The following is a 57,671-nucleotide window of genomic DNA, read 5'->3' on the forward strand; positions in this document are numbered from 1 at the left end:
GGGGCTCATGTGCAGGTAGGCTTATGTCTATGGGTACTGAACCGCGTAAAGCACTCGATGAGCTTATTGAAGCCTTCCGACTCCACTTTGAGGTGGCGAACTCTGATGTCGATAGTGACTCAGACGAGTTGCTTGACGCTGAGGAACGCCTATCGGACGCATTTTTCACCTACGATGACATCCTCTTCACAACACTCGGTATTGAATTGCCCTTCGACATTGTTGATGAGGATGATTTTGAGGATGACTTCGACGAAGATGACCTCGACGACGATGACCTTGACGAGGATGAAGACGACGATCTTCTCATCATTGAGGTTTAAGCCTTCGGGGATACTCCGACTGCTTCCTTGATCGCCGCGCGTTTATCGCGTGGCGATTTCCGTGAGTACCTGACGAATCTGTCCAGGCAGAGGCTCCGTTGACCCTCCAAGAATCTGCTCCAACTGGCGTAGAGTACGCGGCCCGACAATCGTTGATGAAACTCCCGCGAGGTCACGGACCCAGGCCACAGCAACATCAAGTGGCGTCCGCCCCAAGCCTTCAGCAGCCCGAACGACCGCTTCAACAATGCCCAGGTGTTCTCCGCTGAGCGCCCACTCCACAAGGTGATGAAGATGCGCCGAGGCAGCCCGCGAATCCGGCGGAGTCGAATGGCGATACTTCCCAGTCAACACACCTCCGGCCAAAGGTGAATGGGCCAGCAATCCAAGGCCCTCCTTCTGCGACAGATGGATGAGGGAGGCGCCGCGCGGGTATGTCAGTAAAGAGACATCCTCTTCGCAGGCAGTTAAGGGTGCTTTCCCAGCTCCGTTGACATATCCGCAGGCCCAGGCCGTATCCCAGAGCCCACGGTGAGACATACCCAAATAGTGCACAGTGCCTCGCTCATGGAGAGCAACTGCAGTATCTACCGTTTCTTTTAACGGTGTGACGTGATCTGGACCTGTGACAAGAAGATCAAGGTAGGGCGTATCCAATACGCGACGAGCAGTATCCACGGCTCGCAGCAAGGAAGCACGCGAAGCAGCAGGTGAAGAAACATCGCTATGCACAGGGGATAGCCCTTCACGCAGCGCAATGACAATACGGCTACGCTCGACTTCTTTCAGGGCTATGGCAAGTGTCTCAAGAGCTGCGCCGTCACCATAGGAAGTGGACACCTCAACGAGGGTGCCGCCCGCATCAACGAAGGCAGCAAGCATGTCAATTGCTTCATTTTCCTGTGTATCACGGCCCCACAATAAGGTCCCTAGTCCAAGGTTAGAAACAAACAAACCTGAGTATCCACAGCGGCGAGAATCCATGTCACTACCGTAATGGGTATTACGCCACTAAGCGGGTAATCATCGCGCAGACAGACAAGATTCTTCAGGGCGGAGCGTAAAGTAGAACGCATGAGTTGGCTCGATGCAATCATTCTTGGCCTCGTTCAAGGCCTCACGGAATTCCTTCCTATTTCCTCATCCGCACACCTGCGTATTGTCAGTGAACTACTCGGAATTACTGATCCAGGTGCAGCTTTTACCGCCATCACCCAGATTGGCACCGAGCTTGCGGTCCTCATTATCTTCTGGAAGGACATCGTCCGAATCCTCGGTGCATGGTTTTCCTCCATGCCGTGGGTACCCGCCGCCAAGCGCACAGCTTCCTCGAACCCTGATGTTCGCATGGGATGGATGATCATTGTCGGCTCGCTGCCGATCGGTATTCTGGGCCTTCTTCTTCAAGACTGGATTGACACGACGTTCAGGAACCTGTGGATTACCGTTGTCATGCTTGCCCTGTTTGCTGTGCTCCTTGGATGGGCTGACCGCCACGGGCCACGCACCAAATCTCTTAGCACCATGTCGTGGAAGGATGCCGTCCTCTACGGTTTCGCTCAGGCAATGGCGCTTATCCCCGGCGTGTCTCGTTCGGGAGGAACCATCACGATGGGGCGTTTTATGGGCTATTCCCGCCCTGAAGCAGCACGCTACTCCTTCCTCCTCGCCCTCCCTGCCGTTTTCGCCTCGGGCTTCTACAAGGTTGCTAAGGTTGCCACAGGCGGCGACTATGTTGAGGTTGGCCCCACGATCCTGGCTACTGTCGTAGCTTTTGCCATCGGGTACGCGGTCATTGTCTGGTTCCTCAAGCTCATCTCGACCGGCTCTTTCGCACCCTTCGTCTACTATCGTTTGGGCCTGGCGGCAGTAATTACTGTTCTTCTTGTCACCGGTGTTCTCTCGCCTGTCTCCACCGCAGTAGGAGTCTAAGTCTCGTGTCCGTGCACCTTCCCGCCGCTGTCCTTTTAGATCAAGACGGCACAATTATTGACTCTGAGCCAATTTGGGATGAGGTTGAATTCGAGCTCACCCGCGAGCTGGGCGGCACTCTCACCCCCGAGATTCGCCAGACCTTTATAGGCGGACCGCTTGATGCCACCGCACGCACCATTATCGAACTCACGGGTACCTCGGTCAGCCAAGACGAGATCGAGCATGAGATCGTCGAACGTGTGGCCCGCACCATCCACACACGAGGTGTCCGCTGGCTTCCCGGCGTTGCTGACTTCCTGACCCGAATGAGGAGCTTGGGTTTGCCCATTGCCGTCGTGACAGCCTCTTACCACCGCATCGCTGATGCGGTCATGGCAAATGCTCCTGTTGAAGGCATCACGCTCATGGTTGCCGGCGATGACGTGGAGCGCCCTAAGCCGGACCCGGCTGGCTACCTATTGGCTGCTGAACGCCTGGGAGTCCCCCCAGAAGACTGTGTCGCGGTGGAGGATTCCTTCCCGGGGATGCGTGCGGCCGTTGATGCCGGGGCGCGCACGATTATGGTGCCAGGTATGCAACACCTCGAACTTTTCCCTGGGGTGAGTCGAGTGAGGTCCTTGGCCGATATTGACGCTGACCTTCTTAGTCGTGTCATGTCAGGAGAGAGCGTCGATTTGAGTGACGTTGCGGCTTGAACTCCGATAAGGAGCCCGTGGCTTAGCTCGCGCGCGTCTGGAGTAGCTTTTCAATTCCATCCTCTGGCAGAGGAGGGGTCGTCCCGCCAAAGAGTGGGCAGGCTGCACGCACACCGCACCAGTTACACAGCGGATTTTTCCGAGGCGCGAAGGCCCCGCGGCGCGCATCGGCTTCAATGGCGTCCCAGAGGCGTGCGATCTCGAAACGGAAACGTTCAATGTCGGCGGCTTCAGGATCAAAGGTTAGAACCTGACCAGACTTGAGATAGAGCAGTTGTGTCCGAGCCGGAAGGCGATCTGTGAGCTGAAGTAGCAGCGCGTAGAAACGCATCTGAAAGAGTGCATCTTCCTGGAAACGTGGAGAGGGCGCACGCCCCGTCTTGTAGTCCACCACACGCAAAGCCCCATTGGGCGCCCGATCAATGCGGTCAATGAAGCCGCGCAGGCGCACGCCTTCGGGGGTGTGAGCAACCACATGGCTTTCACGCCCGTAGGGTTCAAGCCAGCGCGGATCTTCGATACGGAAGTAATGATCGACCATGTCTCTGGTCTGTGCCATCCACTCACTGAACTCTTCGACGGTGGGAAAGAGCGCACTGACCTCGTCATTGTTCTCTTTCATTGCCTCCCACAGCGGAGTGACCAGCTCCTGGGCAGCTTCACGAGTGCGTTCTGCAGCGGGCGCATCGTAGAGATTCTCTAGGACAGAGTGGACGAGTGTGCCTCTTGCCGTGGCCTGGGTGGGAGGTTCTTTCATGCGATCCACCACATGAAGCCGGTACTGCAACGGACAGCGTTGATATTCCTTGGCCCGAGATGCTGATAGGGCTGGCCGCCAATCCTGCCCCACTTCTGCACCACCCCGCACACCCGGAGCCTGCAATTGCGGGGCCTGCGTGGAGGCAGCAATGGGCCCAGCGGATACCGAAGCTGGGGAAGAAGAGAGAGAAGAGTCGGCGGTGGTGGAATCAGTCATGGACTAACCGTAACCGGTTCCACCCGAAACAGTGTGATTCTCACAGGCCTGGAAGACGAAGAAAGCGGTAGGATCGTCAAACGATGAGCATCGAATCAAATACCACCAGCACTCGTCCTCTTCTTGGTCAAGACGCGCGCCGCGGCCCCCTGCGTGAGGGGGACCGCGTTCAGATCCGCGACCCGAAGGGACGGCTTCATACGATCGTCCTCCAAACCGGCGGACGCTTCCAAACCAACCGTGGCACGCTTTTGCATGACGAGGTGATCGGCCGCCCCGATGGACAGGTAATCCTCACGCCCGAAGGTAAGCAATTCCAGATCCTGCGCCCCCTCCTGTCGGACTATGTCATGTCCATGCCGCGTGGCGCCGCAGTGGTCTACCCCAAGGATGCTGGAACCATCGTCCAAATGGGAGATATTTTTCCCGGTGCTCGCGTTGTTGAAGCAGGTGTCGGCTCTGGCGCGCTCGCCATGTCGCTGCTGAGCGCAGTGGGGGAGCACGGACACCTGATTTCTGTTGAACGTCGTGAAGAATTTGCTGAGATTGCACGCGGGAATGTCGACCTGTGGTTTGGCCGCCCCCACCCCGCGTGGGATCTGCGTGTTGGAGATGCCGCAGACGTCCTGATGAGTCTTGAGGCGGGGTCTGTTGACCGTGTTGTCTTGGACATGCTGGCCCCGTGGGAGAATCTCGAAGCCGTTGCTCACGCGCTTACTCCCGGTGGTGTGCTCCTGTGCTACATCGCCACCGTCACTCAGATGTCTCGTCTCGTTGAGGATCTACGGTCAACGGGCGATTTTACCGACCCTATCGCGTGGGAAACGCTCCAACGTGAGTGGCACCTTGATGGCCTCGCGGTACGCCCCGAACATCGAATGGTCGCCCACACGGGCTTCCTTCTCACTGCGCGTCGCCTTGCCCCCGGCGTTGATCCGCAAGAGCGCGACGTGCGCCCTGCGAAGTCTGCGGAAGGGCTTGACGGCATGTGGGATAACGAGGACGGCTGGTCAGACGAGGCCGTCGGCGCCCGCGTTCCCTCCGATAAGAAACTTCGGAAGGTGCGCCGTGACCTCAAAGCGAAGGTCGACGTCCTTGTCGCCGTTGATGAAGTGACGCCCGAGGGCACCACGCCTCGTGTAGAGACTGACGCAGAGGAAGGCCGAAATAATGAGTGAGGATTTCCTTGCCTCCCAGGTCGAGGACCTCAAAACTCGACTGATCTCTCAAGAGGAGAAGAACACTCGGCTAGCGGCTGCTTTGAGCACCGCTCGTAATCAGCTGGCCGCCATGCAACAGCAGGTGCGTCAGATTAACCAACCGCCGCATAACCTCGCCATTTTTGTCAGTGCTGATAGCGATGGACGCACCATCGAAGCTATCGTGCAAGGGCGCCTTATGCGCCTTGCCGTGGCACCTCAACTTGACCTCTCGTCCCTGTCAGCCGGCCAGCTTGTTCGTGTGGATGACAAGCTCATTGCCGTTGCTGCTGATCGTTTCCCACGCACGGGTACAGTCGCCACCGTCCTTGAACCTGTCGGTTTGGATCGGGTACTTGTTGGCGTCGAGGGCGGCGCCGAACACCTCCTGACCCTGGCAGGCCCGCTTCGTCATGGGAACTTGCGATCGGGGGATTCTGTCATTACCGATCTGCGCTCGGGCTATGCGTTTGAACGTATCGTGCGTTCTGACGTTGAAGCATTGCTCACCCCCGAGGTTCCTGACGTGTCCTATGAGGACATTGGTGGCCTGGCCTCGCAGATTCAGCAGGTACGCGACGCTATTGAGCTACCCTTCCGCCACCCGGAACTGTATCGCGATTATGGACTGCGCCCACCTAAAGGCATTTTGCTGTACGGCCCGCCAGGATCGGGAAAGACCCTCATTGCTAAGGCTGTTGCGAACTCATTGTCGGGGAAGGGCGCGGGTCAGCGCACCTACTTCCTGTCGATTAAAGGCCCTGAGCTGCTGAATAAGTTTGTGGGTGAGACGGAACGCCAAATTCGCGCGATCTTCTCTCGCGCCCGTACTTTGGCCAGCTCTGATGTGCCTGTTGTCATCTTCTTCGATGAGATGGAAGCCCTGTTCCGTACACGCGGCACCGGTATTTCTTCCGATGTTGAGACCATGATCGTCCCTCAACTCCTGGCGGAAATGGACGGCGTGGAATCCCTCGACAATGTCATCATTATCGGCGCCTCCAATCGCGCTGACATGATTGATCCTGCGGTACTCCGCCCCGGACGACTGGACGTGAGGATCCGTGTTGAACGCCCCGATCGCGAGGGTGCGCGTGACATTTTCTCGAAGTACCTCACCCCCGATCTGCCGCTACGCGCTGACGAGGTTGCCTCCGCAGGGTCGGTAGAGGCCGCTTTGAATGCCATGACCGAGGCCGCAGTTGAACGCCTCTACGCTCGCACTGAGGACACCGCACTCTTTGATGCCACGCTGTCCACAGGGGCGCGGATGCGTATTCACCTGGCTGATATTGTCTCCGGTGCCCTTATCGCAGGTACTGTTGAGAGGGCGAAGAAGAATGCCATTAAAGATGCTCTCCACGGGCGTGGACATGGTCTGGCTGTAGCCCACCTGCTTGATGGTGTTGCTGAAGAAATGCGTGAGTCAATGGAATTAGCTGCCTCGCAATCGGCAGAAGAATGGTCGCGCACTATTGGTATGAGGGAGGACATTGTTGGCATCAGCCCTCTCGCGGCACGAGTGAGCGACGGTCAGAGCAGGAGTCATGAGGAAGTCCAGGCATGAGCGTCGATAGGATCATCTCTACAGAAACCGAATACGGTGTCTACCGACCTGGCGACGTCTACGCCAACCCCGTGGCGCTTTCTTCCCACGTCGTTGCAGCTTACGCTCAGGTGTCTCGCGACAATACTCCGGCAGCAGGGGCGCCGCCCGTGCGCTGGGATTACACCGCAGAAGATCCGCTCAATGACTTGCGCGGCTACCGCATGGACCGGGCAGCAGCCCACGCCTCTCAGCTCACTGACGATCCCTATCACCTGGCACCTTCAGGGGGCAGTGAAGAGATCGCGCGTCCAACCCCTGAAGAGCTGGCACTGCCCGCAGCAACCGCAACGGTTCTGACCAATGGTGCTCGCTTGTACGTCGATCACGCGCACCCTGAGTACTCCGCGCCGGAAACACGTGGCCCGCGAGACGCTGTTCTGTGGGATCGTGCGGGCGAGGTTATTGCGAGACGCATGATGGAACAGGCCCACGCTCAGGGCCACGAGAACATTGTGCTGGTGAAGAACAACACTGATGGTAAGGGAGCCGCCTACGGTACCCATGAGAACTATCAGATGCAGCGTGATACGGATTTGGATGACATCATCCGCGGCCTTACTCCCTTCATGATTACCCGCCCGGTGACGTGTGGGGCGGGCCGCGTGGGTATCGGACAGCGTAGCGAAGTTGCCGGCTTCCAGATTTCCCAGCGTGCTGATTTCGTGGAGAACGAGGTTGGGCTCGAAACCACCTTTAATCGGCCGATTATCAACACCCGTGACGAACCCCACGCTGACCCGCGTCTTTACCGTAGGCTGCATGTTATCGGCGGGGACGGCAATATGTTTGATTGCTCAGCCTTCCTGCGTTTTGGCACCACGGCCCTTGTCCTGTGGGCGATCGAGGCAGGCATCGGGCTGGAATGGGAGGCCCTCGCTGTCTCCGACCCCGTCCAGGAAACCTGGGCGATTAGCCATCATCCCGACCTTGACTACCGAGTAAGTACGGCCGGAGGGCGTTCCTACACCGCCGTTGAGCTCCAGCTCCTCTACCGTGATCTAGTGCTTGCCACCTACGAACGCATGGGAATCGCACCAGACCCGGCAGCGCAAGAAGTTCTTGATCTGTGGGGGAGCGTATGTGAGCGTATGCGCTCGGATCTCTTCTCTGTTGCCACCGAGGTTGAATGGGTCGCCAAGTATCAGTTATTTGGACGTCAACGCGAACGACTCGGTGTGGACTGGGACGACCCGCGCATTGTTGCCATGGACCTGCAGTGGGCAGATCTGCGGCCCGGTCGCTCCCTTGTTGCTCGCCTCGATGCTGCTGGACGAGTTCGCCGCCTCTTCACCCCTGAAGAGGTTGAGGCCGCCGCCGATACCGCCCCCACCAATACTCGCGCCCACCTGCGGGGCATGGCCGTCGCTCAGGTACCTGGCTTGGTGAAAGCATCGTGGACCTCACTCGTTGTGGACGATCCTGCCCGTGCTGGTCTGGTCAGACGTCCACTACCTGACGCCCTCGATACCGATCCGGCGTTGGCCGATCTACTCCGTTCTGGCACCATAATTGAGGGAAACGCCTGAGGGCCTCTTCCCCCAGGCTTTCCACCATTTTTATCTGAAGGAATAAACGTGGCTCAAGAACAGCTCTACGGCGGTCCCGCCGACTCCGACAACGACGACGAATTTACCGCCGGGCACGTCCAAACCCAGGCAACCTCCATTGATGATCTCCTTGACGAGATTGACACCGTCCTCGAGACCAACGCCGAAGCCTTCGTTCAAGGCTTCGTGCAGAAGGGCGGTCAGTGAGATGAGACGGCGAGTCTTCGGCATCGAAACGGAATATGGACTGACAGCGGCCTCCACCACAGGAGGGCCGCCCCCCATTGATGCTGAAGCAGCAGCTCGCTACCTCTTCTCGCCCCTGCTCAATGCAGGGCGCACCTCTAATCTATTCACCCGCAACGGTGGCCGCCTCTACCTTGACGTGGGCTCACATCCCGAGTACGCCACCGCCGAATGTGACCGCCTGGAGGACCTCCTTGCACAGGTGCGAGCAGGCGGCCAAATGCTCGTTGACCTTTCCCTTGAAGCCGCGCCCCTCATGCGCGCTGACAATGTGGAAGCCTCCTTGCACCTCATTGCGAATAATCTTGACTCTCAGGGCAACTCCTATGGATGCCACGAAAACTACCTCCTGCACCGCAGGCGCGACTTCCGTGAGGTAGCTGACGCCCTCGTCGCCTTCTTCATCACACGCCAGATCCTCGTGGGATCTGGGCATATTCGTACAGACTCGCCCACCGCCGCCTACTGCTTCTCGCAACGCGCGGACCAAATGTGGGACGCTGTCTCATCGGCAACCACACGCTCGCGTCCGATTATTAACACCCGCGACGAACCCCTCGCTGATTCAGGCTCCTACCGAAGAATGCACGTGATCGTAGGGGACACGAATATTGCCGAGCCGACCACAGCACTGAAAGTGGGTGCCACAGAGCTTCTTCTCACCGCTGTCGAGGACGGCCTGCGTATTCACGACCTCGCCTTGGCCGACCCGATGCGCGCTATCCGCGAAATCAACAATGATCTCAGTGGAACCGTCACCCTTGAGCTCACTGACGGCCGCATGATGACAGCCGTACACATCCAGGATCAGATTCGCCAACGCGTCATCACTCGACTTGAGGGCACTGAGCTCAGTTCTATGCACCGCTACGTTCTTGATCTGTGGAACCGAGGTTTGCGTGCCATTGAAAGCGGTGATTGGAGCAGCATTAACACGGAACTCGATTTCGCCATTAAGAAGAGACTTCTTGATTCCTACTGCGCCCGCACCGGCGCAGCTTTGAACGATCCGCGGGTTGCTCGGCTGATGCTCATGTATCACGAAATCACGCCCGGGGGCATGGTGGAGAAAATGGAAAATAGCGGCATGATGAAGCGCCTCACCACCGCCCAGCAGGTGCGTACCGCCATGACAACTCCACCTGCGACTACCCGCGCTCACCTGCGTGGGCGCGCCATTGGGGCCGCACAGGACGCCCGAGCCGATTTGGCTGCGGACTGGATGCACCTACGCCTTGATGACGCTTCCGTGGTCCCAATCGCTTTACAGGACCCGTTGAGTAATGAAGATCCCCGCGTCGATGCTCTCATCGATAGGATCCATGCCCATACCCCTCTTTTGCCCGCATAACCATGACCCCTGATCCTCAACACACGGAGCAGCCGACTGGGAGTAGGCGGCCTGAAATCCCTCATCTTCCCTCTCGAGCTGAATTACACCAACGGCCTCGGGCAGGAGGGCGGCTATCGACCCCGGATCGGCAGTCCCCAACCGGCGATCCTCGCCCCTTGAGTGAGGGCCGCAAATACGCCATCACCCTGCCGCCGCCCTCACGGATGCTCAGCATCGTGGGACTCGTTGTGACACTGCTGGTGATTGCTCTTGTCGTGTGGGGTCTTCGTGGGACTTCTCCCCAGACGGAAGGGAACGAGGTTGCGAGCGGCGTCAGCCCTGTCCAGGGGGAACAGTCGACATCAACAGTTTTCGACCTGATTAAAGTATCCGGCCGTGTGGGGGCTACCCCCGTGCTTAATCTGACTGCTCCCATTGAGATGAAGGGCTCAAAACGTCGGATCTACGAACAGGGAAATGGGCGCTCTATTGCCCACAACACCCCTGTCCTTGTCGCTATCACAGCCTTCGATGGGCAAAGCGGCAGCGTTCTTAACCCTTCGGGAAGGGCACGTCTTCTTGTCGGACATGCGGATGCAGCAACACTTGGGGAAGACCTGCTGTCATCAGTCATTGGTCTATCCGAGGGCAGCAGAATCATCGTTGTCCGCTCGCTCAATCCCAATGCCACAGCACCGGGAGCCTCGTCAGCGGTAGAGATCGACGTCGTTGATATTTTGCCAGCCATTGCAACCGGTGTCGTTCAGGAGGGGGCCAATGGAGAGCCTCTCCATGTGGAGATGGGGGATGAAGGACCGGTTATCTCTCATGGCCCAAATGTTCCCTCTGGCCTCACCACGCAGCTTCTCTTGAAAGGTGAGGGCGCTCAGGTGAACGAGGAAGACAATGTCGTTGCTCAGTACATTGTCATGGGTTGGAGTGACGGCATCCAACGACAGAGCACATGGTCAACCGGTGTTCCTGAACTCATTAATTTGAAGGACGCTATGCCTGGCATCAGCCAAGCACTCATTGACCAGCGCGTTGGCTCGCGAATCGCAGTTACTATCCCACCGGATCTTGCAACGGGTGATGACAGCCTTGCTGTCGTCATTGACATTCTCGGTACTGAACCGGCTTCGCTCGCTGACACCATTCCGCAGTCAGACGGAGGAGTGGACAGCGACCAAAGCGGAAGTATTCACTCCGCACCACGCTGATAGGTCCTATCGCTGGGTTGTCTTAGCTGGGCTGTCTCATTTACGGGTGGGCACGAGTGACGTATGTGGGAAACTAGAGGAATGTTGCGATGGCTAACTGCAGGTGAATCCCACGGCCCGGCGCTGGTCGCCACAATTGAAGGCGTGCCCTCTGGGCTCACTATCACAACCCAAATGGTCCGTGACGCTCTTGCGCGCCGCCGTCTGGGGTATGGACGTGGCGCACGCCAGAAATGGGAACAGGACGAGGCCACCATCCTTGGCGGCGTTCGTCATGGCGTGACCACAGGGGCTCCCATCGTTATCCAGATCGCGAACTCCGAATGGCCCAAGTGGCAGACGGTGATGTCAGCCGATCCTGTTGATCCAGCCGATCTGTTGATTGATGCTGGCACTGGTGACGAACGAGAGGTCGCCCGCAATAAACCGCTCTCGCGTCCTCGCCCAGGCCACGCCGACATGGCGGGTATGCTCTCGTATGATCTGCCCGACGCCCGTCCGATTCTGGAACGCGCAAGTGCCCGCGAGACTGCTGCCCGCGTTGCCCTGGGAGCCATCGCGGAGGCGATGTGTGAACAGATTGCCGGTATTCGCCTAGTCAGCCACGTCGTGGCCGTCGCTGAGCAACAAGCACGGCACATGAGCTTGCCTCGCCCAGAAGATGAAGCTGCGCTCAACGAATCCCCTGTGCGCACCTGCGATGCGGAAGCTGAAGCCCGTTTCATCAGCCGCATTGATGAGGCAAAATCGCAGGGAGACACCGTTGGAGGCGTCGTCGAGGTTGTCGCATGGGGGGTTCCCATTGGTTTGGGCACGCACGTCCAAGCTGATCGCCGTCTGGATACACGAATTGCCGGGGCACTCATGTCCATCCAGTCGGTGAAGGGGGTGGAAATTGGAGATGGTTTCGCCCAAGCTGCCCTTCCTGGATCCCGTGCTCACGATGAGATTATCCGCGACACCTCCGGCAATCTCACCCGCGTTTCCAACCACGCCGGGGGGATTGAAGGCGGTATGTCCAACGGGCAGCCGATTGTTGCTCGCGCTGCTTTCAAACCGATCTCAACGGTGCCGCGCGCTCTTCGTTCAGTCGACATGCGTACCGGTGAAGAAGCCACGGCGCTTCACCAACGATCGGATACCTGTCAGGTGGTTCCTGGCGCGTTGATTGCCCAAGCAGAAGTAGCTCTGGTGCTGGCGGATTTACTGAGCACGCACGCTGGCGGCAATTCCGTCACCGAGGCGAAGCGCAATCTTGAGTCTTACCAAGCCCGAATCCACGAGAGGATCACCTGGGATGACTGATACTCTCCAGCCCGCCTCGATGCCAGTAGTCTTTATCGGCATGCCGGGAAGCGGCAAATCAAAGGTGGGGCGGGGCGTTGCCGCTGAACTGGGCGTTGAATATGTCGACACGGACGCCCTCGTGGAGGAACGCCACGGCCAAACAATCGCTGATATCTTCGCCAACGAGGGCGAAGATGCGTTTCGCCGTTACGAGGCCGATGCCGTTGCCGCAGCTCTAGACACAGCTTCCGTTATCTCCTTGGGCGGGGGAGCGGTGACCACTCCTCGGGTGCGCGAGCTTTTGAGCGGCCATACGGTGATCCATATTGATGTCGCTTTGGAAGAACTGGTGCGTCGCACAGCGGGTAAGGAACACCGCCCACTCCTGCGCGACGATCCTGCTCGGGTTCTTGCTGAGCTGTTGGAAGCTCGCGGGCCACTGTATGAGGAGGTGCGTACCCACCGCATCACCTCGGATTCCTCGCCGGTAGGGGACGTTATTGCTCAGGTGTGCGACCTACTGGCCCCTATGACAGTCATTGAGGTTGGGGGAGAGTCCGCCTATCCAGTTTGCATTGGAGCTCGTCGACCGGCACACCAGATTTGTCGGGTGTTCTCGCCTGCCACCCAGCGTCTGTTGATTGTTCATCCTGATGGGTTATCCGACTATGTTGCGGATATTGTCAGTGATTGTGAAGCGGCAGGATACTTGTGTGCAACGATGACTCACCCCGATGGTGAGGCTGCGAAAACCGTTGAGGTGCTTGCCACTGGCTGGGACGCTGCGGCGCAGGCGCGACTTTCACGCCAGGATGCGATTATTGGTGTCGGCGGGGGAGCAACCACCGACCTTGCTGGGTTTATTGCCGCCACATGGCTGCGTGGTATTGATGTCATTCAGGTTCCTACGACGGTGCTCGGCATGGTTGACGCTGCTGTGGGGGGGAAGACAGGTATTAATACGCTGGCTGGAAAGAATCTGGCCGGTGCGTTTCACCCGCCGCGGGCTGTCATTGAGGATTTGCGAGTCCTGACCACCTTGCCCGCCGAGGACGTTCGCGCAGGTTTTGGGGAGATTATTAAATGCGGATTTATTCGAGATCCGCAGATCCTTACCCTCTTGCGAGAGAATCCCGACGCTGCTCGTGATGTGACATCGTGGCACATGCGTGAATTGATCGCGCGCTCTGTGCAGGTCAAAGCTGATGTAGTCAGTGCTGATTTAAAGGAATCAGGTTTGCGTGAAATCCTCAACTACGGACACACTCTTGCCCACGCCATTGAGCGCTGTGAGAACTACCAGTGGCGCCACGGTGAGGCAGTCGCCGTTGGCTGCGTTTTTGCCGCTGAATTAGCCCACTCTCTGGGCATGCTCACCGAGGCAGACGTTGACGCACACCGAGAAATGTTCGAACTGGCGGGTCTTCCCACAAGCTATAGCGGTGCTTCTTTGGAGGCACTCCTTGGCATCATGATGTCGGACAAGAAGGTGCGTGGCGGAACTTTGCGTTTTGTTCTTCTGGAAGGGCTACACAACCCGCGTACTGTCGAGATCACTGCCGAGCAATTGCGTGTGCCCGCACGAAAGGTAGGAATCCATGTTGACTGAGGATTCATCGGCAGTACTCCCACAGCCAGCGCGTTCGGTCATTCTCATCGGTGCGAGTGCGACGGGGAAAACCAGCGTGGGCAGGGATCTTGCTGCCCAGCTCCTCGTAGATTTCTTGGACCTTGATGATCTTGTGGAAGAAGCATTGGGGGCGTCTATGGACGCACTCGTGATCGACGATCATCCTGAGCTCGTCCCCACTCAAGAGCGTCTTGCCTGTGAACTACTCCGTCAGGAGCGTCTGAGCGCCGATGGGGGAGCGGTGATCGCCTTAAGTCCGAGTGTGTCAATCATGCCGACGGTGCTGGGTGCCGTGCGTGAAGCGCGCGAGAACGGCCACCTTGTTGTTGAGCTGTATGCCTCAATGAGTGAGATCGCCCGTCGGACGGGCTTGAATGCGCCGCGTGCGGTCGCTCTGGGTGCTCCGCGAGCGATACTGGCTCGCCTCATGGAGCAGATGCGCCAGATCCACGGCGATGTCGCGCAGGTGAGTGTGGACACTGTTGGCCGTAGCACTGACATCATTAGCCAGGAAGTACGCAATTCGTTGTAGAATTGCGGCCGTTCCGTATTTTCCTCTAACAGAAGGTAGAACCGTGGCGACTACGAATGATCTCAAGAATGGCATGGTGATGGTGATTGAGGGCCAGCTGTGGCAGGTCGTCGAATTCCAGCATGTCAAGCCGGGTAAGGGTCCCGCATTCGTGCGTACCAAGATCAAGAACGTCCTCTCGGGCAAGATCGTTGACCGTACCTTCAACGCTGGTGTGAAGATCGAGACCGCCACCGTTGACCGCCGTGATTACACCTACCTGTACCAGGACGGCAACGATTACGTATTCATGGACACCTCCACCTACGAGCAGATCAACATTCCCGGCGAGGTCGTTGGCGACGCACGTAACTTCATGATCGAAAACCAGGACGTTATCGTCTCCATGCATGACGGCAATGTCCTCTTCATTGAGCTGCCCGCTACCGTTGTCCTGACCATTGCTCACACCGAGCCTGGCCTGCAGGGCGACCGCTCCAACGCTGGTACCAAGCCTGCCACCCTGGAAACCGGCTACGAGATCCAGGTTCCTTTGTTCATGGAAGAGGGAACCCGCGTGAAGGTTGACACCCGCGACGGCTCCTACTCCGGCCGCGTCACCGACTGATCGTGACAAAACATCAGTTCACATCCCGCACGAAGGCCCGCAAGCGTGCGGCGGATGTTGTCTTTGAGGCGGATCAGCGCGGTATGGGCTCCAATCCCGAGGTTCTGCGTGACCTTCTGCGTGAGCGTAAGGTCATTACCGCTGCGCTAACTCCGCTTCCTGACTACTCCATCCGCATTATTGAGGGTGTCGCTCAGGAGCTGCGTCGTATTGATACGCTCATTGACGATCATGCTGACGTCGCTGGGTTGGATCGTATTCCCGCCGTTGACCTTGCTGTCATGCGAGTTGCCGTGTGGGAAATGTTGGCCAACCAGGAAGATGTGCCTGCGGTGATCGCCATTGACGAAGCGATTTCTATCGTCAAGTCGATTTCGACGGATGCCTCTCCGAACTTTGTTAACGCCGTTTTGGACGCTGTCCGCAAGGAGATTCACTCTCCGGCGTGGACGCGCTCCCGCGTGCATGAGGATGGCATCTATGACGAGGACTCTGCGGAGTCCGATATGTCTGCCATGAATGACGCAGAGGAACTCTCCTTTGAGGATTTCGCCGCCGATATTGCAGCGCCCGAGATGCCTGTCGAGTCTGCGGACGGCCTCGCTTCTGATGCTGACATGGAGGGTGATACTCGTTCTGACGAGGTTATTGCCGATGCCACGGGCGACGATCACAACGAGCCTGAAGACGTCGACATCGAATCCTCCGAGGGGGAGCAGAAACGCTACCCGACCTTGGCTGACATTACGGCTGCTGACCTGGCAGAGCTCGATGAGCTCCTCGATGAATACTGAGGGCCCTCACAGGTAGTGATCCTCAACACCTCGCATTCCCCCGCATGGCATGTTCCTTTTGGAAAACTGACTGCCATGCGGGGGAATATCATAGGGTGCCAATTCGTGATGTTAAACGCTGTCATCCGTGTGGAGAGTCGAGAGTGAGCAGAAAGAGTCAGAATGAAGGACATCCTTATTCACCGGTGGGAACCGGTCCACTCGTGGCTGTTGCTTTCTTTGTTCGTTGGGATTGCTGACCAGTTTCTTTTCGTGTGTTTGAGCTGGATCGTCTTATCTGAGTCCCCACTGGGAACCGCAGTTTCTGTTCTGACGGTCATTTCTTTGGCTCGCCTTCTAGCATTTCTACTTGTCCCGTCACTGAGCACACGCCTGCCACAGCTTTCTATTGCTGCACTGGGGATTAGCGGACGCCTGCTGGCAATGCTCCTTCTCCTGTCGCTTACTGTTGCTCAAACGAATCCTGTATTTCTTCTCGGGGCGCTGCTTCTTTTTGCCGTAAGCGACGGGCTGTTCATCCCTGTTTCATCCGTAATTTTAAGGGCCTTGTCTGCGCCAGATACGTACGTTGGTTCCCTTGCTCTCATGCAGATCGCCGTTAATATTGCGTTAGCCTTCGCAGCAATAATGGGCGGCCTTGCGCTTGAATGGACGACGCGCATAGGTCTGGTTACTTTGCTGGCACTCATGTCCATACTCAACATGGCAACGTTCCTCTTTTTCTTCCGTCGGCATGCTCAAGTGCTCCGCCCAACTTCCTCCCCGGTTGCACTGTCATCAGGGATGCGAGCTGTGTTGGCTCTTCCTGGAAATAAGACAGCCTTCGGTCTCGTCTTCATCCTTGAGCTTATGGTTGCAGGCTCGCTCAACGTGCTATTTCCGCGGGCGTTAACCAGTGGAGGGTACAGCCCTTCTCACTTCGGATACGGCATTGCCTTGTTCGTTGTCACGAGTGTTCTCTGCTCATCAGTTCTAGTCAAGGCCCCGAGAATTGTCGCATTTAAATATTACCTTCCGCTGGTGCTTTTGCTGCCGTCAATTGCTTACAGCTTGGTGATCGCGCATATTCCGGCGGCTTACTTTTTTGCCTTTTCCCTCCTTGGCGCGAGTGCTGCATTTATTGCCCCTTTCCTTTCGAATCGTCTTGCGAATTCCGTCTCTACCGACATGCACCCGCTTCTCTTTACTTTATTCAGCATCACCTCCTATTCGGCGATTTTCATGTCCTACTCACTGTCAGGCCTCATGTTGTACATCTCTGATACAAATACGGTCCTGACCTTCAGTGCCCTTACTTTCTTCGTTCTTGCTGTGTTGTCACTCCAGAAGAACTCAAGCATGGGTGGAAAGGACCAGTAGACCTCCGCTTCTAGTGCTCTCAGCCCCAATAAATTCTTCAGGAACTACGCTCAGCATGTGGGAGGTTCCTCTGTCTTCATTGGCAGTGTTGGTGCTAGAATCTCCGACGGAAATTGAATCCTTTAAAGCCCGTCCTGTGAGGCGGGGAAGGAGGTCCCGCATGGGTCAGTCATATCCACTATCCGACGATCATCGTCACACACGAGGTAAAGACATCCTCGGCGGCGATGACATTGCGCGTTCGCTGACGCGCATCGCGTTTGAGATTATCGAACGCAATCAAGGCGCGGAAAACCTGGTGATTGCCGGTATTCCCACGCGCGGAGCAGTGCTTGCCCGCCGCCTCGTTCAGCGCATCCGTGAAGTTGGCGGTCTGAACACTGACCTGGCCATCATCGACACTACGATGTACCGAGATGATCTGGCTGATCACCCGTTGCGCACCCCGCATCCCACGGAGATTCCTCCCGCAGGTATTGATGGACGCACGGTTGTCCTCGTTGATGATGTGCTCTACACCGGACGCACCATTAAGGCCGCCCTCGACGCCCTCTCTGGCATTGGCCGTCCGGCTGCCGTTCAACTTGCCGTCCTCGTTGATCGAGGCCACCGCGAACTACCCATCCGCCCCGACTTCGTGGGCAAGAACCTGCCAACCTCTCGTCAGGAAACTGTCACGATCCTGCTCGAAGAAACCGATGGGCGCGACGGCGTGCTCCTGGGAAGGAATGACTGATATGAGCCTCAACCACCTCATCACCATCCGCGACCTCGAATACCGTGAGGCCGTCCAGATTCTTGACACTGCCGAGGCCATGGCCGCCACCCAGTCGCGCCGCGTGAAAAAACTTCCCACCCTCCACGGACGCACGGTCGTCAACCTCTTCTTTGAAGATTCCACCCGCACGCGCCTGTCCTTCGAGGCCGCCGCAAAACGCCTCTCTGCAGACGTCATCAACTTCTCTGCCAAAGGCTCATCCCTCTCCAAGGGCGAATCCCTCAAGGACACGGCGCTGACACTTCAAGCAATGGGCGCTGACGCTGTCATCGTCCGCCACTCCGCCTCCGGCGCAGCACACCGCCTCGCACACGCCGGATGGATGAACCTGCCGGTCCTCAACGCGGGGGATGGCACTCACCAGCACCCCACCCAGGCTCTGCTGGACGCCATGACTCTTCGACGTCATTTCAACCGAGACGCCTCCAACCCCGCGGTTGAACCCGTCGCACCAGGCACCGACCTGAAGGGCGCAAAAGTCGTGATCGTCGGTGACATCTTGCACTCGCGTGTGGCTCGCTCCAATGTTGACCTGCTGCACCTGCTCGGCGCTGATGTCACCCTGGTTGCTCCACCAACGCTCTTGCCTGTCGGTATTGAAAACTGGAACTGCGCGGTCGACTACAACCTTGACCGTGCCCTTGCCCAGGGCCCCGACGCTGTCATGATGCTGCGTGTCCAGCGTGAACGCATGAGCGCCGCAGGCGGTGGCTTCTTCCCCTCGCCCGGTGAGTACCACACCCAATATGGGCTGGACCGGCAGCGTTTCAACCGTCTGCCCGATCACACCATCATCATGCACCCAGGCCCCATGAACCGCGGCCTTGAAATCTGCGCTGAAGCAGCCGATTCTCCTCGCTCAGTCATTGTTGAACAGGTCGCCAACGGCGTCTCTGTCCGCATGGCTGCCCTCTACCTCCTCCTCGCCCCGGAAGGCTCCACCAATGACTGACATCCTCATCCGCAACGCCAATATCCTGGGCGAACACGTCGCCGACATCTACCTCGCAAACGGCGTCATTGTTGCCATTGGTGAAGGTGCAGCCTCACACGCTACTGACACCACCCGCGTTATTGACGCTGATGGTCTGATCGCCCTACCGGGCCTTGTTGACCTGCACACCCACCTTCGTGAACCCGGCCAGACCGACGCTGAGACCATCTTCACCGGCACCCGTGCAGCGGCTGTTGGCGGCTACACCTGCGTTCACGCCATGGCCAATACCAGCCCCGTAGCCGACACAGCCTCCGTTGTGGAACAAGTCTGGCGCAAGGGCAAGGAAGCGGGATTCGTTGACGTTCGTCCCGTCGGCGCCGTCACCGAAGGGTTGGAAGGAAAGCACCTTTCCCGTATCGGTGGCATGGCAAACTCTAAGGCCCAAGTGCGCGTCTTCTCCGATGATGGCAAGTGCGTCTCTGACCCGGTGCTCATGCGCCGCGCCCTGGAATACGTGAAGGCTTTCGACGGCGTTGTCGCTCAGCACGCCCAGGACCCTGAACTCACCGACGGCGCTCAGATGAACGAATCTGAGCTGTCCGGCGAGCTGGGTTTGGCCGGATGGCCTGCCGTGGCTGAAGAAGCCATTATCGCCCGCGACATCCTATTGGCTAAGCACGTGGGTTCGCGCCTGCACGTTTGCCACCTCTCCACCGCAGGTTCAGTCGAACTCATTCGTTGGGGTAAGCGCATGGGTGTCAACGTGACTGCCGAGGTCACACCCCACCACCTCATGCTCACCGAAGAACTCGCCGCAACCTACGACCCGCTCTACAAGGTCAACCCTCCGCTTCGCACTGCCGCAGACGTTGAGGCAGTTCGTGAAGGTCTCGCTGATGGCACCATTGACATTGTCGGTACCGATCACGCACCCCATCCACTTGAGTCGAAGGACGTGGAGTGGAACATCGGTGCCTTTGGTATGACCGGGCTGGAAACCGCACTGCCGATTGTCATCACCACCATGGTGGAAACTGGCCGCATGACGTGGGCTGATGTTGCTCGCGTGTTATCCACTACTCCCGCTCAGATTGGCCGCGTCGCAGACCAAGGGCAGGGGATTGCTGAGGGCTCGCCCGCTCACCTCGCTCTTGTGGATCCCACCGTGCGTCGAGTGGTGGATCCTGCCTCTCAGTGGACCCGTTCGACGAACACGCCCTTTGTGGGGATGGAACTGTCTGGTCAGGTGATGTTCACGATCTTTGCCGGCCAGATCACCGTTGATGGCGGCATGCCACTTGTGACGGAGGACCGCGCATGAGCAACGATATTGCCTACCTTATCTGCGATGACGGTCGAATCTTCACAGGACGTGCGTGGGGGGCTAAAGGCGTTCGCGCCGGTATCCTCAGCTTTGATACGCGAATGACCGGGTATCAGGCGGTACTTTCTGCACCTGAGCATGCAGATCGACTTGTTGTTATGACCACCCCGCATATTGGCAATGTTGGGGTGAATGATGAGGCTCCACGCGAGGGTTTCACCATCGCAGGCCTCATTGCTCGTGAGCCCGCGCGGCGCGCCTCAAATTGGCGCTCCACTGGCGACTTTAATGAGCTTCTCGAAGCGAAGGGCGTTATCGGCATTGCCGGTATTGACACTCGCGCGCTCACCCTCCATATCCGTAATCACGAGGGAATCTGCGGAGCTATCATCTCGGGTGAGGCCCTGCCTGCTGGGGCGGCACAACTCACCGATGAGGTCCGCACTCAGCTTTCTCAGATTCTTACTGCAGCCATGGAGGAACAGCACTGATGCCTCGACGTACCGATATCCGCTCCGTCCTCGTTATTGGTTCTGGTCCGATCGTCATTGGGCAGGCCTGCGAATTTGACTACTCGGGCACCCAGGCATGCCGTGTCCTCAAAGACGAGGGCGTGCGCGTCATCCTCGTCAATTCAAATCCGGCAACCATTATGACCGACCCGGAAATGGCTGATGCCACCTACGTCGAACCCATCACACCTGACGTCGTGGCAAGCATTATTGAGAAAGAACGCCCTGATGCCCTGCTGCCAACGCTGGGTGGCCAGACCGCGTTGAATACCGCCATGGCCCTTGCCGAGCAGGGCGTATTGGAGCGTTTCAACGTTGAACTCATCGGCGCGAACGCTGAGGCAATCCGAGCCGGTGAAGACCGTGACGAGTTTAAGGCCATCGTCGAAAAGTGCGGTGCAGAGGTTGCACGCTCGGTGATTGCCCACACCATGGACGAATGTCACGCCGCTGCCGCCGAACTTGGCTACCCCCTGGTTGTGCGTCCCTCCTTCACGATGGGAGGCCTGGGCTCGGGTTTTGCCTACACCCCTGAAGATCTTGAGCGCATTGCGGGACAGGGCTTAGCTGCATCAATTACCACTGAGGTTCTGCTCGAAGAATCCATCCTCGGATGGAAAGAGATCGAACTTGAGCTCATGCGCGACACCGCTGACAACGTCATCTGCGTGTGCTCGATTGAAAACGTTGACCCCGTGGGCGTCCACACGGGCGACTCCATCACGGTTGCTCCTGCATTGACCTTGACGGATAAAGAACTCAGCGATCTTATTGAGGTCGGCAAGTCTATTATCCGCACAGTTGGTCTGGACTCAGGTGGATGCAACATCCAATTTGCTGTTGATCCGACCAATGGCCGGGCTATCTGTATTGAGATGAATCCGCGTGTGTCGCGTTCTTCGGCTCTGGCCTCGAAAGCAACGGGCTTCCCCATTGCCAAAATGGCGGCGCGTCTGGCATTGGGCTACACGCTGGATGAGATTCCCAATGACATTACGGGCACTACACCGGCTTCATTCGAGCCAACGATTGACTACATTGTCGCGAAAGTTCCGCGGTTCACCTTCGAAAAGTTCCCTGAGGCCGATCCGACCTTGACCACTGCCATGAAGGCCGTTGGCGAGGCTATGGCAATCGGCCATACCTACAGCGAAGCCCTGCAGAAAGCGCTGCGCTCAATTGACAAGAAGGGCGTTCAATTCCACTGGGAGGGACCCGTTCCCAACGCGGAAGAAACCGCCGATTTGCTCCGCGCTGCCGCCACGCCAACGGAGTTCCGCCTTGTTCAGGTCCAGCAGGCCATTCGTGGTGGGGCCACCGTTGAGGACCTCTTTGAAGCGACTGCGATTGACCCGTGGTTCCTTGACCAGATGGTGCTTTTGGATGAGATCGCGCAGGAGTTGATCAATGCTCCGGCTCTGACGCGTGACCTGCTTATCCAGGCGAAACGTCATGGCTTTTCTGATCGGCAGATCGCCTCTATGCGTCGGATTTCGGAAATGACCGTCCGTGAGATTCGCGCGGCATTTGACGTTCATCCTGTCTATAAGACGGTTGACACCTGCGCGGGGCAGTTCAGCACGAATACGCCCTACTTGTATTCCACCTATGAGGAGGAAACCGAGGTCTGCCCGCGCGAGCGTGAGGCTGTCATTATCTTGGGTGCTGGACCGAACCGTATTGGCCAGGGGATTGAGTTCGATTATTCCTGCGTGCATGCCACCATGGCTCTGCGTGACCGGTACGAGACGGTCATGGTCAATTGCAACCCAGAGACCGTGTCAACGGATTATGACATTTCCGACCGACTGTACTTTGAACCATTGACTCTTGAGGATGTCCTCGAGGTCTATCGTGCGGAGTGTGCGGCTGGCCCGGTTGCCGGTATGCTCGTTCAACTCGGTGGGCAAACCCCGTTATCCCTCGCTGCTGATCTGGCTGCTGCCGGGGTGCCGATTCTTGGTACGTCGCCTGCTGCTATTGATCTTGCTGAGGATCGGGAGGAGTTTGGAAAGGTCCTGGCTCAGGCGAATCTTCCTGCACCTGCGCACGACGTGGCTTACACGCCCTCTGTTGTTCACGCGGTCGCGGAAAAAATCGGGTACCCGATTCTTGTTCGCCCCAGTTTTGTTCTGGGCGGGCGCGGCATGGAAGTCATTAATGATCGTGCGGGCCTGGATCGCTACCTTGATCGCCCTGACTTGGAGGCGCTTTTCGAGCGCGGTCCGCTACTGATCGACCGTTTCCTTGATGCTGCGGTTGAGATTGACGTCGATGCCCTCTTTGACGGTGAGGAACTGTTTATGGGGGCCGTCATGGAACATATCGAAGAGGCCGGCGTTCATTCAGGCGACTCTGCCTGCGTGCTGCCGCCGATGACTCTTTCAGCTCGCGAGGTAGCCCGCATTGCTGAATCCACCGAAGCGATTGCGCGAGGCGTGGGCGTGAGAGGACTGATTAATATTCAGTTCGCCCTCGTGTCGAATACCCTTTACGTCATCGAAGCCAATCCTCGCGCTTCACGCACGGTTCCCTTTGCCTCGAAGGCAACAGGTGTGCCCTTAGCTAAAGCGGTTGCGTTGATTCAGGTGGGGGAGAGCATCGCTTCTTTGCGTGCGGCGGGAATCCTTCCCGCCGAGGACGCGCGCACTATTCCCGATCATTCGTCGATCGCAGTTAAGGCAGCAGTCTTGCCTTTTAAGCGTTTCCGCCATGCGGATGGATCCGTTGTTGATTCAATCCTTGGCCCGGAGATGCGTTCGACGGGCGAGGTGATGGGCATTGATCGGGACTTTCCGACGGCCTTTGCTAAGTCTCAATCGGCTGCTTTCACCGATTTTCCGACGGAAGGTACCGTCTTTGTGTCGATTGCGGATTCGGATAAGCGCGCCATTGTCTTTCCTCTGATTCGCTTGCAAGAACTCGGCTTTGAGATTCTTGCGACAGAGGGAACTGCGTCAGTTCTTCATCGGAATGGTATTCGCGCTCAGGTGGTGCGTAAGAGTTCCGATGGGAGGGGTCCCAATGGGGAGCCCACTGTTGTTGACATGATTAATGACGGCCTGATCGACATTATTGTGAACACCCCGCAAAGCTCTGAGGATCGTCATGACGGCTATCAGATTCGTACGGCTGCAATGTCTCATGATCGGACGATCATTACGACTTTGCAGGCCTTCCATGCGGCTGTGCAAGCGATTGAGGTGCGTTTACGTGGCCAGTACCGCGTGAAGTCCCTGCAGGAGTGGGACGTGGCCCGTCAGGAGGGTGCGCGATGAGCATGGTGTCTTTTGGGGATCGGCTCTACGCCGCGATGCGTGCGCGTGGGCCGGTCTGTGTGGGGATTGACCCTCATCCGGGTTTGCTGTCGGCGTGGGGCCTACCGATGACGGTCGACGGCTTACGGAGCTTTAGTCTGACGGTGGTGGAGGCTTTGGGTGGCCGTGCCGCAGCTTTCAAACCGCAGGCTGCATTCTTTGAGCGTTTCGGCTCGCGGGGCGTTGCTGTCCTCGAAGAGGTGATTGCGGCCTCCCGCTCAACAGGTACCTTGTGCATCGTTGATGCTAAACGCGGGGATATTGGCTCCACGATGGAGGGCTATGCTGATGCCTTCCTTGATGACGCTTCTGCCTTAGCTGGCGACGCTGTGACTCTGTCGCCTTACCTTGGTGTAGGGGCGCTTGCTCCAGCACTTGACCGTGCCGCAGCCCAAGGGCGAGGTGTTTTCGTGCTTGCTTTGACGTCTAATCCGCAGGGGAAAACGGTGCAACATGCCCGTAATGCGGATGGAGTAAGTGTTGCAGCACGCGTCATTGAGGAGTTAGCAACATTCAACGGGACATGTGATTTTGAACACGCTGGCCCTGTTGGTGCAGTTATCGGAGCAACCGTCGGAACGGCTGTTCAGGATCTCCAGATTGATTGTGGGCATATGCGCGGGATAATTTTGGCACCCGGAATTGGTGCCCAGGGTGCAGGGGCTGAGCAGGTAAAACAAGTTTTCGGCGGCGTCGAAGATCGAGTACTTGCTTCAACTTCTCGAGCAGTTCTTGCGGCAGGGCCAAATATCTCCCAACTACGAAAAGCTCACGACAAGGCTGTTCAAGAACTGGCCGAAATGTGAGATAACTACACCCCCGGTTCTCCCCAAAACCGGGGGTGTAGTGGCATCCTATAAGCGTCATATAACTCTTCATATGGTGAGGGAGAGAGCTCATGGCTCTACCGGATTTGACCCCGCAGCAGCGTGCGGAAGCACTTGAGAAGGCTACGCGCGCGCGTCGTCGTCGCGCCGAGGTCAAGGCAGCACTTAAGACTAGGGAAATGAAGCTGTCTGAGGTTCTTGATCTTGCAGCAAGCGATGAGGCTATTGCCAAGATGAAGGTTGTCTCCCTGCTTGAGTCCCTTCCTCGAGTCGGCGTCAATACGGCCTCCCTGTTGATGGATGAATACAAGATCGCCCAGTCGCGACGTATTCGCGGACTCGGTCCCGTCCAGCGCGAGGCTTTGGTTAAGCGCTTCGGTTAAACATGGCAAGATAGTGTGCATGACTCATGCGCGTCTCACTGTTCTTGTCGGACCAAGCGGTGTCGGTAAAGGAACTGTCGTCTCTGCCCTGAAGGAACGCCATCCTGAATTGGTCGTTTCTGTGTCTGCCACCACGCGAGACCCCCGCCCTGGTGAAGAACATGGAGTGAACTACCTCTTCATAACAGAAGAAGAATTCGATGAACTCCTCAGAAATGATGGCCTTCTCGAATGGGCGCAAGTCTTTGGAGGAAACCGATACGGCACGCCTCGTGGGCCTGTTGAGGAACATCTTGCTGCGGGACGGCCAGTCCTTCTCGAGATTGACCTCGAAGGTGCACGCCAGGTTCGTCTGGCAATGCCAGAGGCGCAGCTCGTCTTTCTTGCGCCCCCCTCGTGGGAAGAACTCGAGCGTCGCCTAATCGGCCGAGGGACAGAAACGCCCGAGCAGCAGCAGCGACGCCTCACTACTGCCCGCACAGAACTGGCCGCACAAGCCGAGTTCGACACCACAGTGGTAAATGATGACGTTGAGCGTGCTGCCATGGAGCTAGCCGCCTTGATGGGCCTAAAATAGTTCGGTTAGACTCGAAGGCTGGGTCAGAGCATCGGATGCGATGCGCGCCTGTGCCGTCATATCAGGGTCCAGTACTGAGGAGAACCAACACATGTCCGGAATTGTCGCTCAGCCCGAAGGCATCACCTACCCGCCGATTGATGATCTGCTTGAGCATGTCGACTCGAAGTATGCCCTGGTGATCTTCGCTGCAAAGCGTGCCCGACAGATCAACTCCTACAACCGTCAGCTCGAACAGAACGTCATTCAGTTCGTTGGCCCCGTTGTCGATGTTGAACCTGACGAGAAGCCGCTGGCGATTGCCCTGCGCGAAATCGATGAGGGCTTGCTGAGCCTCGAGGCTGACCCCGAAGCCTGAGCCTGTCATGTCCGCCACGGTTGTTGTCGGAGTCGGTGGGGGAGTCGCAGCCTTTAAAGCGGCAACCCTCGTTCGTGAGATCGCCCGAGCCGGGCATGAGGTGAGGGTCATCCCTACCCCCTCCGCGCTTGAGTTTGTCGGCACTGCCACATGGGAGGCCCTCAGTGGAGCCCCCGTTCACGTTGGCGTATTCGATGCTGGCGGGGCGGACCATGTGGAGATCGCGCGCGAAGCTGACCTCATTGTCATTGCTCCAGCCACAGCCGATCTGATGGCGCGCATGCGTTCAGGAATGGCGAATGATCTTCTGACAACCACCCTTCTTGCATCACGCTGCCCAGTGGTGATCGCCCCGGCTATGCACACCGCCATGTGGGAGCATCCCGCTACTCAAGAGAATCGGCAGGTTCTCCTTGCGCGCGGTATTCACGTTCTTGACCCCCGTGAAGGAGCCCTCTCATCGGGCGACAGCGGCAAGGGGCGAATGCAAGAACCAGAGGAAATTGCTCGCATCGCCCTCAATATTCTTGCCCAGAACAATAGTGCCTCTGAACATGCACGTTCCTCTGCAGGGCCTGTGGATCTAGAGGGGCGGCAGATTCTCATTACCGCCGGTGGAACCCATGAAGCGATCGATCCCGTTCGCTTCATTGGAAACCACTCGTCTGGACGCCAAGGCATTGCTCTCGCGCGCCGTGCGCGTGAGCGTGGTGCGGAGGTAACACTGATTGCTGCCAATGTTGAAGCCGCGCTCTTGCCGACAGGCGTCAACATTGTTCCGGTTGTGAGCGCTGCTGACATGGAAGAGGCAGTTAACAGTCGTCTTCACCAATCGGATGCAGTCATTATGGCGGCAGCAGTCGCTGACTATCGCCCCAGTGCGCCCGCACACATGAAGCTCAAAAAGAGTGAGGAAGTAGACGTTCCTCAAATTGTGCTCGAACGAACCCCCGATATTTTGGCCGGAATCGCCACCTCACCTCATCGCCCAGCCTGTGTTGTTGGCTTTGCAGCTGAGACGGGCAGCGTCGAGCAAGTGTTGGCCTATGGTCAAGAAAAGGCACGTCGAAAGGGGGCAGACCTCTTGGTCGTTAACCCCGTTGGTGAGGGACGTGGATTTGGCGACGTCCCCAACGACGTTCACTTTGTGGGAAGTGACGGGTCAATACTTGGTAAGGCTTCTGGCACGAAAGATGATGTTGCCTGTGCCATTCTTGATCGCGTGAGCGCCATTTTGGCGAGTACGATGGAGCAGTGACTTCTCAACTGCGCTTATTTACCTCGGAATCTGTCACCGAGGGACATCCCGATAAAGTCTGTGACCGCATTTCTGACGCAATCCTTGATGCTCTGCTGACGGCTGACCCTCATGCCCGCGTCGCCGTTGAGACAATGGTGACGACGGGTCTTGTCCATGTCGCTGGTGAGGTTACCACCGACACCTATGTTGAGATTCCTCAGATCATTCGTGAAGAAATCTCGTCAATCGGTTATACCTCCTCTGAGGTTGGCTTCGATGGTGCGTCCTGTGGTGTATCCATCTCTATTGGCCAGCAAAGTCCCGATATTGCAGGCGGCGTCGATACTGCTCTTGAGGTGCGAACTCACGCTGACCGTGATGATCGCGATCGTCAGGGGGCTGGTGATCAAGGCCTCATGTTCGGCTATGCGTCGGACGAAACTCCTGATCTTATGCCTGCGCCTATTTGGTTGGCACACCGTTTGGCGGAGCGTCTCGCTCATGTCCGTCACGCTGGTCTCATGGACGGCCTGCGTCCAGACGGTAAAACTCAGGTGACTCTCGGTTACGAGGGCGACCGTCCGGTGAGCGTCAGCACGATCGTTGTGTCAACGCAGCATGATCCCGACCGTACCCTGGCTGAGCTTGATGAGGGTATTCGTTCCCTCGTTATCGAACCAGTGCTCAATGAGAGCGGACTTGACCTCGATACTTCTTCTGCTCAGATCCTCGTCAATCCCTCGGGTCGCTTTGTTATCGGTGGACCGACAGGCGATGCTGGCCTGACCGGCCGCAAGATTATTGTCGACACCTACGGCGGTATGGCTCGACATGGAGGTGGAGCGTTCTCAGGTAAGGATCCCTCAAAGGTCGATCGTTCTGCAGCCTACGCCGCTCGATGGGCAGCTAAGAATGTTGTTGCTGCGGGACTTGCTCAGCGTTGTGAAATCCAGGTCGCGTACGCAATCGGCCGTGCTCATCCTGTGGGCCTGTATGTTGATACCTTCGGCACCGGTGTCGCCCCTGATCATGACATTGCGCGAGCCGTCGAGGAAGTCTTTGATCTACGGCCTGCCGGAATGATTGCGGATCTTGATCTTCTGCGTCCCATCTACACTCCTACCACCGCATACGGTCATTTTGGCCGCGATATATTCCCGTGGGAATCGCTGACGAAGACGGAAGATCTTCGTGCAGCGTTGAACAAGTAGCTACGAGAAAGCTGATAGCGTGTGTGTATCTCGTTGATACATGCGCGCTATCAGCATGTCATCCCGTCCAAGGAGAATTAATGTCAGCTGAGCTTCAGGAGTCCACCGCCTGGCGCACCCGCACCGCTGTGGAAATGATCATTTCCGGTCTCATTGGCCTCTATGCTTCCTTTGTCCTCTCAATTGAGGCGTGGGTGCTTGCTTCGAACGCTAATGCCTCCTTCGGATGCGACGTTAATAGTGTGATTTCCTGTTCAGCCGTTGCTCAGACTCCGCAGGCACAGGTGTTAGGCTTCCCCAACGCCTTCCTAGGAATCTTCTTTGAAACAGTCGTTCTTGCTGTTTCTGTGGCGATCTTTGCAGGCGTGCGTTTCCCACGTTGGTACATGCTCTGCGTCGAACTGCTTTACACCATCGGTCTGGGTTTCGCTCTATGGCTCTTCTTCCAGTCCTACTTTGTTATTCGTGTCCTATGCCCCTGGTGTCTTCTCATCACCGCAACCACCACTTTGGTCTGGGCGGGCTTAACGCGCATCAATATTCGTGAAGGAAACCTTCCAGCCCCGACCTGGCTTCGTCGCATCGTTGAGCAGGGACTGGACTGGGCCTTTACCGGCTTGTTCCTGTTTATTCTGCTGGCGATGCTCGTTGCACGCTACGGGGTGACACTGCTGAGCTGAGCGCTCACCACGCAGATGCGGGGTGAGTGTGAGTTACTAGAGGTATGAGTGTTCAAGGCGCGTTTCCTGGGCTAGAGGAGGATCTTCCTCCTATCGAGGTCGCGCGCGTCCTCGTTGACACTGAGCTACCACACCTCGACAAACTGCTTGACTACAGGGTGCCCGACGAGCTCCTGAATGAGGCGCAAGTGGGGCATACAGTGAAGGTCACTCTCGCTGGACGCTCCCACACGGGATGGATTATTGAGCGAGAGCTCATTGTGCCTGAACAACGTTCTTTACGACCGATTGAAGCGGTGATTTCACACCTCCCTGTTATTACTCCGGAACTGCTTGAATATGGTGCTCACGTCGCTAAACGTTCCCTGGCTACGCTTCCTCAAGTTCTGTCAGTTGCAGTCCCTCCCCGACATGCCGGCGCAGAAGCCAGTATTGCCGAAAGCAGCTCCACCCCAACACACCCGCAGGACGCCGTTATTGACGTAGCGGGGGAGGGCTGGCTGGAGCGCCCTCAGGACCTGGCATGGTCGACTCACGAGTTCGGCGTCGCCTTCATCCATGCGCTCGCAGCAGGCAAGAACCCTCGTGGAGTCTGGGCGGCTCTGCCCGGTAATCGTGATGAGCAGAGTTATGAAGCCATTGCGGCCTGCCTGTACTCTGGGCGGCGGGTTCTCATCATTGAGGCTACCCATCAGCGGGTGGAGGCAGTAGCCGCCCAACTCACTCGTGCATTTCCTCGCGCTCACGTGGGGACGCTCCATGCAGATCTTTCAGCACAACGGCGCTACAGCGCCTATCTGACTGCAATCCGTGGGCAGAGCGACATTCTCGTCGGCACTCGTTCAGCAGTGTGGACGCCACTGCCAGACGTTGGCCTTATCCTCTTATGGGACGACGGAGATGATCGGCTCCGAGAACAGCGTTCACCGCGAGTCGACGCCCTTGACGTGTCTGTGGCAAGAGCCCATCTTCAGGGATGCGCACTGCTGGTAGGGGCGTGGGCGCGCTCTGTTAAAGCTCAATCTCTGGTGGCGTCACGGTGGGCGCAATCCCTCCACGCCGGGTGGGAGGAGCGACGGAAGCTCGCACCGCACGTGAGCGTCCCCGATGAGTTTGATCGCGAGCGAGAAGGTATTTCTGCGCAGGCGCAGATTCCTTCAAGCGCTCAGCGTATGCTTCGTCAAGCTCTGCAGGAAGGGCCGGTGCTTGTTCAGGTACCGCTGAGTGGGTATGCGCCCGCGATCGCCTGTCAGCGCTGTCGAAAACCGGCACGCTGCGCGCACTGCCACGGCGTACTGAGTGTGACATCAGAACGTTCCATTGTCTGCTCATGGTGTAGCCGCGACACTGAGCGATGGAGGTGCCCACAGTGTTCACACGCTCAGCTCAGGGCATTTCGAGTGGGCTCGGATCGCACGGCAGAAGATCTTGGCCGTGCATTTCCCGGTATTCCCCTCACAGTATCCTCATCCCAACGTGGCGTCGTTGACCGTGTCAGCGATCAACCTCGTGTGGTAGTTGCGACGCCGGGCGCTGAACCAGCGGCTGATGGCGGGTATGCAGCGGTACTCATCGTCGATGCTCCTGCGATTGCCGGAAGGTCTGAATTATGGGCTCCTCAAGAAGCTCTCCGCCGATGGATGAATGCCTGCGCACTTACTCGGTGCCGCAGTGACCACAGCGCTGGAGACAATGCCGGCCACGGCGCTAATCGCCATGCAGTGCGCTCGGCAGGTCAGGCGATGGTCGTAGGGGGTGTCGAGCCCATACTGGCGCAATCACTGATCCGGTGGGATCCGACCCACTTTGCTGAACGGGCATTAGAAGAACGCGTTGACTTGGCATTCTTCCCGGCCGCTACCATTGTGGCAATTGACGGACCACTGGGTGAAGTGGAAGAACTCATCCGTGAGTTAAGTGCCGTCACAGAGTGCGACCACGTTGGCACAGTTCCACGGAAAAGCGTTTTCATGCCAGACGAGGGAGACGCCGATCCTCTATCTGCAGAGGTCAGAGCCCTCGTGCGAGCAACTCGCGCGCGTAGCGGTGACCTTTTAGACGCTCTACGAGGAATGCAGCAGATTCGTTCCGCCCATAAACGTCCAATGCTGCGGATGAGCGTCAACCCGCCAGAGCTTTTCTGAATCTCTCCTCCTTGAGCACACCTGTAAACTTGGGGCGTGCGCATTATTTTTGCTGGTACTCCTACCACTGCTGTCCCCGTTTTGGCTACCTTGCTTGACTCTTCCCATGAGGTAGCCGCCGTGATTACCCGTCCACCTGCCCGAGTGGGACGAGGACGCAAACTGGTGCCTTCTCCGGTGGCACAGCTTGCTCAGATGCATGATATTCCGATTATCGAGGCCTCCCACATGCGAGATGCCGAAACAGTGGAGGCTATCGCAGCAATCAATGCTGAACTTGGAGTCGTTGTCGCTTATGGGGCCCTGATCCCTCAGCACGTTCTTGACATGCTTCCCCGAGGGTGGGTCAACCTTCACTTTTCTGATCTACCTCGATGGCGGGGTGCGGCTCCTGCTCAACGGGCGATTATGGCGGGGGACCATGAGACTGCCGCGTGCATCTTCCAACTTGAAGCTGGCTTGGATACCGGCCCGGTCTTCTCGCGTGAACCCTACGTTATTGGTGACGATACTTCCGACGAATTGCTTGAGCGCATGTCTATCGCTGGAGGCCGCCAGATGGTTGAGCTTCTTGACGCAATGGATGCTGGTACTGCTGTTGCTATCCCTCAAGATGAGGGTGAGAATGCTGAGAACGTGACCCTTGCTCCGCGTCTGACCCCCGCAGAAGGCTTCATTGGCTTTGATCGGACTGCAGCGCAGACGGTGCAGCATATTCGCGCATTCACTTCCAACCCAGGAGCGTGGACACTACTTCCAGACGGGCGTCGGATGAAGCTCGTTCACGCGCGCTGTCTTGAAACGGAAGAGGAACCTGCAGATCTTCCTCAGGCTGCTGAGCCCGGCACAGTTCACGTCGGTCGAAAAGATGTCTACGTTGCCTGCTCGGATACGTGGCTGCGACTGGGGCAGGTGGCTCCAGCCGGCAAGGGGTGGATGTTTGCAGATGCGTGGGCGCGCGGCGCACGCCTTGAACCTGGCACCCGATTGGGAGCATCCAACCAGCACGTAGGAGAGGGCGAGTAATGGCAACACATCGTTACGCCGACGGTTACCGCTCCCTTAGGGACATTGACCCGGCTCGCATGGTTGCCTACACGGTCCTTGAACAGGTCAATGAAGAAGGCGCCTACGCTAACCTCGTTCTGCCGAAGTCTTTGCGCCAAGCACGTGAAGATTACCGAGGATTCGACGCACGCGATGCCGCTTTCGCCTCTGAAATCGTCTATGGCACCCTCCGCCACCAGGGCACATGGGATTGGGTGATTGCCCGCCATCTTTCGCGCCCACTGGCAGATATTGACGCTCCAGTTCGGAATCTTTTGCGCATGGGTGTCCACCAAATGCTTGCCATGCGCGTGCCCGACCACGCTGCGATTGCCTCTACCGTTGATCTTGCCCGCCATCTCGTCACCGAGGGCCCCTCGAAAATGGTCAACGCGGTGCTGCGTTCCATCCAACGAACCGGCGAGGATGCCTTGCGCGATGCCATGGCCGAACTACCCCACGATGAGCGCCTTGCCATTGAGTACGCCCACCCGGAGTGGATGGTGCGTGCCTTCCGCGACGCCCTTGACGGACATGGCTACGACGCTGCTGAGCTTGAAGAACTCCTTGCCGCCGACAATGTGGCACCAATCGTTACTCTTGTTGCCCGCCCCGGCCTTATTCACCCCGCCGATTTAGCTGACGAGGCTGAAGAGATTCTTCGTACCCGCGTCGCACCTGGAGATGTCTCTGAAGCGGCAGTCCTCATTGAGTCGGGTGATCCGGCGCAACTTCCCTCAGTCCGTCAGGGTTTAGCCGGTGCGCAGGATGAGGGATCTCAACTGGCTGCTTTCATTGCTGCTGGGGCTCCGATTGAGGGCACCGACGAACGCTGGCTTGATCTGTGCGCGGGCCCGGGAGGTAAGGCCACGCTTTTGGCCGCCATTGGTGCTGAAAGGGGCGCGCACTTACTGGCCAATGAAATGCACTCGCATCGTGCACGCCTTGTTGAACGTGCCAGCAGGGCTTTGAGCAATGTCAGCGTGATCTCGGGGGATGGTCGGACTCTGGGAGGAGCCAACACCTCCTACCCCTTGGCATCCTTCGATCGTGTGATTGTTGATGTGCCATGTACGGGTATGGGCTCAATGCGTCGCCGTCCAGAATCACGTTGGCGTAAAGACACGGAGAATCTGGCAGAACTGCTGCCTTTGCAGCGTGACCTGTTAGAACGCGCCTGTGCCTTGACCCGGCCTGGTGGAATCATTACCTATGTGACCTGTTCCCCGCATCTTGCTGAAACCCGCGAACAGGTGGAGGCTCGCCTAGCGGCAGGCGATGTTGAACTCCTTGACACCGTAGAGATTGCTCAGGATTGTGTACCCGTCCCTCTTGATATCCCCGAGCAAGCCGGTCAGGTAACCGGTGGGGGACAGGGGCGCACTCTTCAACTGTGGCAGCACCGGCACGGCACCGACCTGATGTTCATAGCGGTGCTGCGTAAGAAGGCATAGGCGCTAAAAGGCCCAGGAAACCCTGATCGGCAGTGACGTAGAATTGCAACATACGTCAATGTTGATACTCACCAAGGATTCGATCGATGAAGCCCACTATTTCCCCCTCCATCCTCAACTGCGATATCGGTGACTTGCGCGGTCAGCTTCGGCTCATTGAGAGCGCGGATCTGGCGCATGTGGACGTGATGGATAACCATTTCGTGCCCAACCTGTCGTGGGGGCTACCAGTTGTTGAATCCGTCGTTCAGTCGGGGATTCTTCCTGTTGACGCCCACCTTATGATCGAAGATCCCGACCGTTGGGCTCCCGCCTACGCTGAAGCAGGGTGTGCATCGGTGACTTTCCACGCTGAAGCGGCCACCGCACCCCTCAGACTTGCCCGCGAGTTGCACGCAAAAGGTGCGCGCGCTGGCCTCGCCCTGCGTCCCGCCACCGACATTGCCCCCTTCGTTGACATTCTTTCCGAGTTCGACATGATCCTGGTCATGACTGTCGAGCCCGGCTTTGGCGGACAATCCTTTATCGACTCGATGATCCCAAAAATTCGTCGTACCCGTGAAGCCATCAATGCCTCCGGCCTGGAGGTATCCATCCAGGTCGATGGTGGTATTTCGCGCGCGACAATTGAGCTCGCTGCTGAGGCTGGCGCAGATAACTTCGTTGCCGGCTCTGCTGTTTTCAAGGCCGAGGATGCCTATGCCGAGGTCGAAGCTCTCCGCGAGCTTGCCCTCAAGCACTGCCACTAAACAAGGGCATCCGCTCTTACAGGGAAAACGGGGATGAACGTCACGATGCGTTGATCCTCGCTTTTCTGTCTCAATGTCCCTTTTCGTGGCACAATAGAGGAACGTTCCGGGGTCGGTGAAAGTCCGAACCGGCGGTGATAGTCCGCGACCCGTGCAACATTGTGCGGTTGAGCTGGTGAAATTCCAGCACCGACGGTTAAAGTCCGGATGGGAGGAACGCGAGTGGTAGCAGTGTTGTCACTGTTACCCGTCGTTTGTGCACGCCCCGGGGCCAAGGAAGGTTACCGTGGCGACTCGAGTGGCTCAACGATCCTGGATGACCGTTGCAGCACCCCTCATTCTCTTGACGTCCCTGCTGGCTGCTTGGACGGTCTCGGCAGCGCGCACCGTTGAAGAATGGCGCTTGCCCTCGCCGTGGATAGTGAGTGAACGTTTCCTCACGATGCTCACAACACCGGGAGTATGGAGGCATCTTGCTGTCACGGCGGCAGAAGCGGCACTTGGATCTTTCATTGGAGCGGCGATCGCTTTCCCAACCGCTTACCTGATCTACCGTAACTGTCTGGTGCGTGCAGCGGTCGAGCCTTTCCTTGGAGCAACACAGTCCCTCCCGGCTATTGCTCTGGCTCCACTGCTTGTTCTGTGGGTTGGATACGGTACTTTTGCTATCGCCTTGCTGTGTGCCCTCATTGTGTTCTTCCCCATTCTTATTTCGACCGTGGTGGGGTTGCGAACCCTTGATCGTGAGGTTCTTGAAGCAGCCTCTCTTGATGGCGCATCAGGATGGGTGATGCTTGCGCGTATGGAACTTCCTCTTGCGGCTCCGTCCATTCTGGCAGGCATGCGTAATGGCTTCACCCTCTCGATCACGGGTGCCATTGTTGGAGAGATGGTGATGGGCGGAGACGGACTGGGCCAGCTTCTTGTTCAAAGTCGCAATAATTTGGATACTGCTGGCATGTTTGCCACGATCGCTCTGTTGTGTGTGCTTTCGGTCAGTATTTACCAGAGTATTCGCTACATCGAGTCCCGCTACCTTGAGGAAGGATAAAACTATGGCACGTACAATCGGACGCTTGACCGTTGCCGGGCTTGCTTGCAGCATTGCCCTCGTCATCGCCGCATGCACCAATACGACGAACGTAGATGCAACGCCGTCAGGGACTGACACGACTGCGCATGCCAGCGCACCGACATCGCGCGACGGCAACGGTGTGACCCTGGGGCTAACGTATATCCCCAATGTGCAATTTTCTCCCGTGTACGTTGCCGAAGATGAAGGGATTTACAGGGCCGCAGGCCTGAATATGACGGTGCGCCATCATGGCGGAGACGAAGGTCTTTTTACCGCCCTTATGGCCGGAGAAGAGGACATGGTTCTCGCATCGGGTGATGAGCTTTACCAAGCACGCGAGCAGGGCATGGATCTTGTCTCCGTTGGAACCTACTACCAGCGATATCCGGTGACGATCGTTGTCCCTGAAGAATCACCGATTTCGACCGTCAAAGATCTGAAAGGCAAGAAAGTTGGAGTCCCGGGCGAGTACGGCTCGTCATGGTTTGGATTGCTCGCTATCTTGCGTAACGCCAGCATGAGCATCGATGACATCGATGTGGTCTCAATCGGCTACACGCAACAGGCTGCATTAGCTGGCAAACAGGTTGACGCCATTGTTGCCTTCACCAACAACGAGCCAGTGCGTTTTTCAGCAGCTGGTATGAAGGTGCGGACCCTTCCCGTGGATGGCGATCTTCCCCTTGTCTCTGCTTCCTTGGTGACACGTCGCGAATGGTTCGACGAACATCAGGAGATTGCCTGCCAGGTTGTGGAAGGAACCGCTGCAGGTATTCGTCGGGCCGTTGAACAGCCACAGTTGGCGATTGAGGCCACTCAACGTCGCGACACGGGCCTAACCGAGGCTGCGCAGGTTGAGGGAGCCCGCGCGGTCCTTAAGGCCACAACGACACTTTTTGCCCGAGAGGACGGCAGCTACGGCGGGCCGCAGGATCTGGCCCTGTGGGAACAAATGGCCGATTTCTACCAGACAATTCCAGGACTGCTTGCACAAGAACCCGACGTTAAAGCCGCAGTGACGAACGCCTGCTACGAGTGATTGTCCTGAGAAAGAAAAGGACTGTGGTTCTCTCCTGAGCTTGGCCGCCGTTTCGTAGCACTGAAAGAGAATTACTCTTCTACAGTTGTCTTCATGGCACGAAACGGCGGCGCGTCGACATCAACGAATATTCGGGCTCTTGAACTCTTCTTCGCCCTCTATGAATCGCGCAAGGGTATGACCCGGGCCGAATTGGCTCGTGAGATCCCAGGATATGCAGGCCTTGACGATAAGGCCCTACAAGAGACCCAAAAGCGTGACTTTGATGCTCTCAGCGCTATTGGCGTTCGTTTCGACGAAGAGCCGGACCCCGATCAGCGTGGCCGCATTCGTATCGCACCAGATAGCGTCGCTCCTGGGACGGCCATAGAGTTCACCGGCCAACAAATGACTCTTATTCGTATGGCCTTTGACGCGTGGGAAGGTAATGCGGTTGCTGACCCAGCGGTTGCTGAAACTAAATTACGTGCCAGCAGCGAGGCCGAGGCGCCTGCGTCCTCATCGTCGACCGTGATCGGTGGTATTGAAGGATCACCGGAACTGTCAACAATTCTTGCCGCCATTACACGTCGTCAGCCCATTACCTTCACCTACACCTCATCGAGTGGTCGGATGGAACGCGGAATGGACCCGTGGAACCTCATTATTCGTGGACGCAGTATCTACCTGTGGGGTTGGGACCATGACCGTCAAGACGATCGCCTCTTTAAACTCAGTCGAATCGAACCACCGGTTGAACTTGTTGGTGAAGCAGGTGACGCTGACCCTGCCCCTCCCTCGTTGACAAACCCTTTCGATGACTTTGCCTGCGAGCCGCTTCTATGGCAGCGCGTCGGCTCGACTATTCCTTTCCTAAGAGAGTGTGAAGTAGTCGCTGATGGACATGCTCCGGATGGCTGGAAGGCGGTGCGAGGGCGTCGGGAAGAGTGGGGTGTATGGGCGCAACGTCTGATTTCGCATGGCGAAGATCTAATCCCACGTGAACCTGTTGCTTTCGTCAGGGCTCTTCGCGAGCAACTGTCTATCGCCACGAAAGCGACGATGACACAGGACGGGCAAAACTTCGCTGTCGTGGCAAAGGAGGAACACGCCCATGCCTGAACATGCTTCCCATGCGATTGCCCGCTATCTGTCAATGGTTGCCTGGATTGGGCGCCAACCGCAGCGTCGCACTACGGTTGGTGAACTCGCTGACCACTTTGGGCGAAACCTGAGGCAGATTGAGAATGATCTTCGGCAGCTCACTGTTTTTCGTGATTCTTTGCCGGGAGAATCTTTTGAACTCAGTTGGTTTGAACCTGAGAAGGGAACCAGTAGCGCTGAAAGGCTTGCTACCCCTATTTCTGTGCGTTCAACCCGTGGTCTTGACTTACCCCCTTCCTTCACCGACGAGGAAGTAGCGACCATTGTGGTCGGCTTGCGTGCGGTTGCCCCTCTTTTGACTGAAGAAGACCAGCAGGCTATTCCTCCCACTGTTCTTGCCCTTGATGCGTTGAGCGCCAACCGCGCTCACCTTCACGAAAACATCGTTGACATCCCCCGTGTCGACGCGCGAGAAACGCTGCGTACTCTACGGCAGGCAATGAGCAGTCACCATGTCGTGTCTTTCACCTACACCGCCCACAATCACATGCGTTCTGAACGCAGTGTTGAGCCCCTTGCCCTCGAACAGGGGCCCTCGGGCTGGCAGCTTCATGCATGGTGCCACAGCGCCAACGCTCAACGTCTTTTCATTCTTGATCGCATGGAGAATCTCAAGATCACGGGGGAGACTTTCAATCCGTCTCTGCGCTCTCTTCAACGCGAGGAATCCTCGACTGTGCGGGTTATGCTCATGAAGGACGCCCAGTGGGTGGGGGAGGCATACGCCAGCCGTATTCTGGCGGTCACACATGAGACGGTCACTATTGAGCTACCCATCTGGGACAGACAGTGGGTGCGTGACCTATTGACGCGGGTGGCCTCGTCAATCGTTTCCTTGAGCGATCAAGAATTGGCAGAGGAAATAACCGAACATGCTCAAGCGGTTCTGCGCACTTGGGACTCTGTCGCGGGCCCCGCAGACGGTACCCTGGAGATATGAGTCCAGCACGCAAACGTCACCGGAAGAAGGACGCCCAGGAGGCACCATCCGCTGACCTTCCTTTAAGCGCCGCCGAACGTTTCCAAGCCTTCCGAGACCAGCGGCGTTTTGATGCCTCTGAGCGTGCGACCTTCATCGACTCCCTGGGTTTTCGACCCGACTCTTTCCAAGTTGAGGCGATGGAGGCCCTTGAGGAAGGGGAGTCTGTCCTTGTTGCCGCACCCACGGGCGCGGGCAAGACCGTGGTGGGAGAGTTCGTCACGCATTTGGCGGTGGCCCACGGGCGCCGCGCCTTTTACACCACCCCCATCAAGGCCCTGTCGAATCAGAAGTTTGCTGACCTTAAAGAGCGCTTTGGTGAAGGGGCGGTTGGCCTCTTAACGGGAGACACCTCGATCAATCCCGGAGCTCCGATTGTTGTGATGACCACCGAGGTCTTGCGCAACATGATCTATGCAGGCACAGATCTTTCCGCCCTTGCTTACGTTGTCCTCGACGAAGTGCATTACCTGGCCGATAAGTTCCGTGGTCCCGTCTGGGAGGAAGTCATTATCCACCTACCGGCGCATGTTGCCATTGTCGGTCTGTCGGCAACCGTGTCCAATGCGGAAGAGTTTGGCGCGTGGATGAGGGAAGTGCGCGGCTCGTGTCGGATTATCGTCTCAGAAAAACGCCCTGTTCCCCTGTATCAGCACATGATCGCTGGTGGTGAGCTTTACGATTTGTATTCGCCAACGAAGGACGGGAAGGCATCACCTGGTCGCCTCAACCCTGAGCTTCTTAGCGCCGTTTTCAACGGACGAGGCTCGCGTGCTGTGGGGGGAGGGCGGATGCGCGGCCGTTCAACCTTTGCGCGAAAGGGGCGCGACGAGGCCAACGCCCAGGTTGCGCGGCGCTTTGAGTCCCGTCCGTCGGTGGCCATCACGCTTGAACGCGCAGGGCTTTTACCTGCCATTGTCTTCATTTTCTCGCGTGCAGGTTGTGAAGATGCAGTCCGAGCCATGCTTGCCTCTGGCATTGTTTTGACCTCATCTACTCAGGCACGAACAATCCGTCAGGAGGTTGAGGCTGCGAGTGCCCTGATTCCCGTAGAGGATCATGGGGTTCTGGGCGTTGACCGATGGGCTCGGGCTCTTGAACGGGGGATTGCTGCACACCATGCGGGCATGTTGCCTGTCATGAAAGAAACGGTGGAAAAGCTCTTCACCCAGGGGCTTGTGAAAATCGTGTATGCCACGGAGACTCTGGCTTTGGGGATTAATATGCCCGCACGCACAGTGGTCATTGAGTCCTTGCAGAAATGGGACGGTTCAGCTCATGTGCCCCTGTCTGCTGGCGAATACACCCAGCTCTCGGGGCGCGCGGGTCGGCGTGGCATTGACACCGAAGGGCATGCCGTGGTTCTTCACAAAGGCAAGGTGGCGCCCGAGGAAGTGTCGGCTTTGGCCTCGAAACGTACCTATCCGTTGATCTCAGCCTTCCACCCGACATACAACATGGTGGTGAATCTGCTGAGTCATTCGACGCGAGCAGTGACTCGTGAGGTTCTTGAGACCTCTTTTGCTCAGTATCAGGCTGACGGAGCGGTGGTGCAGCTTGCTCAGAGCGCGAAGCACGTTAAACGCACCATGGATGAACTGGCAGGCACCCTTGAGTGCGACCGAGGCGACGCGGGTGAGTATTTTGCTCTTCGGGATGAGATTTCCCGAAAGCAGAAGGAAGCCAAACGGGAGGCTGCATTGGCCAGGAGGAACGAGGCCGCCCGTATTCTGCATGATGCTCGTCGTGGCGATGTTGTGTCCTATCGAAAGGGCCGTAAGATTCAGCACGCTGTGGTGATTGATCCTATCGGTGCGAATACGCGTCAGTATGGGGTGCAGGTGATTGGGACCGATGGGCGTTGGCATCATATGGGTGTCGAGGACGTTGCTGGTGGCCTGACGATTAGTGGCAATATTCCGGTTAACCCCGTGCAGCTTCGCAAGGCAAAGGAACGCGCTCTTATTGGGGCGACACTGCGTGATTTGGTGAGTGCGGGATCTTTGGCAGTGCCGGGGAAACAGAGTGACGTCGCAGATGAGCTCAGTCATCTTGAACGTGCTTTGCGTCAACACCCTGTTCATCAGTGTCCTCAGCGAGAATCTCACGCTGCTGCAGGGCACGCGTGGGCGCGCCAGAAACGCGAGTATGAGCGTTTGATGCGTTCAATTGATGGTCGGACCAATTCAGTGGCGAAATCTTTTGACAAGGTGTGCCAGGTCCTTGAGACCCTCGGTTTTCTTAGCGGAGATACCGTCACCACTGAGGGGGAGAAGCTACGCCGCATCTTTGGAGAACGTGATCTTGTCATTGCGCAAGCGATTCGGAAGGGGGCGTGGGCTGAGTGCGCTCCTGCTGAGCTTGCTGCGATTGCTTCAGCTTTTGTGTATGAGGCCCGTACGGATGATGGTACGCAGATCGTTCCCACTAGCCCGGATCAAAGGCTCCTTCGAGCGTGGGATGCCTCCCTTGCAGCCCAAATGGAGGTCAATGATGCAGAGAAAAAGGCAGGGGCACAGCCAACAGCGCCTTTAGAGGCTGGCTTGATGGCGCCAATTTACGCGTGGGCCTCAGGCGCATCGCTTTCGACGGCGCTGGAAGGCAGCGATCTTCAGGGTGGTGATTTTGTCCGCTGGGTGCGTCAGGTGTGTGATCTTCTTGATCAACTGCGCTTTATTGGGGATGCGGAACTTGAAGAGCGCGCACACAAAGCCCGCGACCTTATTATGCGCGGAGTCGTGGCATGGTCGGGCGTATGAGCCGTCAACCACGAGCTTCCGAGCAGCGGTCCCAAGTGAAGAACAATAAGCGAGGCGCTCGCACGGGTATTTCCTCTTTTTTGTGGAATAGTGTGCGTTCCATTGTGGCTGGCGGATTAATGTGGGCAGCTTTTCCTGATGTTGGTGCCTGGTACGCAGCAATCGTCTCTCTAGCGCTCATTATCGCTGTTGTTGACCACAGTCGTGCCTGGGGAGCGGTGTTCTATGCGGGCCTTTTTGGTGCGGCTTTTTGGCTACCTCACGTCCATTGGGCGACGATTGCCTCGGGCGGATGGCTGCCGTGGGTCATGCTGGCGTTGACGCAGATCCTGTGGTGGATGCTGTGGGGGCTGAGTTTACGCATTTTCCAGATGTGGCGATGGGCGCGGCAACTTAGGGGCGCAATTGCGGTGAATGTCATTGCGTGGATAGGGGTTGAGAGCCTGCGGAGTATGACGCCTTTTACGGGCTTTCCCTGGGGAAAGGTAGCCTATCCACAGGTGGATTCTCCCCTTGGACATTTGGCTCCGTGGGGTGGGGAAGTGCTTGTCGGGGCCGCGGTCGTGGCGCTCGCTGTCCTTTTGCGATGGGCGTTTGCTTTGGTGCCTGATTGTGAGGGGATGCGCTGGTATTCACGCCCAGCAATGCTGGGAAGCATGGTCGTTATTCTTGTTGTTCCCGTGTTTCTTCCGCTTTATTCCGATCAACAGGCTGGAGCCGTCAGCGTGGGAATTGTGCAGGGCAATGTGGAGATCCCTGGTGCAAAGACCTATGCGATTGAGGGGAAGGTGACGAGTAACCACGTTGCAGTCACCCGTGATTTGTTGGCATCTGCCCCAGATGTTGAGTTGATTATCTGGGGCGAGGGCGCTTTAGATCGTGATCCACGGGTGAATGAGGTGAATGGGCGCCTTGTCAGAGGTATCGTTGAGGAGGCTCAGAGGCCAATCCTCGTCGGATTTAATGAATATGATCCTCAGAAAGAGGTTATTCGCAATCTCTACGGCCCGTGGTATCCCAGTAGTGCTGAGACTCCTGGCCTTGGCCCCCTGTATGGCAAACAACTGCCGGTGCCTTTTGGTGAGTACATTCCTTTCCGTGAGTTCATCTCAGCTCTTGCTACTGAGGCTGCGCAGGTGCGCGTCGACATGGAAGCTGTTGAAAATTCTTCACGTTTGGATGTTGTGGTGGGGGAGGGGAGGACCCTTCCTATGGCGACCGGCATATGTTTTGAGGTTGCCTATGAGGGATTGATTGCCGAAGGTGTTCGTTCAGGCGGGCAAATCGTTGTCATCCCGTCAAATAATTATCATTTCCGTACCTCGCCTGAAGCTGGGCAGCAGGCTCAAATGGCGCGTTTCCGAGCAATGGAGTTTTCGCGCTCAGCAATGCAGGTGTCAACTACTGGTGAATCTGTGCTGATTCGCCCAGATGGTGGGGTAATAGCTCGAACAGAGCGTCAAACTGGGGACTTTGCTGTGGCCACCTTGCCGCTGCGCACCTCGCTCACGCCCTCTGCATGGATGGGGTACTGGCCGGCCTACGTTACGGCGGTTCTCTTCATCGGCGGAATTATTATGTCAGGAATTATTGCTCTATTCCGCGCTGCTTCGCGACGGGGAAGTCGTTGAGAAGAGTAAGGAATGAGAATGGGCTCCGTCATATGACGGAGTCCATTGGCAGTCTTTCAAGGCGCGCGGAGGCCTTAGCCCTTACGGTAGGCACCCTCAGGGCGTAGACGGCCTTCGCGCAGAAGCGTGAGCTGCTCGTTGAGAACCTGCTCAAGCTCTTCCATGGAGCGACGTTCGCAGAGCATGTCCCAGTGTGTGCGGACGGGCTTAACGGTCTTGGGCTCTTCGTCTTCAGGTGCGTCACCAACGATGTCGGCCATCTTGCCGCACTTGCATTCCCATGTAGCAGGCGGAGTGGCCTCTGTGGCGAACGGCATTTCGAAGCTGTGGCCAGAGGGGCACATGTACTTCACGGTGAAGCGCTCGGCGAATACGACACCATCCTCGGATTCCATCGACTTCGAGCCGATTTGCATACCACGGAGTGCGCGATCTGCCATTATGTCCTCCTTGTAAAGGCGTCTCAGTAAAGGGTGTGCCACGGGGTAAGCCTGGTCAACTCGCCAAGTTTAGCGAATTTCTGCCCGTTGGGCATGTTCATGCAGGATAAGCGGATCTATCTAACAGCCCACGCTATTATCCGATAATGCACATTATGTCAGATAAGCTGAAGGATTCCTCCCCACCCGATATGGTTGCACCATGAGACTTGGTATTGACTTTGGGACCACCCGCACGGCCATCAGCATTGTCGACCGCGGAAACTTTCCCACGGTCTCATTTCACGACTCCGACGGAGACTTGCGCGATCACATTCCCTCTCTCGTTGCTCTGTCTAATGATGAACTCGTCTACGGCTTCGACGCTGAAACAGCAGCCGCTCAGGGCGCGCCTGTCCTACGCTCAATGAAGCGCATGCTCTCCTCCGCTGAACTCAGTGGATCCACCGCCGTTGAACTTGGCGGACATTCCTTCCTTCTGCTCGATATTCTCCGCGGATTCTTTTCTTACGTCGCTGATCGTCTCCGACACGCATCGACAGCCGCCCCGCTTGCCGCATCTGAGCTGCTCGAGGCCGTTGTTGGCGTTCCTGCGCACGCCCATTCCGCCCAGAGATTCTTTACTCTTGAAGCAGCTAGGCTGGGGGGCTTCACCCCCCTTTTCATGCTGAACGAGCCATCTGCAGCCGGCCTTGAGTACACCCACCGACACGGGGGTACCGTCAATTCCAAACGTACACGCGTCATTGTCTATGACCTTGGTGGAGGTACCTTCGACGCCTCCCTCGTGGCCGTTGACGGCACTTCTCATGAGGTACTCGCCTCCTACGGTGACAATCTTCTTGGCGGCGATGACTTCGACGAAGTTCTTGCACTCCTCGCCCTTGATCACGCACGCGAGACATACGAAGACGCACCTACTCGTGAGAGCATCGTGAACGCAGACTGGGCTGAACTCTTGATGGAGTGTCGCCTCGCCAAAGAATGCCTCGTCCCCCAAACACGGTGGATCACCGTCCCGCTGCCCAAATCCTGGAAACTCACTCCTGTCACCATCGCGGCCGCAGACTTCTACGAACGCTGCATCCCCCTCATTGAATCAACACTCGCCACGATGGAACCCCTCCTTGCCCGTGATGGAGACGACGCCATGCACATCGGAGAGGACGTTGCAGGCCTCTACGTCGTCGGTGGTGCCTCACAACTCCCAATTGTCAGTCGGGTTCTTCGCAGCACCTACGGGCGACGTGTACACCGCTCCCCCTACTCGGGCGCTTCGACTGCTATTGGCCTGGCAATCGCCTGCGATCCTGATTCACCCTACGCCCTCGTTGATCGCCTATCACGAGGCCTCGGCGTATTCCGTGAACGGCATTCTGGCGCTGAAGTCTCCTTTGACCCGCTCCTTCCCCGTGACCTGCGGATTGAAGGTTCACATGGGGCTACAGTGACCCGCACCTACAAAGCGATTCACAACATCGGGTGCTTCAGGTTTATTGAATACTCATCGCTTGATGCGGACGGGACCCCACGAGGAGAGGTTCTCCCACTCGAGGAAGTGCTCTTCCCCTTCGACGCCACGCTGCAGGGCATGAGCCCCGATGAGCTCTCGACAATTCCTGTCCGTCATATGGATGTTGGAGTGATGTGCCAAGAGCGATACAGCGTTGATGCAAACGGTATCGTGACGGTCACCCTCACCGATCTCTCCACTGGGTATTCACTCACCCGATCCCTGGCATCACGCGTCTAAGAGGTCCACAATGGAAGGATGACTCAATGGCTGAGTGATCTGGGCAGGCTCTGTGCTCACAGAGCCAGAACTGTCCTGCTCGGCTGGCTGGCCACCCTTCTCGCGCTGGCTGCTCTCATTGTGTGGACTGGCCCCCATCTTTCCAATAATTTCACCATCCCGGGAACCCAAGCCCAAGAGGGGCTTGATGTGCTGGCGCAGCGTTTCCCCGAGATGAACGGCACCTCAGGTCACATACTCCTGACAGCCCCTCATGGCGCAGCCATCGAAACATACCGCAGCGACATCAGGCTCTACCTTCAGAGCATTGCCCCAACCCTCCCTGCGGGCACAGAACTCACCGACCCGTGGTCGGAATATTTGCGCACCCCAAGCATTTCGCCTGATGGACGCCACGCACTCATCAATATTCAATTCCCCTTCACTATTGACAGCATCGACCAAACCGCAAAAACCCTTCTCGAAGAAGCCGCTACCCGCGCCCCGTCAGGTCTGACCGCACAACCTGGAGGGCAGATCTACCAGACAACAACTGTGCCTCTCAGCGTGATGGAGCTTATCGGTGTCGGAATAGCTTTTATCGCACTCATGGTGACACTGCGGCGTTTCCTGGCAGCACTCACACCACTCGTGAGCGCACTCCTCGGTACTGCCGGCATCGTGACGCTCATCGTCCTCGCTGCGCTCTGGTTGGATATCTCCACAACAACACCCACCCTGGCGGTGATGATTACTCTCGCTGTCGGCATCGACTACGCCTTGTTCATCGTCACGCGACACCAACGACAGATGCGCGCAGGCATGGACTGTTACCTCTCCATTTCGTTAGCAACAGCCACGGCGGGTTCGGCAGTCATCTACGCGGCAATGACCGTCATCATTGCCTTATGCGCGCTTGCTGTGACAGGCATACCCTTCCTCACCATAATGGGGCTGAGCGCAGCAGGGGGCGTCACTATCGCCGCCATAAGCTCCACTACCGCTTTACCCGCGCTTTTGGCACTCCTTCAACATCGCGTTCTCCCCACTCAAAAACGCAAGAAAACCTCTGCAGAAGAAAACACTGAAGAAAGTGCCACCCCAGATGACGGAATAGCGCTCAATCCAGGCCACAACACGGTTAATGAGCCCGCTCAGCGCACCCTCCCCGAACGTTGGGCCGAAGGCGTGACTGCACACCCAATGCTGGCACTCATCGGTGTTCTCACCATCGTCCTCGGCCTCGCATCACCCGCACCGCTGCTGGCCCTCAGCCTGCCTGACAACGGCGTAGAACCCCCTGGAACCTACGCTCGCGACACCTATGACGCTGTCAACGAAGCATTCGGCCCAGGAGCGAACGCACCCCTCCTTATCGTTGGTGACATTATTCATTCAACCGACCCCTTGGGATTAATGGATGACTGGGCTCGCAGCGTCGAAAAACTCCCCGGCGTTGCCTCTATTCAACTCGCCACTCCCAATAGGAACGCTGACCTCGGAGTTCTCGTCATCATTCCGACAACATCATCAACGGATCCGGCCACCGCGCACACGGTTAAAGAGCTACGCGCACTAGCTCCCCAGTGGCAGACAAGATTTGGCATCGACAACATCCGTGTCACCGGCCTGACAGCAGCCAAAATTGACATCACCGACAGGCTCACCGATGCCCTCATCCCCTTCGGCATTGTTGTCGTCACCTTAGCGCTGGTCATCCTCACCCTGGTCTTTCATTCGATCTGGGTGCCACTGAGCGCAGCACTTGGTTGTCGGCGCAGCCTTTGGCGTTACAACCGCCGTATTCACCTGGCAGCCCCTGAATAACGCGCTACTCATCGGACAAACAGGGGCAGTCATCTGCTTCATGCCGATCATCGTCGTTGGCGTACTCTTCGGTCTGGCCATGGACTACCAAGTCTTCGTCGTCACCGCGATCCAAGAAGAAACGCATAAGGGGGTCGACACGCGACAATCCATTATTCGTGGCATGAGGAACTCTGGAAGCGTTGTCACCGCGGCCGCACTCATTATGGTTGCAGTCTTTGCCGGTTTCATCCCCCACGGTTCCTACTACGTCCAACCCATTGCTGTAGGTCTAGCCGCGGGCGTCGCAGTCGATGCATTCCTTATTCGCATGACTGCAATCCCTGCCTTCCTTATGCTTATCGGAAAGTACGCCTGGTGGTGTCCCACTTTCCTCGCCAATCGGCTCCCTCACCTTGCGCACACTGAAGACGCGCTCACGAGCGAGCTTTCCACCCCACGTCATGCAGGTGCCCCCACTCCCCTGCTGATTTCCCGCAGTCTGACCGTTGACGGTCGTGGCCACACAACATCCCGCCTTGCAGATTTCGACATCCATGCCGGAGAGTGCGTACGTTTTGATGCCCCTCCTTTAGTAGCGCGGCAGGTCATGAGAATTCTTGCTGGAGTGAGTAGACCTCGCCGCGGCTATCTTTTAATGAATCTTGCAAACCCGCGTGTGCAGAGCCACTCCCCTAAACGGGCCCGCGCTGGCTTTATCTACGACAGTGTCAGCGCCGATCTTGTTGTTAAAGACATCCAAAAAAGCAATGCTCTGCCCTGTCTGGCTGTTGACATTCCCCTCAACGACGAGGAACTGCGCGCCCTCTATGCAGCAAGCGCAGGGGCAGGAGGGTGTCTTCTCCTTGGACCATTAGTAGACATCCCACCAGACCTTAGCGTTCGCATACTCCACCTTGATAGGCACAAGAACACTCACTCCCCCACCCTTGCTGCGTCAGCTACGGAGGTGTCAGTATGAGCCCCTCACCCGTCGCATGGCGACTCGGGCGCGCCGCCCGACTCCTCATCCCTCTCCTCATTGTCTGCCTACTGCCGCTCTTGATTCTCAACAGTGTGGGGCCAACCCTGCGCGTCGGCATCGTCAACGTAGACAAGGGCGCAACCGTCACCCTTCCCACAGGCCAAAGCCAATTTGTTCCCTTCGGACGACAACTCAGCGCAGCTTTGCTTGATACACAAGAACGTTCCGGCGCCACGGTTGAACTCCTCGCCATTGACACAGCTACCCACCGCTTTGATGAAGGAGCCCTTGATGCCCTGGTGATTATCCCCGAAGATTTCTCTGATCACCTCGCAACCTTTGGCACCACCCGCGCCCGCCACGCGCATATTGAACTCCACATCCGAAGTAGCCTCAACCGCAGCACTCAAGCCTTGGCCTCCTATATTGAGGAGACTGCCCGCCACAATCTCAGGACAACGTTGACAGAGAACCTGCTCGGTGGCATCTACGACGGCTTGGACACCTTGAAAGACGGAATGCAACAGGCTATCAAAGGGTCAGAAGATCTTGCATCCGGTACTGCTCAAGCTGCGCGTGGCATCAGCCAGCTCCATGCAGGAGCTCAACAACTCACTGACGGACTTGAGCAATTCAGCGCCGGTGTCGCAGACCTCAACGCCGGTGCAGGTGCACTGGCGGAGGGGAGCAGCGAACTCAACGGAGGCATCGGGCAGCTCCGCGACGGTGCACAGCAGTTATCGGCTGGCATTAGCGACCTTGCTGATGGACTGACTGGAACCGCCACGCAACCGGGCCTCATGCCAGGGGTTAATGCTCTTACTGATGGGGTTCTTGGAACTGAGAAATCCCCTGGCCTCGTACAAGGTACGCGCCAACTTGCGGAAGGAAACCGTCGACTTGCCAACGGTGTCGAAGCGATATTCAGCGTCATGGATCCCTTGCGTCACCTTATCCCGCCACCCGATGCGCATGAGGGGTCACGGATTGACCTTGTTGAGATGATCGCACATAGCCGTGCACTGGCCCAGGCCGCTCTTGACGCCCTTGATGCCGGTGCAGGAATTGTTGATAGTCCAGAGTCAATTGCTTCTCTTAAAGAAGCGTTGCGGCAGCTCGTTGATCAATGTCCAGCCGATGAGCAGGAGTTTTGCACGCAACTCAAAGCCCTTGTTGGGCAAATGAATGACTATCTCGACACTCTGCCTGATGTGCATCAGCAGTCTCGGCAGGCTCTTGAAAACTTCTTAACGCAGACTGGAACACCCGAGTTTAGTGAACGTCTACGTGCGGCGCAGGAAATTCTTGATGCCCATGGCGGTATCTATGGCCTTATCTACGGTCCGCAGGGGGCGTTTTCTCAGCTTGATGCACTCCGCTCGGGCACGCGCCAGCTTGCCGAAGGAGCTGAACTCATAGCCGATCGAGTTGGTGGCACTGATAAAGAACCGGGGCTCGCTCAAGGGATTACGCAGTTACGCGACGGTGTCGAGCAACTGCAACAGGGCGTCACCGGGCGTAACCGCTATGGGGAAATCGTACACAGTACCCATCTGCTCGGTGGAGCCACCCAACTTGCTGATGGACTCAGCCGCGCATCTGCGGGGGCAGCAGCATTTGATGATGGCATGCAGCGCTTTCGTAATGGCACCAATGAGGCAGCGAACGGAGCGCACTCATTAACCGAGGGCGCGCGACAATTACGTGGGGGAAGCGCAGACGCCGCCGACGGCCTTGGGCGCCTTCATGAAGGGGCGCAGCAACTCTCGCGTGGGCTCAAAGAGGGGGAAGAATCAATCCCGTATTACTCCCCCAGTGAGCGCAAACGTATCATCACAGTCGCCCTCTCCCCTGTTTCGCTTGCGCATGAGAATGAAGCTGCAGGTGTTTCTACTCCCTCCGGCGAGGTCATACGCGGGGCGCAGATTTCGATTTTAGTGATCGTGATGTGGGTCGTAGGTGCGGTGGTACTCCTGCGAACCAATCCCTTTAGCGCCACCCAGTTGACTCGACCGATTACTGCCGCGCAGGTTGCTCTTCATTCCTTGCGGGGACCTTTAATCATTGGTGCCGCTTTGGCGATAGTTTCACTCCTAGCGCTGTGGGGTATTCAGCCGGTACGGCCCCCTCACGTTGCTGGTTCGGCACCCTTGTGGACGGGAGTTACATCAATCCTGACAGTTCTGATCGGCGTCATTTCCATCATGGTGATCCATCAGGGGATCATGGCCGTGAGCGGTCGGCGGAACGGGCCGGGGGTCGTCATAGTGACACTGACGATCCAGCTTATTCCTCTTGTGACAAGCTCACTCTTTCAGGGAAACGCCAGCGAAGAAAGTTGGGTGGGGTGGAGTCCTCTGGGTGCACTTGTCCGTGCCTTACAGGCGGCCTACTATCACGACGGTGCAGGGCAGTGGGCAGGCGCTCTGTTCATTCTGATTGTGTGGGCACTGGGAACATTCATTGTTTCGATCCTGAGCGTGAACCACTATCGGAGCGAGAATGAGCGGGCTGCTTTGCTTGAAACACTGCAGCATCATGCGGTTTAGGAGCGCTAAGGCTCCGATGGGATTCAGGAAACCGAGCGGCGAAGCCTGCGACGTTCAGCGAGCTCATCGATCATGACAGGCTCGTCGGCGTGTTCAATCGGAAGCTCAGCCAGGGAGCCTTCAATTTCTCGCCACACGCGACCAACTGCAATGCCAAAGACACCCTGCCCACCCTGAAGGAGGTCAATAACCTCGTCAGTGGAAGTGCACTCATACACCGAGGCGCCATCGCTCATGAGGGTGATGGAGGCAAGATCGTCAACACCGCGGTCGTGAAGCTGACTGACTGCTGAGCGTACTTGCTGCAAAGAGACACCTGCGTCAAGCAGTTTCTTCACAATCTTGAGTACGAGAATGTCTTTGAAGGAGTACAGACGCTGTGAGCCAGAACCGCGTGCGGCGCGAATAGAGGGTTGGAGAAGACCTGTGCGCGCCCAGTAATCGAGCTGACGGTAGGTGATGCCAGCGGCAGAGCAAGCAACGGGGCCTCGGTACCCCATTGCTTCGTCATCAATACCTTCGAGCGGGTCGCCAAAAAGCATGGCTTGACGCTCAGCAGCAGGATGCTCGAGCTGTGCACTCATGGCGACTCCTTGCGGATAACGTGTGGGCAAGAACTACTTGTATAACGCTAGGCTTGAAATGGCCTCTGGTCAACGACTAAGACGGCGTGCCTCAACCTCAAGTTGAGAGTGAAGGTTGGTGTTAATGCTGAAGCCCTGAAAGCGCTGTGCGCAACATCTCACGATGCAGGTGTGCAAAGAGCTCGCCTAAATCAGTTGCCCGTGCGGCGGCTTTTTCTTTATCTCCGCTTCTCCCTCGCGCACGCTGAGAATCAACGAGCTGATCCACCATATCGGCGGCACGCTCGGCTGAGTGGCGAACGCTGCGTAGCAAACGTAGGTCAACGCCCTCAGCCTCAAGCTGGCGGATCAGAGCAACAACATGCACGCTACGGGTTGGGAAATACCCTGCCATGTCGGGGGTAATGAGGCCCAGGCGAGTGTATTCCTCAAGGGATTCGTGATCCGCTCCAGTCAAGTCGGACAGATCACGAGCGGGAATATAGGCGCGGTTTTGAGGCGTGACGACTTTTCCATCAGAGGTGACAACTCTCGCGACAGGAGCCACCTCAATATCATGGCCAGCATCCAACGCTGCAAGTTCATCACCGATCACACGCAATGGAAGGTAGGAATCCCTCTGGCGGCTTAGGATGAAACGCAGTCTCTCGATATCCGCCAGAGAATACTTCCGGTAGCCGGAGCCGGTACGAGCAGGTATCACCAACCCCTCGGTCTCAAGAAAACGGATCTTTGAGACCGTTAAGGTTGGGAACTCTTTCTTCAGTTCCTCAGCAACGAAGCCGATCGCTAAAGAAGGATCACGGCTGACTCCACGAGGCCAAGGGCCTGTTTCACTACTTCCGCCGGCCTCAACAATCACCCGAGAACGGGTATTGACATCCTGCGCGGCACTCATGCGTTGTGAGGAGAGGGTTGATAGGTGAGACGGTACTTTCCGATCTGTACTTCGTCACCAGCCTGCAACTTGATCTGGTCAACACGTTCACGATTGACGTAGGTGCCATTGAGGGAACCAGAATCGCGCACAATGTGTCCCCCCTCGTGTGCGAGGAACTGGCAGTGCTTTCGAGAGACGGTCACGTCGTCAAGGAAGATGTCTGACTTAGGCGAACGACCCGCGTTGGTGACATCAGGAGCAAGAAGGAACCGCGCGCCCGTGTTTGGTCCACGCTGGACGATCAATAAAGCAGAGCCTTCAGGAAGGGCATTAACTGCTTCTTGGTCTCGAACCGATAGAGGTAGCGGGCCTGTGACGTCTTCTTCTGGACTTGATAGTGAGAAGACTGAAGTGGCCGTTGGGTCAAACTCCTGCTGCGCATCCATGTCACGTTCCTCCCTCTATGGTGACCTTCGACATCAGGTTCAAGCTTACGGTTTTTTATTCTGCGCGTCAGTGCGAACGAGATAGAAATACTAGGCTACTGCACTTTCGCCCAGCGTGGCTCGATAGGCTGTGCAACTGGACGAATTGTCACTGCTTCCTCACGGCGAATCGTCACATCAGCGCCTTTCGCGCGCATCTGAGCCGCTGAACCAGCCTGGATCTCCAAAGCCGTAGCGATAGTGTCTGGCTCGCCAATAACCTCCCACCGGAAGGGAGACGCTAAAGGCTTACCATCAAGGTAGACCCCATTGGCGTCGGAGGTAAAAGAAGACCGCATGGTGAGTCGTACGCCGTTCAAAGCGACAGCTTCGGCACCAGCATTGCGCAATTCACCAAGAGCCATGACGAAGTTTGTTGTACTCAGCGCTTTTTGGGAATCAACGACGGTCATAATCACACCCGGCCCTTCAACGGGAACGAGGGCAGCATTAATTTCGGCAAGTTCGCGAGCTTTAATGGCCTCGTCAAGAGCGGCTTGGCGTTGAGTAGCTGCATTCTCAAGCTCAGACAGCTTTGATAGCAGTTGTGCGCGCTCTGCGCGCAGGGACTCTTCTTTCGAGGTGAGTTCTTCAAGGAGCACAACAAGATCTTCTTGGGTGAGGGACTCTAGAGGGTCAGAGCGTTGCGAAATCACCTGGCTAGCGAGTGCGAAACCCAGGGAAAAGAAGATGATGAGGAGAACTACGTGAATCCCGCGAGGGGCTGAGATAAACGCTTTCCACAGTTTGCGCGTGATGGACGGCGTTGTCTTTTTCTTCTCGTCAGCCTGTGAAGAGGACTGGCTGTGTTCAGCGTTGGCTACTTTGGGATCTGGAGCTGTGCCCTGTGAACTTTGCATGTCACGCCTTGAAGATGAGACGGCGAATAGAGGCCGTGTTTGAGAAGATACGAATACCCAAGACAACCACAACTGCTGTTGTCATTGCAGAGCCGACTCCGAGCTGCGTTCCCAGGAATACTAAAAGACATGCGATAACGACATTCCAGAAAAAGGACATAATGAAGACTCTGTCGGAGAAGACATCCTCAAGCCAAGCACGAGCTGCGCCAAAGAGAGCATCGAGTCCTGCCACCACTGCGACGGGTAAGAAAGGCTGCATCCACACGGGGATAGTGGGGTCAAGCAGGATGCCTGCGACAATGCCGGCGATGAGGCCAAGAACTGCGATCATCAGTGACTCCTCAACTCGTTGACAGGGGTGGTGTGGCGAAGTGGGCGGGCATCGCGCCCTTCCATAGTGAGTTCTTCAACCGACTGAGTAACAATCTGAATGCCTTGCAAGGACTCGACACTCGATAGGTAGTCTCCGCTTGCGCCGCGAACAAGTGATACTGAAAGCTCGGTTGGATCTCCAATAGCCTCAACAATATACGGCGCATGCACAGGTTTGACATTGACAAGGACTGATGAGCCCGCAGTACGGATAAAAGAGCCCGGTCCAAGGCGAATGCCATTAATGCTCATTGCCTCAGCTCCCGCTGACCACAGGGCATTGACGACCATTCGCAGGTCATGGTCACGCACTTTGCCTGTACTTCGCGGGCTTGAGGTTTCAATGGCGGTTTGGGGCGCGTCATTGAGAGTGACGCGTAGGCCTTTACCGTGCACCGTTTTCTGCGCGGTTGCAAGGGCGGTGCCATCTGGCAGTTCATCACTGCCCGGCGTTAAGCTTTGGGTTTCGGCAGAGATCTTGGCGTTGATCTGCTCGTTTTCTTTATCAAGTGTATTGACAATTTCTGTGCGTTCGTGCACCTGAGTCAACAGACTCGCCTCGATGTCGAATCGTGTGGGGGCGCGCAGATTCTTTACCGCCGTCATGGAGACGAACCCTAAGGCAACAGCAAGAATAACGACGAGCACTTTTTGAGCAGCGGTCATTGAACTCTTAGCAGCACCGTAGGAGTGGTAGCCCGCATCAAGAGGGTTGAAAAGAATCTGCGTGAGCAACGACATTGAGGCGGCCGGATCACGCTGAGGCCTCATCGGCTCTTGCTGGCCATCAGGGATCGTTGCGTTCATAACGTCGTCTCTTGGACTCTCAGTGCGCGCTTGACGTCATCAATGTGTTCAACGATAAGACGCTTCAGGGCATCGGGGGCGTTGGTGTGCTGGTTAAGCCATTGCTTAGCTGCTGCGAGGAGGTCATGTGAACGTGCACTGTTCTCGCAGTCAATGGCGCGCGGGAAAGCTCCATGAACGAAACGTATTCCCATACCGATGGAGTGGGAGTCCCAGAAAGTATCGAGGACGGAGAAGAAAGCATCGGTGAGTTCATCGCCTTCCCATTGCGATGCGGCGAGCCCGTCAAGGCTGGCACTGAGATGCTCGTTTGAAAGGTTTCCTTCCACGACGTGATGCCATGTTGCACGCCTGTTTTCTGCGTCAGGAAGGGCACTGACGGCACGGCGATGGTGCACTTCTGCTTCACCGGTGTGCTGGGCGTCAAGCCAGGAGTCAAGGGCGTCACGTGAGGTGAGGCCCCTGGTTGCGAGTGCGAGTCGCGCCGCCCATTCAAGATCGCTGCTCGCTGGGACAAGAGTCGACTGTCCTTCGGCGATGGCCTGAACCTCATCGAGAATGTCGTTTTTCTCGGCTGGTAATCCCTGGAAAGCCGTAAGGAGTGTATGAGCCCAGGGGCGGGCTTTGTCCTGGCTGATTGAGCCCTTAAGTACCTCAAGGCAACGTGAGGCCACGGAGTATCGAAGATCAGCTCGTTGGGAGGCCGGGAGGAATGATGAGATGGCGGTTGACACGGTGTGAAGGAGTCGAACGAGGACGGCCTCTTCGCTTTCGTGCGGGGCATGGGCGAGAACAGCTTCTACATAGCGTCTCGGATGGAGGAGTCCATCTCGCACCGCCATCCACAGGGAGGACCAGACGACGGCGCGGGTGAGCGGCTGGGAGCATGTGCCAAGAGCGTTCAGCGCAGTGGTGGTTGAGTGTTCGTCGAGACGTGCCACCGCGTAGGTCAAATCATCGTCGTTGACAACGACAAGATCGCATTCTGCGATTGCTCCTGGGCGGTCTAAGATGCCCTCAACGTCGATGGGGGCGACTCGTCCCTCGATACGCACGGGGAAACGGTGGGTGCAGACCAGTGTGTTTTCTCCTGAGGGCTGTTCGCGGAGAGCCCAGGTCGACACGATGAGTTCGTGTGGACGGAGCACGCACTCTGCACCCGGTGTGGAACCTTGAGTTAATGCGAAGGAGCGAACTTCACCATTGGGGCCTTCTTCCCAGGTTGCAGCCAACGCTGATGGTCCGGTGGTATGCAACCACAGGCGTTCCCAATCACTCAGATCTTCGCCGGATTCAGCGCCGAGCGCTTCAAGGAGGTCATGCAGGGTGGTTGCGCCGAAGGCATGTGTGCGAAAGTAACGTGTTGCGGCTGAGAAAAAGACATCTCGTCCGACCCAAGCGACGAGCTGTTTAAGAACGGAGGCCCCCTTGGCGTAGGTAATGCCATCAAAGTTGTTCTTCGCAGCATCGACGTCGGGTATATCGGCGGCGATGGGGTGGGTTGTTGGGTAGAGGTCTTGTTGGTACGCCCAGGCTTTTCGTGCGATCGCGAAGGCTGCCCACTCCCCCACATAGGGCGTTGCTTCGGCGGCAGCCATTGTGCCTTGATTGTCAGCGAAGGATTCTTTCAGCCATAAGTCGTCCCACCAACGAGGAGTGACAAGATCACCGAACCACATGTGGCACATTTCGTGCAAGATAACGTTCGCGCGTTTCTGGCGGTCAGCGAATGTGGGGGTGTCGCGCGAGAGAAAACTTTCCGTAAAGGTTACGCAGCCCGGATTCTCCATAGCACCGAGGTTGTACTCCGGTACGAAAATCTGATCGTAGGTTCCCCACGGATAGGCCACCGCGTAGTTCTGATGGAAGTAGTCCAATCCGTTGCGAGTTACGGAGAGGATGTCTTTAGCGTCCATGTACTGCGCGAGTGCTTGTCGGCACAGGAGACGTAGAGGGATGGCTAAGCCCGCAGCATCGGGGCACCGTGAGACAAGCTCCGTCGAGGGAGTCCATGTTCCACCGTCAACGACGCTCCATTGCCCGGCGACGATGGCCGTGATGTAGCTTGACAGCGGCGGAGTTGAAGAGAAGGTGTGGTAGTCGCCTCCAGAGGAGGACGGTAAAGACTCAAGGAGCGCACCGTTCGAGGTGACAACCCATCCTGAGGGGGCGGTGATGTGGAAGGTCCACACTGCCTTCATATCGGGCTGGTCAAAGCAGGGCCAGGCGCGGTGAGCATCGTTGGGCTCAAACTGGGTGTAGAGGTAGACGCGCCCATCCTCAGGATCGTGGTAGCGGTGCAAGCCCTCGCCCGAGCGAGAAAAGAGGCAGCGTGCGTTCACCTCAACGGACAGTTCCTCATTTTGGGGAAGGTCCGTGAGGTCAAGACGTGCACCATCATGACGGAAGGCGTGAGGCTCACCATTGACGGTGACGCCAAGGACGTGTCCCTTCACGTCGATGAAGGTAGTGCCAGAAGAGCTGGAGAAAACACATGTGGAGGTAACGGCGTAGTCATTGACCTGTGGATCTGCTGCTGCAGAAAGATCGACGTGAACATCCATTGTTGTCAACGTGATATCGGCAGAACGGATCAGTGCGTCATGGCGTGTCAATGAGTACATGTCTTAATTCTAAGACCCCTTTGAGGAGCTGCCCGGGGGAAAGCGCTGAAGAGTGTCGGAGCGTTTCAGTGCTCTCTGCGTGAGTGAC

51 protein-coding genes and 1 riboswitch are annotated in these 57,671 nt (G+C 57.1%); of the genes, 41 read left to right on the forward strand and 10 right to left on the reverse strand.

Annotated features, from left to right (window positions below; all coding sequences use genetic code 11):
- Positions 1-29 precede the first annotated feature (29 nt).
- Positions 30-323 carry a DNA primase gene (locus EII11_RS10430; protein WP_165867011.1) on the forward strand — a complete coding sequence of 98 codons (294 nt, stop codon included), beginning with the start codon at positions 30-32 and terminating at the stop codon, positions 321-323.
- A gap of 42 nt (positions 324-365) precedes the next feature.
- Here the strand turns inward: EII11_RS10430 and EII11_RS00255 are convergent, their stop codons facing one another.
- Positions 366-1,307, reverse strand: coding sequence for an aldo/keto reductase (locus tag EII11_RS00255; protein WP_124867439.1), 942 nt, complete (start codon positions 1,305-1,307; stop codon positions 366-368).
- A gap of 90 nt (positions 1,308-1,397) precedes the next feature.
- Between EII11_RS00255 and EII11_RS00260 the strand changes: the two genes are divergently transcribed.
- Positions 1,398-2,255 carry an undecaprenyl-diphosphate phosphatase gene (locus tag EII11_RS00260; RefSeq protein ID WP_124867441.1) on the forward strand — a complete coding sequence of 286 codons (858 nt, stop codon included), beginning with the start codon at positions 1,398-1,400 and terminating at the stop codon, positions 2,253-2,255.
- A gap of 5 nt (positions 2,256-2,260) precedes the next feature.
- Positions 2,261-2,953 (forward strand): HAD family hydrolase, encoded by a 693-nt coding sequence (locus tag EII11_RS00265; RefSeq protein ID WP_124867443.1) that lies wholly within the window; start codon positions 2,261-2,263, stop codon positions 2,951-2,953.
- A 22-nt stretch (positions 2,954-2,975) separates the two neighbouring features.
- On the opposite strand, the gene EII11_RS00270 is transcribed toward EII11_RS00265, so the two are convergent.
- Positions 2,976-3,929, reverse strand: a complete 954-nt coding sequence (locus tag EII11_RS00270; RefSeq protein WP_124867445.1) for a RecB family exonuclease — start codon at positions 3,927-3,929, stop codon at positions 2,976-2,978.
- A gap of 83 nt (positions 3,930-4,012) precedes the next feature.
- On the opposite strand from EII11_RS00270, the gene EII11_RS00275 reads away from it, so the two are divergent.
- From EII11_RS00275 to lnt, 34 genes are all read left to right on the forward strand, one after another.
- Complete coding sequence (locus tag EII11_RS00275) at positions 4,013-5,107, forward strand: tRNA (adenine-N1)-methyltransferase (RefSeq protein ID WP_124867447.1); 1,095 nt, start codon at positions 4,013-4,015, stop codon at positions 5,105-5,107.
- On the forward strand, positions 5,100-6,695 hold the full coding sequence (arc, locus tag EII11_RS00280; protein WP_124867449.1) for a proteasome ATPase: 1,596 nt from the start codon (positions 5,100-5,102) through the stop codon (positions 6,693-6,695). Before EII11_RS00275 ends, arc begins: the two co-directional genes overlap by 8 nt.
- Positions 6,692-8,263, forward strand: coding sequence for a depupylase/deamidase Dop (dop, locus tag EII11_RS00285; RefSeq protein WP_124867451.1), 1,572 nt, complete (start codon positions 6,692-6,694; stop codon positions 8,261-8,263). Before arc ends, dop begins: the two co-directional genes overlap by 4 nt.
- Before the next feature lie 48 nt (positions 8,264-8,311).
- Positions 8,312-8,491 carry a ubiquitin-like protein Pup gene (locus EII11_RS00290; protein ID WP_124867453.1) on the forward strand — a complete coding sequence of 60 codons (180 nt, stop codon included), beginning with the start codon at positions 8,312-8,314 and terminating at the stop codon, positions 8,489-8,491.
- Between the two features lies 1 nt (position 8,492).
- Positions 8,493-9,881, forward strand: coding sequence for a Pup--protein ligase (pafA, locus tag EII11_RS00295; RefSeq protein ID WP_124867455.1), 1,389 nt, complete (start codon positions 8,493-8,495; stop codon positions 9,879-9,881).
- Between the two features lie 158 nt (positions 9,882-10,039).
- On the forward strand, positions 10,040-11,083 hold the full coding sequence (locus tag EII11_RS00300; protein WP_205649181.1) for an FKBP-type peptidyl-prolyl cis-trans isomerase: 1,044 nt from the start codon (positions 10,040-10,042) through the stop codon (positions 11,081-11,083).
- An 81-nt stretch (positions 11,084-11,164) separates the two neighbouring features.
- A complete protein-coding gene (aroC, locus tag EII11_RS00305; protein ID WP_124867457.1) occupies positions 11,165-12,388 on the forward strand; it encodes a chorismate synthase in 1,224 nt (407 codons plus the stop codon).
- Positions 12,381-13,979, forward strand: coding sequence for a 3-dehydroquinate synthase (gene aroB, locus EII11_RS00310; RefSeq protein WP_124867459.1), 1,599 nt, complete (start codon positions 12,381-12,383; stop codon positions 13,977-13,979). Before aroC ends, aroB begins: the two co-directional genes overlap by 8 nt.
- Positions 13,969-14,532, forward strand: coding sequence for a shikimate kinase (locus EII11_RS00315; RefSeq protein WP_124867461.1), 564 nt, complete (start codon positions 13,969-13,971; stop codon positions 14,530-14,532). Before aroB ends, EII11_RS00315 begins: the two co-directional genes overlap by 11 nt.
- 43 nt (positions 14,533-14,575) lie before the next feature.
- Positions 14,576-15,139 carry an elongation factor P gene (gene efp, locus EII11_RS00320; RefSeq protein ID WP_124867463.1) on the forward strand — a complete coding sequence of 188 codons (564 nt, stop codon included), beginning with the start codon at positions 14,576-14,578 and terminating at the stop codon, positions 15,137-15,139.
- A gap of 2 nt (positions 15,140-15,141) precedes the next feature.
- Entirely contained in the window at positions 15,142-15,933 is a 792-nt protein-coding gene (gene nusB / locus EII11_RS10950) for a transcription antitermination factor NusB (RefSeq protein WP_240622989.1), read from the forward strand.
- A 162-nt stretch (positions 15,934-16,095) separates the two neighbouring features.
- The gene (locus EII11_RS00330; RefSeq protein ID WP_124867467.1) at positions 16,096-17,292 is read left to right on the forward strand and encodes an MFS transporter; all 1,197 of its coding nucleotides are present in this window, start codon (positions 16,096-16,098) and stop codon (positions 17,290-17,292) included.
- A 160-nt stretch (positions 17,293-17,452) separates the two neighbouring features.
- Complete coding sequence (pyrR, locus tag EII11_RS00335; protein ID WP_124867469.1) at positions 17,453-18,028, forward strand: bifunctional pyr operon transcriptional regulator/uracil phosphoribosyltransferase PyrR; 576 nt, start codon at positions 17,453-17,455, stop codon at positions 18,026-18,028.
- A 1-nt stretch (position 18,029) separates the two neighbouring features.
- Entirely contained in the window at positions 18,030-19,022 is a 993-nt protein-coding gene (locus EII11_RS00340) for an aspartate carbamoyltransferase catalytic subunit (protein WP_124867471.1), read from the forward strand.
- A complete protein-coding gene (locus EII11_RS00345) occupies positions 19,015-20,328 on the forward strand; it encodes a dihydroorotase (protein ID WP_124867473.1) in 1,314 nt (437 codons plus the stop codon). The genes EII11_RS00340 and EII11_RS00345 overlap by 8 nt, the downstream gene beginning before the upstream one ends.
- Positions 20,325-20,822, forward strand: a complete 498-nt coding sequence (locus EII11_RS00350; RefSeq protein ID WP_124867475.1) for a carbamoyl-phosphate synthase domain-containing protein — start codon at positions 20,325-20,327, stop codon at positions 20,820-20,822. Before EII11_RS00345 ends, EII11_RS00350 begins: the two co-directional genes overlap by 4 nt.
- Complete coding sequence (gene carB, locus EII11_RS00355; RefSeq protein WP_124867477.1) at positions 20,822-24,121, forward strand: carbamoyl-phosphate synthase large subunit; 3,300 nt, start codon at positions 20,822-20,824, stop codon at positions 24,119-24,121. Before EII11_RS00350 ends, carB begins: the two co-directional genes overlap by 1 nt.
- Complete coding sequence (gene pyrF, locus EII11_RS00360) at positions 24,118-24,966, forward strand: orotidine-5'-phosphate decarboxylase (RefSeq protein ID WP_124867479.1); 849 nt, start codon at positions 24,118-24,120, stop codon at positions 24,964-24,966. The genes carB and pyrF overlap by 4 nt, the downstream gene beginning before the upstream one ends.
- A gap of 92 nt (positions 24,967-25,058) precedes the next feature.
- Positions 25,059-25,370, forward strand: a complete 312-nt coding sequence (gene mihF, locus EII11_RS00365; protein WP_124867481.1) for an integration host factor, actinobacterial type — start codon at positions 25,059-25,061, stop codon at positions 25,368-25,370.
- A gap of 19 nt (positions 25,371-25,389) precedes the next feature.
- Positions 25,390-25,947: a guanylate kinase gene (gene gmk / locus EII11_RS00370; RefSeq protein ID WP_124867482.1), complete on the forward strand. Its 558-nt coding sequence runs from the start codon at positions 25,390-25,392 to the stop codon at positions 25,945-25,947.
- A 91-nt stretch (positions 25,948-26,038) separates the two neighbouring features.
- Positions 26,039-26,305 carry a DNA-directed RNA polymerase subunit omega gene (rpoZ, locus tag EII11_RS00375; RefSeq protein ID WP_124867484.1) on the forward strand — a complete coding sequence of 89 codons (267 nt, stop codon included), beginning with the start codon at positions 26,039-26,041 and terminating at the stop codon, positions 26,303-26,305.
- Between the two features lie 7 nt (positions 26,306-26,312).
- On the forward strand, positions 26,313-27,563 hold the full coding sequence (coaBC, locus tag EII11_RS00380; protein ID WP_124867486.1) for a bifunctional phosphopantothenoylcysteine decarboxylase/phosphopantothenate--cysteine ligase CoaBC: 1,251 nt from the start codon (positions 26,313-26,315) through the stop codon (positions 27,561-27,563).
- Positions 27,560-28,756 carry a methionine adenosyltransferase gene (gene metK / locus EII11_RS00385; RefSeq protein WP_124867488.1) on the forward strand — a complete coding sequence of 399 codons (1,197 nt, stop codon included), beginning with the start codon at positions 27,560-27,562 and terminating at the stop codon, positions 28,754-28,756. Before coaBC ends, metK begins: the two co-directional genes overlap by 4 nt.
- Positions 28,757-28,836: 80 nt before the next feature.
- Positions 28,837-29,436: a vitamin K epoxide reductase family protein gene (locus EII11_RS00390; RefSeq protein WP_240622990.1), complete on the forward strand. Its 600-nt coding sequence runs from the start codon at positions 28,837-28,839 to the stop codon at positions 29,434-29,436.
- A 44-nt stretch (positions 29,437-29,480) separates the two neighbouring features.
- Positions 29,481-31,580: a primosomal protein N' family DNA-binding protein gene (locus EII11_RS00395; RefSeq protein ID WP_124867490.1), complete on the forward strand. Its 2,100-nt coding sequence runs from the start codon at positions 29,481-29,483 to the stop codon at positions 31,578-31,580.
- Positions 31,581-31,616: 36 nt separating this feature from the next.
- On the forward strand, positions 31,617-32,606 hold the full coding sequence (fmt, locus tag EII11_RS00400) for a methionyl-tRNA formyltransferase (RefSeq protein ID WP_124867493.1): 990 nt from the start codon (positions 31,617-31,619) through the stop codon (positions 32,604-32,606).
- The gene (locus EII11_RS00405) at positions 32,606-34,081 is read left to right on the forward strand and encodes a transcription antitermination factor NusB (RefSeq protein ID WP_124867495.1); all 1,476 of its coding nucleotides are present in this window, start codon (positions 32,606-32,608) and stop codon (positions 34,079-34,081) included. Before fmt ends, EII11_RS00405 begins: the two co-directional genes overlap by 1 nt.
- Before the next feature lie 86 nt (positions 34,082-34,167).
- Positions 34,168-34,830: a ribulose-phosphate 3-epimerase gene (gene rpe, locus EII11_RS00410; RefSeq protein ID WP_124867498.1), complete on the forward strand. Its 663-nt coding sequence runs from the start codon at positions 34,168-34,170 to the stop codon at positions 34,828-34,830.
- Between the two features lie 98 nt (positions 34,831-34,928).
- A riboswitch (FMN riboswitch) is annotated at positions 34,929-35,053 on the forward strand.
- Between the two features lie 63 nt (positions 35,054-35,116).
- The gene (locus EII11_RS00415) at positions 35,117-35,881 is read left to right on the forward strand and encodes an ABC transporter permease (protein WP_124867500.1); all 765 of its coding nucleotides are present in this window, start codon (positions 35,117-35,119) and stop codon (positions 35,879-35,881) included.
- A 4-nt stretch (positions 35,882-35,885) separates the two neighbouring features.
- On the forward strand, positions 35,886-36,944 hold the full coding sequence (locus EII11_RS00420; RefSeq protein WP_124867502.1) for an ABC transporter substrate-binding protein: 1,059 nt from the start codon (positions 35,886-35,888) through the stop codon (positions 36,942-36,944).
- A gap of 93 nt (positions 36,945-37,037) precedes the next feature.
- Complete coding sequence (locus tag EII11_RS00425) at positions 37,038-38,045, forward strand: helix-turn-helix transcriptional regulator (RefSeq protein ID WP_124867504.1); 1,008 nt, start codon at positions 37,038-37,040, stop codon at positions 38,043-38,045.
- A complete protein-coding gene (locus EII11_RS00430) occupies positions 38,038-39,027 on the forward strand; it encodes a helix-turn-helix transcriptional regulator (RefSeq protein WP_124867506.1) in 990 nt (329 codons plus the stop codon). Before EII11_RS00425 ends, EII11_RS00430 begins: the two co-directional genes overlap by 8 nt.
- On the forward strand, positions 39,024-41,825 hold the full coding sequence (locus tag EII11_RS00435; RefSeq protein ID WP_124867508.1) for a DEAD/DEAH box helicase: 2,802 nt from the start codon (positions 39,024-39,026) through the stop codon (positions 41,823-41,825). Before EII11_RS00430 ends, EII11_RS00435 begins: the two co-directional genes overlap by 4 nt.
- Positions 41,822-43,456 (forward strand): apolipoprotein N-acyltransferase, encoded by a 1,635-nt coding sequence (lnt, locus tag EII11_RS00440; RefSeq protein WP_165867012.1) that lies wholly within the window; start codon positions 41,822-41,824, stop codon positions 43,454-43,456. The genes EII11_RS00435 and lnt overlap by 4 nt, the downstream gene beginning before the upstream one ends.
- Before the next feature lie 74 nt (positions 43,457-43,530).
- On the opposite strand, the gene EII11_RS00445 is transcribed toward lnt, so the two are convergent.
- Complete coding sequence (locus tag EII11_RS00445; protein ID WP_124867511.1) at positions 43,531-43,896, reverse strand: RNA polymerase-binding protein RbpA; 366 nt, start codon at positions 43,894-43,896, stop codon at positions 43,531-43,533.
- Between the two features lie 202 nt (positions 43,897-44,098).
- Here EII11_RS00445 and EII11_RS00450 point away from each other — a divergent pair, with 202 nt between their 5' ends.
- Genes EII11_RS00450 through EII11_RS00465 form a run of 4 tightly spaced genes read left to right on the forward strand, consistent with a single transcriptional unit; the run spans position 44,099 to position 50,968 of the window.
- Positions 44,099-45,649: an Hsp70 family protein gene (locus tag EII11_RS00450; RefSeq protein ID WP_124867513.1), complete on the forward strand. Its 1,551-nt coding sequence runs from the start codon at positions 44,099-44,101 to the stop codon at positions 45,647-45,649.
- Positions 45,650-45,667: 18 nt separating this feature from the next.
- Positions 45,668-47,455, forward strand: coding sequence for an MMPL family transporter (locus EII11_RS00455; protein ID WP_124867515.1), 1,788 nt, complete (start codon positions 45,668-45,670; stop codon positions 47,453-47,455).
- Positions 47,394-48,416, forward strand: coding sequence for an MMPL family transporter (locus tag EII11_RS00460; RefSeq protein ID WP_124867517.1), 1,023 nt, complete (start codon positions 47,394-47,396; stop codon positions 48,414-48,416). The genes EII11_RS00455 and EII11_RS00460 overlap by 62 nt, the downstream gene beginning before the upstream one ends.
- Positions 48,413-50,968, forward strand: a complete 2,556-nt coding sequence (locus EII11_RS00465; RefSeq protein WP_124867519.1) for a YhgE/Pip domain-containing protein — start codon at positions 48,413-48,415, stop codon at positions 50,966-50,968. The genes EII11_RS00460 and EII11_RS00465 overlap by 4 nt, the downstream gene beginning before the upstream one ends.
- Positions 50,969-50,991: 23 nt before the next feature.
- On the opposite strand, the gene EII11_RS00470 is transcribed toward EII11_RS00465, so the two are convergent.
- The 7 genes from EII11_RS00470 to pepN all read right to left on the reverse strand — a co-directional run bounded on the left by EII11_RS00470 (position 50,992) and on the right by pepN (position 57,583).
- Entirely contained in the window at positions 50,992-51,552 is a 561-nt protein-coding gene (locus EII11_RS00470; RefSeq protein ID WP_205649182.1) for a MerR family transcriptional regulator, read from the reverse strand.
- Positions 51,553-51,673: 121 nt separating this feature from the next.
- Positions 51,674-52,450: a transcriptional regulator FtsR gene (gene ftsR, locus EII11_RS00475; RefSeq protein WP_124867521.1), complete on the reverse strand. Its 777-nt coding sequence runs from the start codon at positions 52,448-52,450 to the stop codon at positions 51,674-51,676.
- Positions 52,447-52,878, reverse strand: a complete 432-nt coding sequence (locus EII11_RS00480) for an FHA domain-containing protein (RefSeq protein WP_124867523.1) — start codon at positions 52,876-52,878, stop codon at positions 52,447-52,449. The genes ftsR and EII11_RS00480 overlap by 4 nt, the downstream gene beginning before the upstream one ends.
- Positions 52,879-52,973: 95 nt before the next feature.
- Positions 52,974-53,777, reverse strand: a complete 804-nt coding sequence (locus EII11_RS00485) for a DUF881 domain-containing protein (RefSeq protein ID WP_124867525.1) — start codon at positions 53,775-53,777, stop codon at positions 52,974-52,976.
- 1 nt (position 53,778) lies between these two features.
- On the reverse strand, positions 53,779-54,111 hold the full coding sequence (locus EII11_RS00490) for a small basic family protein (protein WP_124867527.1): 333 nt from the start codon (positions 54,109-54,111) through the stop codon (positions 53,779-53,781).
- Positions 54,111-54,959 carry a DUF881 domain-containing protein gene (locus tag EII11_RS00495; RefSeq protein ID WP_124867529.1) on the reverse strand — a complete coding sequence of 283 codons (849 nt, stop codon included), beginning with the start codon at positions 54,957-54,959 and terminating at the stop codon, positions 54,111-54,113. The genes EII11_RS00490 and EII11_RS00495 overlap by 1 nt, the downstream gene beginning before the upstream one ends.
- Positions 54,956-57,583, reverse strand: coding sequence for an aminopeptidase N (gene pepN / locus EII11_RS00500; RefSeq protein ID WP_124867531.1), 2,628 nt, complete (start codon positions 57,581-57,583; stop codon positions 54,956-54,958). Before pepN ends, EII11_RS00495 begins: the two co-directional genes overlap by 4 nt.
- Between the last annotated feature and the right edge of the window lie 88 nt (positions 57,584-57,671).

The organism is Schaalia canis, from assembly GCF_003858455.1.
Lineage (GTDB): Bacteria > Actinomycetota > Actinomycetes > Actinomycetales > Actinomycetaceae > Pauljensenia > Pauljensenia canis.

Bases quoted from the DNA above. Each gene is read 5' to 3' on its own strand.
- EII11_RS10430 (WP_165867011.1), top strand. From the start codon at position 30: ATGGGTACTGAACCGCGTAAAGCACTCGATGAGCTTATTGAAGCCTTC.
- EII11_RS00255 (WP_124867439.1), bottom strand. From the start codon at position 1,307: ATGGATTCTCGCCGCTGTGGATACTCAGGTTTGTTTGTTTCTAACCTT.
- EII11_RS00260 (WP_124867441.1), top strand. From the start codon at position 1,398: ATGAGTTGGCTCGATGCAATCATTCTTGGCCTCGTTCAAGGCCTCACG.
- EII11_RS00270 (WP_124867445.1), bottom strand. From the start codon at position 3,929: ATGACTGATTCCACCACCGCCGACTCTTCTCTCTCTTCTTCCCCAGCT.
- EII11_RS00275 (WP_124867447.1), top strand. From the start codon at position 4,013: ATGAGCATCGAATCAAATACCACCAGCACTCGTCCTCTTCTTGGTCAA.
- arc (WP_124867449.1), top strand. From the start codon at position 5,100: ATGAGTGAGGATTTCCTTGCCTCCCAGGTCGAGGACCTCAAAACTCGA.
- dop (WP_124867451.1), top strand. From the start codon at position 6,692: ATGAGCGTCGATAGGATCATCTCTACAGAAACCGAATACGGTGTCTAC.
- pafA (WP_124867455.1), top strand. From the start codon at position 8,493: ATGAGACGGCGAGTCTTCGGCATCGAAACGGAATATGGACTGACAGCG.
- aroC (WP_124867457.1), top strand. From the start codon at position 11,165: ATGTTGCGATGGCTAACTGCAGGTGAATCCCACGGCCCGGCGCTGGTC.
- aroB (WP_124867459.1), top strand. From the start codon at position 12,381: ATGACTGATACTCTCCAGCCCGCCTCGATGCCAGTAGTCTTTATCGGC.
- EII11_RS00315 (WP_124867461.1), top strand. From the start codon at position 13,969: ATGTTGACTGAGGATTCATCGGCAGTACTCCCACAGCCAGCGCGTTCG.
- EII11_RS00330 (WP_124867467.1), top strand. From the start codon at position 16,096: ATGAAGGACATCCTTATTCACCGGTGGGAACCGGTCCACTCGTGGCTG.
- pyrR (WP_124867469.1), top strand. From the start codon at position 17,453: ATGGGTCAGTCATATCCACTATCCGACGATCATCGTCACACACGAGGT.
- EII11_RS00340 (WP_124867471.1), top strand. From the start codon at position 18,030: ATGAGCCTCAACCACCTCATCACCATCCGCGACCTCGAATACCGTGAG.
- EII11_RS00345 (WP_124867473.1), top strand. From the start codon at position 19,015: ATGACTGACATCCTCATCCGCAACGCCAATATCCTGGGCGAACACGTC.
- EII11_RS00350 (WP_124867475.1), top strand. From the start codon at position 20,325: ATGAGCAACGATATTGCCTACCTTATCTGCGATGACGGTCGAATCTTC.
- carB (WP_124867477.1), top strand. From the start codon at position 20,822: ATGCCTCGACGTACCGATATCCGCTCCGTCCTCGTTATTGGTTCTGGT.
- pyrF (WP_124867479.1), top strand. From the start codon at position 24,118: ATGAGCATGGTGTCTTTTGGGGATCGGCTCTACGCCGCGATGCGTGCG.
- mihF (WP_124867481.1), top strand. From the start codon at position 25,059: ATGGCTCTACCGGATTTGACCCCGCAGCAGCGTGCGGAAGCACTTGAG.
- gmk (WP_124867482.1), top strand. From the start codon at position 25,390: ATGACTCATGCGCGTCTCACTGTTCTTGTCGGACCAAGCGGTGTCGGT.
- rpoZ (WP_124867484.1), top strand. From the start codon at position 26,039: ATGTCCGGAATTGTCGCTCAGCCCGAAGGCATCACCTACCCGCCGATT.
- coaBC (WP_124867486.1), top strand. From the start codon at position 26,313: ATGTCCGCCACGGTTGTTGTCGGAGTCGGTGGGGGAGTCGCAGCCTTT.
- EII11_RS00390 (WP_240622990.1), top strand. From the start codon at position 28,837: ATGTCAGCTGAGCTTCAGGAGTCCACCGCCTGGCGCACCCGCACCGCT.
- EII11_RS00395 (WP_124867490.1), top strand. From the start codon at position 29,481: ATGAGTGTTCAAGGCGCGTTTCCTGGGCTAGAGGAGGATCTTCCTCCT.
- EII11_RS00405 (WP_124867495.1), top strand. From the start codon at position 32,606: ATGGCAACACATCGTTACGCCGACGGTTACCGCTCCCTTAGGGACATT.
- rpe (WP_124867498.1), top strand. From the start codon at position 34,168: ATGAAGCCCACTATTTCCCCCTCCATCCTCAACTGCGATATCGGTGAC.
- EII11_RS00420 (WP_124867502.1), top strand. From the start codon at position 35,886: ATGGCACGTACAATCGGACGCTTGACCGTTGCCGGGCTTGCTTGCAGC.
- EII11_RS00425 (WP_124867504.1), top strand. From the start codon at position 37,038: ATGGCACGAAACGGCGGCGCGTCGACATCAACGAATATTCGGGCTCTT.
- EII11_RS00430 (WP_124867506.1), top strand. From the start codon at position 38,038: ATGCCTGAACATGCTTCCCATGCGATTGCCCGCTATCTGTCAATGGTT.
- EII11_RS00435 (WP_124867508.1), top strand. From the start codon at position 39,024: ATGAGTCCAGCACGCAAACGTCACCGGAAGAAGGACGCCCAGGAGGCA.
- lnt (WP_165867012.1), top strand. From the start codon at position 41,822: ATGAGCCGTCAACCACGAGCTTCCGAGCAGCGGTCCCAAGTGAAGAAC.
- EII11_RS00445 (WP_124867511.1), bottom strand. From the start codon at position 43,896: ATGGCAGATCGCGCACTCCGTGGTATGCAAATCGGCTCGAAGTCGATG.
- EII11_RS00450 (WP_124867513.1), top strand. From the start codon at position 44,099: ATGAGACTTGGTATTGACTTTGGGACCACCCGCACGGCCATCAGCATT.
- EII11_RS00455 (WP_124867515.1), top strand. From the start codon at position 45,668: ATGACTCAATGGCTGAGTGATCTGGGCAGGCTCTGTGCTCACAGAGCC.
- EII11_RS00465 (WP_124867519.1), top strand. From the start codon at position 48,413: ATGAGCCCCTCACCCGTCGCATGGCGACTCGGGCGCGCCGCCCGACTC.
- EII11_RS00470 (WP_205649182.1), bottom strand. From the start codon at position 51,552: ATGAGTGCACAGCTCGAGCATCCTGCTGCTGAGCGTCAAGCCATGCTT.
- ftsR (WP_124867521.1), bottom strand. From the start codon at position 52,450: ATGAGTGCCGCGCAGGATGTCAATACCCGTTCTCGGGTGATTGTTGAG.
- EII11_RS00480 (WP_124867523.1), bottom strand. From the start codon at position 52,878: ATGGATGCGCAGCAGGAGTTTGACCCAACGGCCACTTCAGTCTTCTCA.
- EII11_RS00485 (WP_124867525.1), bottom strand. From the start codon at position 53,777: ATGCAAAGTTCACAGGGCACAGCTCCAGATCCCAAAGTAGCCAACGCT.
- EII11_RS00490 (WP_124867527.1), bottom strand. From the start codon at position 54,111: ATGATCGCAGTTCTTGGCCTCATCGCCGGCATTGTCGCAGGCATCCTG.
- EII11_RS00495 (WP_124867529.1), bottom strand. From the start codon at position 54,959: ATGAACGCAACGATCCCTGATGGCCAGCAAGAGCCGATGAGGCCTCAG.
- pepN (WP_124867531.1), bottom strand. From the start codon at position 57,583: ATGTACTCATTGACACGCCATGACGCACTGATCCGTTCTGCCGATATC.